Genomic DNA, 57,671 nt, shown 5'->3' with positions numbered 1-57,671 from the left:
AAGGTGCAGCATTGCCAGCATATACAGCCATGATATATGGCACCGATGGCGATGACAAATGCAAGAAATGGATATTCACATCCAATATTTTCCTTGCCGATGGTGGGCCTCGTTCTTACTTTTATACTGATATTATCATAAAGGAATCCGGAGCGGATACCAGCAAATCCCAAATTACAAAGGAAAAATATGAACCACAGTACTTCATGTATGGAAATGTAAAGCCCGCATTGAAAGAAAAAATATTGTATAAAGGTAGTGTCGTAGCTGATAACAATATCCTGGAAAAAACTGTTTTCGACAATAAGGTATTAGAGATCGATAGTCTGACACAATTACAACTTACCCCTGGCGAAAGCTTTACAGCTAGTACTGGGAACTATTGGGATGGCAGTTATGAATATGATTGCGCTACTCATTACAGACCAGCATATGTAAGTAATTACTTCAATTGTAAGAGAAGCCTAACTAGTTCCATAACTAAATCGTTGCTGGATGTCGGTTCAAACAAGGCGCTCACTACTACTACCAAATACTATTATGATAGTAAAACTCATTTTTATCCGACAAGAACAGTAACGTTCTCCAGCAACAAAGATTCAATCACCAATTATAAATTATTTCCTACTGATACGGTTCTTTCAGGACAGGAAGAAACAACCCGTAAATTTATGCTCTGGAAGCATATGTATGCATTTCCAATTGCAGAAGGCATTAGAACCAATACCAGACATTCAGCATCAGTATTTAACAGTTATATAGTGAATGCAGATAGTATGTTGCTTCTAAATTCGACTTCCACGATGATCGGGAATAATGTGATTGACAAACGTATTCTCTTTAAACAATATGATGGAAATGGTAATCTTCTCGAACAATCAAAAGCAGATGATGTTTCAGAAGTTTATATCTGGGGCTACAATAATATGTATCCGGTAGCCAAAATAACCGGCAGCAATTATAATTATGTAAAATCTCTTATAAGTAGTGTCCTCCTCCAATCTCTGAATCCAGATGAACAGCAACTGCGTGATGAACTCAATAAAATAAGAGTAGCGCTGAGAGGTAAGGCGTTAGTAAACACCTATACATATAAACCTCTTGTAGGTCTATCAAGTGAAACCAATCCATCCGGAGAGACCACCTATTATGAATATGACGGTCTTGGAAGACTTGTCACTATTAGAGATCACGATCGTAAGGTCGTTAAAATGGTCGATTATCAATATAAAGCAGCTGTCACTAAATAATTATCACATTCATTGAAACCTAATTTAATGTTCCGGATTTATCCCAATATATACTTATTCATTATAGTTTCTTTATTCGCCAATGTAGTATATGGACAAAATACGCCAGGCTATATCAAAGGTAGTTCCGCAACGGCGGCACCTATCCCTGACCCGTATGCAAGCCCGACAATAAACTACAGGCGTACCTGGCAAGCAATGATGCCAGCTATGGATACCGCAACTATAGCTTCCCCTTTACGTCGCCCAGAAGAGGTACAACAAGTTACCGAATACTATGATGATCTCGGCAGACTCATCCAAACCGTATCAAGAGGCACAAGTGGTCAAGGAAGGGATGTGGTGGCTCCAATATTATATGACGAATTTGGTAGACAGCAATATAATTATCTTCCATATGTACCTTTAAGTGGAAACACGAATGATGGTAAGTTCAAAACGGATCCTTTTAATGCTCAAAAGGATTTCTACCTGAATAAAACATATAATCCAGCTATACAAGGTGAAAAAATTTATTATAACGAGATCGAATTTGAACAATCTCCGCTGAACAGGGTACTCTACAAGTATGGCGCTGGTAATAACTGGTCTAAAAATAGCGGGCATGCAATTCAGCATCAATATCAGTTTAATACAATTGATGACTCCGTTAGAATATTTACCCTCTCAAATGATAATATGGCTGTAACCACGGGTATCTATGATGCTGGTGAGCTGTACAAGAATACAATCGTTGATGAAAATGGCAGCCAGGTGATAGAGTTCAAAGATAAGGACGATCGCCTGGTACTTCGGAAAGTACAAGCCGTTCCTACACCATCCAAAGGTCATATAGGCTGGTTATGTACATATTATGTATACGACGACCTAAGCAATATCAGATTTGTTATCCCACCACTGGCCGTAGAAAAGATTAATCCCAATTGGAATGTCAGCAACATTGCATATGAACTCTGCTTTCAATATCGCTTCGATAGCCGAAACCGGATGATCATGAAAAAAATTCCGGGAGCAGATTCCACCGAAATGGTCTATGACATACGCGATAGACTGGTATTTTCCAGGGATGGCAACATGAAAAAAAATGGTGCATCAAAATGGCTGGTTATTTTTTATGATAATCTCAACCGGCAAGTAGAAACAGCCTTTTATACATCATCGGCCTCTCGTAGTAGTCTGCAGAGCATGATGGACAAAGTCAACCCTGATGGGAATACCTCTTATCAGTTTCCCGGTGTTGCAGACCTTGTAATAGCTGTTGATGATCGTAATACATATGTGGCTACCAATAGTATTAACATTGAAAATGGGTTTGACACTGGTGACAATACCAACAAAGATTTTCTTATAGACCCTTCTCTCAATAATGGCATTACCAACATTTCTGTATCAAACCCTTTACCCAACATTAACCCACAGGAACTGTATCCGCTTACTTATACATATTATGAGGACTATAATTTTCCAGGTGTATCTCAACCGGTCAGCGGCGATCTCAGTAAACCAGAAGCGGGAACCAATCCATATGCAGAACCGGTTAAAAGCGTAAGTGGCAAAACTCATGGAATGGTTACAGGTATCCAAACCCGCATCCTTGATTCAAATCAGTGGCTTACTACCACCACTTATTATAACGACAAGGGGAAACCTATTCAGGTAATCAGTGATAATCCTTCCGGAGGGAAAGATATCACCACTACATTATATGACTTCAATGAAAAAGTACTCAGCACCTATCTTCGTCATACTAACCTGAGAAGTGGAATTACACCAGAAACCCGTATACTTACCAGCATGATTTACGATGGAGCAGGTAGATTAAGCAGCATAAGGAAAAGATTGAATGACAACAGTACACTGGAAAGGGCAATTTCGAGTCTTGAATACGATGAATTGGGTAGGCTAAAAAACAAAACTCTAGGAGTTATATCAGAAAGTCAGGCTATTGAACAGCTTTCCTACGAATATAATATCCGGGGCTGGCTTACAACTATTAATAAGGACTATCTGAATAATGGTAATGCAATCTCTCATTTTGGTATGGAACTGTCTTATGATGATGGCTTCAAAGAAAAAACGTTCAATGGAAATATTGCTGGCACCAGGTGGAAAGGCTGGAATGATCCCAAACCAAGAGCATTGGGCTTTTATTATGACAACAGCAATAGATTGACGCAGGCTGACTTCACACAGCAAAACACTTCCGGCGGCCAATGGGCACAGGACGAGATGAACTTCTCTGTTACCGGAATCGGTTATGATGCCAACGGCAATATTACCAGAATGGCCCAGAAAGGCTCGGATGGGCCTAAGAACAACCCGTTGATAGATCGTCTGGCATATACCTATCTGCCTAACAGCAATAAGCTGATAACAGTATATGATAGCAGCAGCGTCACATCTCGCCTGGGGGACTTCAAAAATGGTACAAATACAGAAAACGATTATGATTATGATTTTAACGGTAATCTAACCAAGGACCTGAATAAATCAATTACGTCAATCAGTTACAATCACCTTAATCTTCCTGTACAGATCAATTTCACCAATAAAGGAAATATATCCTACCAGTATGATGCGGTCGGGCATAAAATTCAGAAAACAGTTACTGATATTACAACCAGTCCTGCAAGAATTACAACTACGTCTTACATTAATGGTTTTGTTTATAGGAACGATACATTAGAGTTCGCTAGTCATGAAGAAGGACGTGTGAGGCTTTTCTATAAAACCAATACGGCGCCAGAATATGTCTATGATTACTTTATAAAAGATCATCTTGGTAACACCCGTATGGTATTAACCGAGAAAAATAATTTTGCCGTCTATACTGCCACAATGGAATCAGGCACCGCGGTAAAAGAAGCCGCCCTGTTCAGTAATATAGACGCTACCCGCACACCTCGCCCTGTCGGATATCCATCAGATGAATCCTCTGCCAAAAATGAATTTGTTGCAAAGCTCTCAGCAAAAGACGGCGGTAAAAAAATAGGTCCCTCCATCGTCTTACGGGTAATGGCGGGAGATACCATCCAGATTGGAGCCAAAGCTTTCTACAAATCACAAGGCCCTCAGAATAAAAATAATCCCGAGCTTCCCGCAGAAAATCTAATTGCTGACTTATTACAAGCATTTGGCGGCAGCAATACCTCTCTCGCGGAACACAACACAGGAGCAGTGAATAACCAGACACCTTTCAATACAAACTTCTATAACAATGATTATAGGAAGTTGAAAGAAAAAAATCCCGATGAAAATACCCCTGAGAAACCCAGGGCTTATCTTAATTTTGTACTCTTCGACGACCAGTTTAACTTAGTCCAGGAAAATAGTGGCGTTAAACAGGTAAAAGGAGAACCGGACCAATTGCAAACGCTGGCTACAGATAAATTACCCATTACAAAAAGTGGCTTTTTATATGTATATACCAGCAATGAGACCACGCAGGACGTGTTCTTTGATAACTTGGTAATTACGCAGGCTACTGGTAAAGTGCTCGAAGAGACGCACTATTATCCATTTGGTCTGACGATGGCAGGAATAAGTTACACAGCCTTTAATGGAGGGGCTTATCCGGAAAACAGGAAAAAATATAATGGCAATGAATTGCAGTCGAAAGAATTTGCCGACGGAAGCGGATTGGAATGGTATGATTTCAATGCAAGAACATATGATGCACAGACTGGACGATTCATGCAAATTGATCCGTTAATAGAGTCCGGGAATCAGGAAAGACTTACGCCTTACCAGTTTTCCTTCAATGATCCAATTAGGCACAATGATCCAGACGGGAAGTTTCCTATCTGGGGAGCAATCGTTGGAGCAGCGGTTGAAGGAGGTTTTGAACTCGCCAGTCAATTAGCCTCAGGCAAATCTCTTAAAGAGGTAGACTGGGCAGATGTTGGCGTGGAAGCAGTAAAAGGAGCTATAACAGGCTCTGGAGCCGGTGTTATCTGGCGCGCCGTTAGTGATGTTGGAGGTGAAATAGTAAAAGCAGCCGTTGACGTTAGCCAAAAGGATGGTGTCCAGTCGGTTGCAAACGAAAGAAAGTCAGGTAAAGATTTCGCCATTGATTTTTCCGTTGGATATGTAGGCGGAAAACTCGGCGGCGCAGTTGCAAACCAGGTCTCCAAAGCAACGGGAAAAATGCTTAGAACCGCCACTAGAGAAGCCATTGCTACCGGAAGAGTTGCTGCTCAAACTACTAGGTATGCAGGCAGAACGATAGAACGCACGGGAGGGTATGGCGCTCGCGCCACAGCTGCAAGACAAGCAATAAGGAATACAACAATCAATGCTCAGAATGCCAATGCAAAAAAGGCGGCCGCAAAAGTCCTTGACGCTACCGCAGCAAGCGCTACACGGGTAGGAGCCGGAGCTGGAAACAGTATGGTCGCAGACGGCCTAAAAAATGAAGAAAATTCAAATACAAAAAATAATAAAGGAAATGAATTCTAAAGCACATAAAACTATTCCTCATACTACTAAAAGTGTTCCACAAACTTCTGTAAAACAAAAGTTGAAGAATATTTTATCTTTCATGTTCGCACTCTTAGTTATAGCCCTTATATTCTATGTCATTGCAAAGGTGGGATTATGGTTCGAAGATAAAGGAGATGAAGAGATCAGAACCAGTAATACAACCACTATCGGCACTATCATCAAAACGGGATCCTGGAAGGGAAGCTATGCTATTGCTGAATACTGGGTTAATGGAAAGAGATATGAAAGAAAAGCGGGGGCACCTTCTAGCTATATATACACAGGAGAACATTATATTATAATGTATCAGGCAGATAAGCCATTCAACAGCTTACTCGATTTCACCCGGCAGGTATTTCTGAAAGATGAAGTAACAGATAGTACAACAGGCACTATCGTATACAAAGATTGGGCGACAGTTGAATTTAACTACAATGTAAATGGCAGGGCATTCAGGCGCTGGCAGAAATACCCTGAAGGGAAAAAACTATCAAAAGGTGAAACATATACTGTAGAATACCTCGTTGACAATCCCAATGTATCAATATTAAAGATATACTAGCGAAGTAACACACTTAATCAAAGGGGCAGCATCCAACGCTACCCCTTTTTATTTACCTTCATCACCTCAAAATCTAAACCAGCATATGGAAAAAATGTTAAAGGAAGTCCGCTTCCTCAAGATCTATTCTCTTGTACTGACAGCTGTATTCGCCCTGTTTATCTGCATGTCTTTCAGATCAGACATCAAAAAACAACGCTTCCAGGAAATAGACGTGGAACGCATCAATGTAATTGAAAAAGACGGTACACTAAAACTTGTTATATCCAACGGCGAACGCCAGCACCCCGGGATGAGCGAAGGCCATGTATTCCCCGCCCGTAAGCGACAGCCAGGGCTTATTTTCTTCAATGGAACCGGCGACGAATGCGGCGGACTGGTTTATGATGCCAACAAAAAAGACGGAGCCGGTCTCGTGCTTTCTGTAGATCAATATCGCGACGATCAGATCATGCAGCTGCAATATATGCAGGAGATTGAAGGCAAGGAAAAACACCGCACATACGGACTGAAACTCTGGGATCGCCCGGATGACAATCCTTCACTCTATCAGGTGGGAAGAATCATTGATTCCCTTAAAGCCCTGAAAGACGAAAAGATATATCAACAGGAAGAAGAACGGATGCTGAAAGCCGGCGTATTCGGCACTGAACGCATGTTTGTTGGTAAGACTTCTAAAAATGATGTCGGCCTTTTTATCCGCGACAGCAAAGGGAAAACCAGGATCAAAATCTATGTCGACAAAAACAACCAGACAAAATTTGAAACCTTCGACGAAAACGGACAGCTACTAAAACAATAAAAGTACACAGTACGCTGTAAAACAAACTATAGTAAAGGGAATAGGCATGCTGCCTGTTCCCTTTGTTTTTTTGTGGGAAATATTCAGGTATTTTTTTGTACCTTAAAGAAAGCAACGATTATCTAAACCGAAAACCTAAAAGAAAATTTCACGTTCCTGTTGCTTATGCCATATCTATATACATAGCGAATATCGCTCCATTCCACTTTTTTTATAGGGGTAGCCGAAAACCTGAAGAAAAGAGTAGGCAGTCATTTCTTTTGTATAAAACCACTTTTATGAAAAAGAAAAGCAAGAAAAAACTTTCCATCACTAAAATGAAAGTTTCCAGACTTAACGAAACCGGGGATAAAAAAGCGCAGAAAGCTACGATCCCACCCTACTCATTCTGGTGCGAAACCAATACCATCTGCTAGTTTAACAACAACTGAAAGGGATGGACATATGCCCATCCCTTTCAATTTCGTATAATCATTTACATCACTGTTTACCTACCCATCTGTTTACCATATTCTCCGGGCCTTCCAGTACAACCTTGTAAAACCCGGAAGGGACATCTTTTACACTCACCTCGGCATGCTCTTGCTGTAAAGGCGCCTGCCCCAGCAGTTTATAGGTATCATGCCCGCCGGTTTTAAAGTTATTGGTGGTAGTTACCCATATCTTCACATTACCGCTCTTTTCCTGCGCTTTCCAGGTAAGTTTAAGCGCGCCATTGTCAAGTGTAGCTCCTGGCTGCGCCAGAGATATTTTGCCTGTAAGTGGCACACCGTCCAGCTCCCGGCCGCTTTCCAGCGGCACCGAGATCTTCATGAAGCGCGCAATAGTAGGCAGAATGTCTACGATACCGGGCTGTGCTGCCTTAAAGTACGGATTCAGGCCTTTGGCATTGGTGAACATCCATGTGGCACGCTCACGGTCTGATTGCCCCCCATGCCCATGTCCGCCATTAGCGGTGCGGCCATGGTCTGTGGTAATAAATATCTGCCAGTCTTCCCCGAAATTCTTGCGGCGGTATTCCAGCGCTTTCCAGATGCGGCCTACCTGGTCGTCCATCATGTTGATAGCGTTATAGAACTTTTCACTATCGCCGTAGCGGTGCCCCATGTCGTCTGTGTATTCAAGATATACCCAGGATAAGTCAGGCGCCTCCTTGCGGATATAATCGGCTGCGTTATTCACCACTTCTTCATCGATCAGATGGATGTACCAACTCTCCTTATCGTGAGGGAACCGTGAGGTATCTTTCTCCAATCCATCGAAGTGGTAATCGATCTTCAGATTGCCGGTCTGTGGCAGTCCGTCGCCAACAAGTTTAGTACGGTTATCCAGCCAGGAAGAGAAGATTGCTGTTTTCTTCTGTGGGTATGCTTCTTTGAAAAAGCGGAAGATACTGCCATAGCTGTAGTTCTGTGCGGCAATATCATTGTCCCAGACATTATGTTTATTCACCCAGGTACCTGTCAGCAGGCTGTTATAACCTACTGCAGAGATGGTGGGTGTCTGTGAATAGCCGCCTTTTTCCCCACCAACATAAGCGCGCGTGTAGCCGCCTTCCTTTGCAATACTGCGCAGATTGGGAGTCGGTTGCTTTTCAATAACGTCTGCGGGAATACCATCAACAATAATAAAAAGGGCTTTCTTTTGCTTCTGTTGCGCTACCAGCACAGTACAGGAGAAGATGCCGAATGAGAGGATAATTGCTTTTAACATTGGTCACTATTTTTTCTATTCTTTTATCAGTAGCCACATTACGCCGTTAATATCATCGCCCTGCGGGTATTGGCGGGCAATAGCATCACTCACATGCTGTCTGTTAAGATTCAGCTCTCCATCAGGATACATCCAGCGTTTAGGAATCTTCTTGTTGTTCAGTACACCACTTCCGGAAACGTCAAACACAGGAAGCCCGGTACGGCGTTGTTCATAAAATACCTGCCAGCCAGAATTCATAAAAAAGCTGATGTATTTCTGATTGAATATCCCTTCCAGTTCACGACCTGCCACCAACTGAATTGCCGGTTGCGCAAGATACGCTGTAATGTCTGCAGGTGCTATTTTACAAAATTCCAGGGAAGCCTGTATACCTTTCCTGTAATAATCATCCACATTACCACTAATCCAGCCACGCACCACAGCTTCAGCCAATATGAACTGCAGCTCTGCATAACCAATGGCAATACCAGGCTCATTCACAGGGTCGTTGTAATAACGTTTGGCGATTTTGGACACTTCCCCGGCCACTACACGGCTGTTATTCTCATCGATGGTGGCGCTCCCTTTTGCGCCGCCATAAGCATTGAAGTCGTTGTCCGGCAGCGCGGCATACCTGGTGGCTTTCTGTGCAAAGCGGAAAAGCCTGGGGTCTTTGTACCCTTTCAGCAGGTTCACGAAGGTCTCTTCCATATAGAAGGCTGTCTGCAGGTTGTTGTTGTTATAGTAGGGATACCTGTTATCCTGCAAATCGGTAAATACGAGCTGGCCATTGTCTACATTACCGGCCATCAGCGGATATTTGGAAGGATTGTTCACGATCTCGCTGAAACGCTGCCTCACATTTAACTTTGTACTGCCTTCCTTCAGCGACAGACTCATTAATATACGCAGGGAGAAGGAATTGATCAGACGTCTCCATTGCTCTTTCTTTCCTCCGTAAATAATATCGCCGCGGATATCACCATCATCAGCTGCAAGCTGATTACTTGCCGCTTTCAGGTCGTCGAGGATATGCAAAAATATATCCTCCTGCTTGTCATATACCGGTGCGAAAGCCTCATTGGCGCCTTTCAGCGCCTCACTGTAAGGAATATCTCCAAACGTGAGGGTGAGCTTCATAAAGAAATAAGCACGGAAAAACTTAGCCAGCGCAAGGTATACAGGCTGACTGAGACGGGTGGCCTCTTCTTCCATCTTTACTACCTGACGCAGGTTGTTATAGTTATCAAATCCGGAGCGCAGCCAGTTGTAATACTGGTTGGCATCTACTCCATCCGTATACGTAAGCTGACGGGAAGCCAATGCGGCAGAGGTACCTATCTCATTGAAGGCGATGGCTTCAATCCTTGTCAGTAACAGATCTGGTGTGGATTGCGTTGGTTTGTTCGGGTCTGTCTGGAAATACTCGAATTTCTTACAGGCGCTGAAAGCAGCCACCATAAAGAAAAGTATTGCAAGTGATAATTTCCGCATGATGCACATTGCTTGAATGATTAGAATTTTAAATTCAGGTTGAAGCCCATACTACGTGTAGAAGGTGTCTGCAGATCATCTCTTCCCGAATCGGGGTCCACATTGGGTAGTTTGGAGAAGAGCAACAGGTTACGGCCTACAAATGATATAGAAGCATCCCTGATGAATGTCTTGCTTGTCCATCTGCCAGGAACCTGCCAGGTGAGGTTCACTTCACGCAGTTTCAGGAATGTCTGCGAATAATAGTTATTGTTGGTATTTGCGCTGTTGCTGGTGTTGATCATATAATCGATGTAATTCACCGCTTTCCCGTTGGGCGCAAACTTCCGTGTATCTGAGATGATATTGCCATCAGCATCATACTGGATACCACCTGAAGTCACTACCACGCCCGGGCCTACATAGGTATTTTTACCGGCGTTGGCATCATCCCTGAACTGATTAACTGTACCCGGGTGTGTGCCACCCCACCACATCTTAGCGTTGGTAGTGGAGTAGATCAGTCCGCCAATGCGACCGTCCACCAGGAAGCGCAGCGTAAACTGCTTATAGCGCAACGTATTCTCAAGGCCGTAAGTCCAGTCTGGATCACTGTTTCCGATGTAACGTTTATAAGGGTCACTTTTGGGGAATCCGTTGCTTTCATACACAATATTTCCCGAAGGATCACGCTCGTAAACGTTATCAAAGATTCTGTCCATGCGTTCCCCAGGTCTTATTTTATTCAGCTCAGGTGCATTACCATAAATTTCTTTCAGTATTCTTTTATACTTGCTGAAGTTGGCTGCTATATCCCAGCGGAAATCCTTACTACGTATAGGTGTTCCTGTTATCATGAACTCCCAGCCTGTGCGCAGGAAAACGTTCCCGTTCACCAGATACCAGTTGTAGCCGCTGCTGTTGGCTACCGGCAGCTTCACAATGTTATTGTAATCCCTGGTCCTGAAATAGGTTATATCGAATCCAAGACGGTTATCAAACAGCTTGGTTTCTACACCCGCCTCCCAGGCGCCTGTGGTCTGCGGTTGTATCTGCGGATTGCGTAGCACATCTGTGAACGATAATGATGGTGTGCCATTCCACTTAATACCTTTATCGTACGTAGAGAGGTAAGAGTAAGTATATTCTTTCTGATATGTGTCATCGGTACTGCTGCTGGGCAGTATACCACTGGAAACCTGTGACCATGATCCTCTTGCTTTCAGGTAAGAAATCCAGTTCGGCATCTTTACCAATTCTGATATAACTACAGACCCCGATATGGAAGGATAAAAGAACGAATTGTTGGTGATAGGTAATGTCGATATTTTATCATTACGACCTGTTACCGACAGATAGAACGCACCCAGGAATTCCATATCCACAAAGCCATACACGCTGCTGGTTCGCCTTTCCTCCAGGAGGTTATTACCTAATATAGGATTAGCTGAATTACTCAGGTTATAAAATCCGGGAATAGTCAGGCCATCCGTTTTACTCTGTTGGTATTTGTAATTACGGTAGTAGTTGGAACCACCCAACTCTGCGTGTACAGAAAAGTTTTTACTGAAAGTATGTTGATAACGGCCAATAACATCTGTTACGATATCAAAGTAGTTGTGTGACCATACTTCATAATTACCCCGTGACTTACTGCTGTAGCCGATATAACTCGCCGGTTCTTTGGTATCCTCAGAAAGGCCATAGGCATTCACGCCAGAACGCAGCTTCACACTGAAATCGCTGTTGATCTTATAGTCCAGCGTCATGGAGCCGAAGGTGTTGTTCTTGTAGTAGCCGGTGAGCAGCTCATAAGCCTGGAAGTACGGGTTGTTGTACCAGGAAGTATTGTAATTGCGCTGTTGCAATTTCTCTCTTCCCGGTGCCCAATAGTTACGCAGGTCGCGTATATCCACATCGGAACCTGTCCACAACACCAGGTTGTAGAGATAGTTGGTAGGGCCGTAACCTACAGTAGGATAGTTATCAGAATACTGTCTGTTGTAGGTGATCCGTGCATCTATATTCAGTCTGTCGGTCAGATTATAGCTACCGGCAATACTGAAAGCGCTGTTGTTTAATTGTGTGTTGGGAACAATGCCCTGTTGGTAAATATGAGAGGCGGAAGCCCTGAAATTCCCTTTGTCGCTGGATTTGGTGATGCTCAGGCTGTTGGTGGAAATAACGCCTGTTCTGAAAAAGTTATGTACATTATTTCTGCCGCGTGAAATCCAGGGCAGTGGTACCAGCTTACCGCTATTGGGATCCACCGGACTGTTGTATTGCGGTGTTTCCCAATAGCCGCTCGGAGTAGAGGGATCTTTCTGGTCGAGCTTGGGGCCCCATATCCAGCCGGAGCCTTCAGTGCCGCCGCCAGAGCCATCTACATAGGCATACTTACCTTTGTTGCCATTACCATAAGTAGTCTGTACGTCAGGGATACGGATGAAAGACGGTTGGAACATTGTGGAGGAGTTGACATCTACAGACATCTCTTTCCCTTTACCACGTTTGGTGGTAATCATGATGGCGCCAAACTGGCCAATAGAGCCATACAGCGCTGATGCAGAAGTACCTTTCAGCACATTGAGGCTTTCCACATCATCCGGGTTTATTTTCCACATATCTGCGGTTTGGTCAGGAATACCATCTATAACGATAAGTGGCTTCTGCCCCCGCAGCTGGATGGTCGCGTCACGAAACATATCGGTGGAGTTCCGTATAATGAGACCGGCTACACGCCCTGTGAGAGAGCCGATCAGATTAGGCTCTCTCGCTTTGGTCATGCTTTCGCCTTTTACAGTCTGTACAGCATATCCCAGTGATTTCTTTTCTTTCTGGATGCCCAACGCTGTTACCACTACCTCACTCAGTCCTGATACATCCTGCTGCAGGGCAACATCTATCTGTGTACGGCCGCCTACAGGGAGCTCCTGCGGCTTATAGCCCACCAGCGAAAACCGCAACACATCACCTTCATTGACGCCAGCGAGGGTATAATTACCGGCGCCATCAGAGTTAGCGCCTTTGGTCTTTCCTTTCACGCTGATAATAACACCGGGCAACGGACTGTTATCTTTGGCATCCGTCACAGTTCCCTTTACTGTTATCTGCGCGGCAGCCTGTATATAATCCGTCTGTGGCAAGGCTTTTACTGCATAGTAATTACCTTTTATAGATTCACAGGTAAGTCCATAGGGCCGCAGTAATGCAGCCAGCTCAGTAGCAATATCTGCCTGCTCCATTTTTCTGAAGACATGCGCACTTACAGTTTTACCGTTGAGGATATCACTGTTATAGCTGAATCTCACCTTGCGGCTTTTCTCCAGTACAGGGAATACTTCAGACAGCTGATATACGTCGCGCGCATTCTGTCTGATAGTTCCTTTTGCCATCATATCCTGCGCGTTGACCGCTAACGGAACCGCTGGTATCAGGCACAATAAGATTCCTACTACCTTATTATTAATAAGTAGCCTTTTTTGCATAGCAATGCGTTTTAATAAACTCTGGTTCTGTGGGTGGTAATAATTACCTGGCCAGCATAATCATTACCTGGTTGTTGTGTTTATTGATCCTGATATCAAGTGATTTGTTGAGTATGTTCAACAGCATGTCCAGATCGTTGGCTGGCGTAGTGCCGGTGAATTGTAATTGTGACAGTTGCGGTGCAGAGAAAGTTACCTTCACACCAAATCGTTCTTCAATAAATGTTGCGATCTCTCCCAGGGTCGCATCACGGAATACCTTCTGGTTATCTTTCCAGCAGGTCAGCTGTAATGTATCGGCTGGATGCCTCGTCAGCAGTTGGCTTTCAGGCGCATATGTTGCCATCTCTCCCGGCTGGAGGATCAGTGTCTGTATAGCATTGTTTCCCGGAATATCCACTTTTACCTTACCGCTGTTAAGCACCACATGTACATCTTTCGTGGTGGCGTCCACATTAAAGCGCGTGCCCAGTACCTGTACCGCCAACTCATCGCCGGCATGTACCAGGAACTTCCCGGCGGCGTCCGGAGCCACATCAAAAAATGCCTGCCCTTTTATCCATACCTCCCTCACATCGCGCCAGCCGACACTGTCATATCGCAGTATGGTATTTGCATTCAGGGTTACTGTAGTGCCATCTGGTAGCGTTACTTTTTTCATACCACCATTATCTGTAGTAACAGCAGCAAGTGCGGGCTGACGTTGCTGTGGATGATACAGCAATACGATAGCGGCCGTTATTGCCGCGGCAGCAGCCGAAACAGCTGCTATCCTGCGCAGAATGGTGCGGTGTTTAGTCGTTGACGTTGCAGCAGTAATAACAGCAAGGTTTTGCAGTACCCTTCCCGTGGCAGCATCATCCATTAGAATAGGGCTGTCCTCCTCCAGATCATCCGGCATCGGTAAAATATCCTCATTGTCCTCACGCTGAAGGAAACGGATCAATTGCGTCGTTTCTTCCGCTGTAATGGTGCCATTCGCGTGCTTTATAAATAATTTCTTTATATATGCCGGATCCGGATGCATCTGTAACACTTTATTATATGATACAACCGGGAAATAAAAAGGGACGATCCATGAGGAAAAAATTTTTATGGGAGTATTTGATTCAGGGATTTACAAATACATCGGATAAATCGTCTTGCAATAAAACGGAAGGTCTATCTGGAATAATTTCCAAATAGACCTTCCGTTTTATTGCAACAACGACTTACTTTGCCGGGTTCATGATCTGGATTGCCTGTCTCGAAACTGCGAAATGGGGCGTATGATTATAATCGCGGCTCATCCGGTAAGCCCCTATACCGGCAGCGGTATTATCTTTAGCCCATTTGGCATAGCTCAATAATGACGCGGTGACCTTTGCATCCGAATTGGGCTCATCCTGTGTGCCATCAGCATGAATCCAGGAATCACCATTAACCAGGTAAATAAGCTTATTTGCTCCGTAACCCTTGATTATTGAGCCGAAGCCTGTGGTTCCACTACCTCCCCAATAGTGATTACCTGTGGTATATGACTGGAATAATACGTAGTCGTAATTACTGCTATCGCCTGTAAGTTTATTTCCGTCCAGCGAACCATCTGTATCATAGAAAAAAACGGGCTTCTTCCCCATGCTTAACGTCAATGGAGAGGTCGATTGAGGACCAAAGTATTTAGCTACTGACTTCAATAAATTCGGATAACTGGAAGAGGTTACATTCTTGTTGTCTATTGTCCAGTATTCTATATCGAGATCAATACCATCTAATGAATCCTTCACAATGTGTTCCTGGTACATTGCGCTGGCCCAATGATCATAAGTACTGGCGGAACTTGCCAATGTAGAGGTTGAAGTGGGGGTTGCCGGATCCTTTGAAGACCCGTCAAAATAAGCATCTTGCAAAAAATGACATACCACAATCCTGGTTCCTTTCGCCTGTGCTGCTCTCCAATGCGCGCGGTTCGTATCCCGGCCTGCAAAAAACTCCAGGAAATCAACGCTGTCCGGTGCATTCGCGGGATTAAATGCTTCTGCCGGATCGTCTCCACCTACCAGGAAACCTACAAAAAGACGATGCGGGCTGTCTTTGTATGCCTTAAGAGAGTCGTTCTTCGTAAGGGGCGCCTGAGGCGTATCTATCTCTTCTACATTTTTATAACACCCTGTAAAACAAATGAAGGCAACAATGCCTGATAATACCAATTGTGCTCTTAAATTTTCCATAACAGTGGATTTAGTTTATAAATTAATAAAGATGAACGCATGCTCCCGACGGAGGCATTGCTCTTAAACCTGTCGGAAGCAAACAATAGAGATACCTGTGTCTCCTAATGTTTTTGGAAGGAGGTACAAACCAATAAGTGCCCGGCGACTTATACCTAAGTCCAATTATCAGAAAGACGGGTGAACCAGGAAAAAGGGTGAAGAAGTATGGCAGGTTTAACACACTTGATAAGTTTAACCAAACCGGGCACTGCAGGATACCCCATAATCAAAATAGAAAAATAGAATAAAGCAGCTGCTGACGCAGGAAACGACGGGCTTTTACGATCTGGTCTTTAACAGTGTTTTTGGAGATCCCAAGGCGGATAGCTATTTCCTCATGGGAGAGGCCTTCAATACGGCTCAGACAGAATATGAGTTTACGTTGCGGGGGCAGCATATCCAACATCCTGCTTTTCATTCGCTGCAGTTCCGCAGCGTTTACATCGTCTTCCGTAGTGTTGGCCGCAACGGGTTGATGGTAAAATACAGCCTGCCGTAGATTTTCGTCGAGGGCTGCTTTCTTGAGAATATTAAAGATACAATGCCGGATGGCTGTATAAAGATAGGCACGGATAGAGAGGGAAGGATCGAGTTGCTGCCGGTTGATCCACACTTTCATGAATACTTCCTGTACAGCTTCTTCGGCCATCTCCGGAGAACGGCACAGCTTACAGGCATACCCGAAAAGTGCGTCCTTGTAGGCATAGAACAGCTCGCGAAACGCGGCAGTATCCCCAGCTTTTATTTTTGATATGCATTCCACTCCTAGTTGGCCCATAATGATATGAGGTACAAAAGTCAGAACTATTTATTATCTGAATATTAAGGATCTATTAAATAATACACAAACCTTCGTCGCGATTTTGGTGATCTTTCATTGTTCCTCTGGTGTACAGGACCTAAGCCGGGATTAAATTAGTACAAAAAAGAATAACCCGCTCAGAAAAATTTCCGAACGGGTTGTTCATCTTATCACCAACTATTTCCCTCTTACATCAGGGAAATTGAAAAGTACTTAGTCATATCAGAACTTATAACCTACTGTTACGCGGAGATTACGGCCAGGCTCCGCCTGCCAGTAATAATAGTTTTTATACGGCGATCCGCTGTAGAGATAGGCATCCAGCAGGTTATACACATTGGCTGCAATGGAGAACTGCTGCTTCTCCCAGGAAAGACCACCGTCCAGCTTGAAATAATCCGGCAGTTGACGCTGGGTAGTAGTGCCGGCCCATGCCCAGGTGCTACGGTCTGCCATATACGAAAATCCCGCAGACACTCCGAAGCCACTCAATACGCCCTGTTGTACACGGTAACTCAGCCAGGCGTTTGCATTATGTTTGGCAAAACCCGGTACTGATGCGCCCACGGCCAGATCCTTGGTAGCCTTAGAAATCTTTGAATCGGTATAGGCGTAGTTGGCCACCAGGTTCAATCCACGGATAATCTCTCCGCGAATTTCCAGCTCCACACCTTCGGTCTTTGTCTGTCCCAGTTGCAGGTAAAAGTTCTCCCCATTTCCATTGGTAGGGTCATTCGAAAGCTGGTTATTCTTGATGATGCGGTAAACCGCTACTGTGCTGTTCCAACGGCCATCGAACCAATCTCTCTTCAATCCGAATTCAATGTTATTGCCGGTGATAGGCTTCACTTTGTCGCCGCTTCTCAGGATACCGGTCTGCGGTACAAAACTCTGGTCATATAAGGTATAGGCCGATGTCATCCGGTCGATATTTACGCTGAGGCCCACTCGTGGCGTTACCTGCCTGGCAGTAGTAGTCACGCCGTAAGAAGATTCTTCCACTGTGGTGAAACGGCCTGCCAATGTGAGGCGTACCTTGTTATCCCAGAACCCGATTTCATCCTGCAGGTACACACCAGTGTAAGACTGGTTGATGATATTGGTACCGGCACGCTGACGCAGACTTCTGCTGCGGTCAAACACCGGCAGTCCCATTACAGGCTTTCCGTATTTCGGATTGCGGATATTAAAGAAGGCTTTATTGGAATCCAGGTCAAATCCCTGATTCCAGTCGGCGATGTATTCTTTATTCCCGAGATCCAGGCCTGCCAGTATGCGGTGTTGCAGCGCGCCGGTCTTTATTTCCCCATTCACGAAGAGCTGGCCGAACTTCGCTTCATTGGAAGCATCCCAAATGCTCACACGACGTATCATCGTTCCATCCTTATTCACTGCGCTGGGCCACATGGAAGTACCCTGCTGCTGATAATTGAAATACGCTGCCTGTGCCGTGAGCTTCCAATCCTTACTGATATTATGCACCACATTCAGCATAAGACTGTTGTCGCTGATATTGGTAGGATCAAGGCCAGGTTCCGCAGTGGTGAAGTTTCTTGGCGTAGTGGCGTAATCATAGTCAAAGACATAAAAGGTCCCTACGTTCGACATCTTCACCTGTTGCAATACATATTCCAGTGTCAGCGTAGTACGGTCGTTCACTTTATAGCTCAGCACAGGCGCGATGCTGTACCGGTTAGTGTATTCATATTTTCGGAAAGAGTTCTTGGCCTGTCCCATAAGATTGAGGCGGAACAATAGCTTGCCGGATTTATCCAGCTTGCCGTCCAGATCAAGGGTACCGCGGTACAGATCATAACTGCCCAGTGTAAGAGTAGCCTCACCTTTGGATACGCCGGTGGGCTTTTTGGTTACCACATTGTAAATACCGCTGGGCTCTCCGTTAGACATCATGAATCCTGCCGGTCCTTTGACAAACTCAATATGATCCACAAAGCTCATATCTTCTGTGAGTGGACCCCAGGTTGACGTAACATTCATCCCGTTACGGAAAGCAGAAGCTCTTGATCCACGCATGTTTACACGGGTATAAAGATCACCCCAGTGTTCCAGTTTGGTAGCGCCGCTTACATTGCGCAATACGCCGTCGTTCATGCTGATGATCTGCTGATCTGCCATCACTTTGTTGGATACCACCTGAATATTCTGTGGTATTTCAAGGATAGGCTCTGCAAGGCGCAGGGAAGAAGACAGTTGGTTGGTTTTATACGGGCTCCTTACGGACGTAACATTGAACTCCTGCAGACTCAGGCTGTTGGCACTGATAGAGATAGTTACATTCACCGTTTCCCTCGCAGTTACTATTACAGGCTGCGTCTTTTTCTCATACCCGATGAACGACACTTCAATATCATAGCTGCCAGGGCGTACATCTTTAAATACAAATACGCCTTCTGCCGATGTGATTACAGACCTGTGCGCACCCTTCAGGAGCACAGATACGGCCGGCGCCGGTTGTCCATCTTCAGTGATCACTTTTCCGTGGATGGTCCCTTTGTCTGCCTCCTCAGCATGCAGGTAGGCGGGTAACAATATTGCTAACAGTACAAAATACAGGTGTAGAAATCTCCGATACATTCTATTGATAAAATTTATAAGTCGATGGATTAATATGCGATGCAAAGCTACTTACCGGCACTGCCGGCTTGTTTTACGAATAGGGAAAAAGATTTACGCAATAAGGAAAATCTTGATCCATCATACGCTTATCCCCATCTCTTGACGTTCGCCTACTTTCTTTTCAGTATCTGGGAGAGAAGACATTATTTTGTAATACAGGTATCATTATGGGAAAGCGGACTTCACTTACTCTCTACTGGAAATGCCAGCTCATTGGCTGGACGATAGCAGCCTTTTACTGGGAAGTAGATGCTTTTATCCGGAGTGCTCATTTCAATTTTACGTTTGCTGTCATCAACTTCATCGCAGATATTATTGTCAATATCATCATCACACACCTCTACCATACTTATGCGTTGCGCAAAGGCTGGCATCAGCTTAGCCTACAGGCGTTACTCTGGCGGCTGATTCCAGCCGTAGTGATATTATCAGTAGTATTTACCGCTACTGTGATGCTGCGATTCTATCTGTTCAATCATTACATACTGCATTCTTTCAGCGGCTCTTTTCCGGCATATGTGGTAAATGCAGGCTGGGTTTCCTTTATTGCGGGAATCAGAATCATGTTTATCTGGGTACTGGCCTGGCATATGTATCATTACGCACAGCGTGAAATTAAAGCAGCACGTGAAAATGCGCAGCTACAACTCATTGCCCGGGAAGCACAGCTGAATAACCTGTCGGCCCAGCTGAATCCGCATTTCTTCTTTAATTCATTGAATAACATTAAAGCACTGGTGATAGAAAATCCAGATCTTGCTAGAAGAGCCATAGACCTGCTATCTGACTTACTGCGCACTTCATTGTTACACAAACAAGGACAACTGATTCCTCTCCGTGATGAACTGGGATTGGTGAAAGACTATCTCGAACTGGAGCAGCTACGCTTCGAGGAAAGATTAACTATATCGCTACTTGCAGATGAAAAGCTGATGAATATATCCGTTCCACCGCTCTGCCTGCAAACGCTGGTAGAAAATGCCATCAAACATGGTATCAGCAAAAAGAAGGAAGGAGGATTGATAACGATAAATATTTCGGAGGAAGATAACCTTTTGAAAATGACCGTGCAAAATCCTGGGAACCTAAACAACATCCAAACTTCTCCCGGACTTGGTATCAGAAACCTAAAAGAAAGGCTGCAGCTGCAATTCCGGGGCAGCGCATCGTTTCATATTATTCAACATGACGGCATCGTATTATCCACCCTTTTAATTCCTGGTGTATGAAAAAGTTCAAGGTGATAATTGTTGATGATGAACGATCTGCACGGGAGGAGATTCGGCGGGCCTTGCTGCCTTATCCCGATTACGAGGTGATTGGTGAAGCCAGGAATGCAGATGAGGCAGAAGCCCTGATACACGCCCATCGTCCTGATCTGCTATTCCTTGACATCCGGATGCCGGAGCGTTCAGGATTTGATCTGTTGGCAGCATTACCCGATGTTCCTGAAGTAATCTTCACTACAGCATTTGATCAGTATGCTGTACAGGCATTTGACAACAACGCGCTGGATTATCTCATGAAACCCATCAGGGTAGAACGCTTTGCACAGGCGATGGAGAAGCATGGTAAAAAAATGCAGGAGAATAATACCACCGGCAAACAGCTTTTTATAAAAGACGGAGAACAATGCTATTTCATCAAACTAAAAGATATCTATCTCGTTGAATCGGCCGACAACTACGCCCGGCTTCACTTCAATGATAAAAAGGCACTCATCAGAGCGTCTCTTCATCAGTTAGAAGAAAAACTCGATCCGGATATTTTCTTCCGCATTAACAGAACACAGCTTATCAACACACAATACATCACACACATACAACCCACTACCGGTGGACGTTTCACCATACATCTCTATAATATGACGCTGGAAATATCAAGCCGTCAATCGGTGAAGTTCAGGCAGTGGAATAAACCCTGACAATATAATTATGAAAAGAAAATTATGCTTCATGGCCATACTATGTGCCATGATGACCGGTAGCGCCATGTCGCAACAGCTGGCATTTCCCCGCGCGGCACTAAAAGACAGTTCCTTGCTTGCCAAAGCCATACCAGCACTGGCAACTGCGGCACTACAAACATTGGAGGACAATGACAATCACAGTCCGTATCTCATAAACCGCTTCGTGCTGCAAGTGGCTGCAGAAAAATACGTCGCAGCACTTCATTCCATAGAAGCGTACCGCCGCTACTATGCTGCAACCGATCCTGATATGGCAGGGATACGGTTCATACAATATCAGACCTGGTGTGAAACGAAACTATTACAAGCAAAATGCGGCCGCCCTTTTAAATACTGCTTCAAATCCTCATTCAGCAATACTTTCAGTCAACTCAGTCATGGCAACAACTTTGACATCGACAGCTGGTTCCTGGTCGATACTACAGCGCTACACACAGACCTGAAAAGAACACTGGTACTCCCGCTCGCCACAGACAGCATCTCAGTAAGCGATGCCATCAGCCTTTGTAAAAAGTATACTGCCTGGCGCATACATACAACCATGGTACCACTTGCAGTCCCATTACTGGCAACCATCAACCAATCTCATTACCGGATAAACGACAGCCTGCTTGTCCCCACCAGGGACGGCACACAGATTTCAGTGATCGTAGCACGCCCCGCAAAACAGTCAGGTCCGTTGCCCGTCATTTTCTTCTTTACCATTTATACGGAAACTAAGAATCTTAATATCGCTAAAGAGGCCGCAGCAAAGGGGTACATAGGAGTAGTAGCCAACACACGCGGAAAGCGGCACAGTCCACAGGAACCGGTTCCTTATGAACACGACGGTAACGATGCCTATGATGTAATAGACTGGATCAGCCGGCAGTCCTGGTGCAATGGCAGGATCGGTATGTATGGCGGTAGCTATGTTGGGTTCACGCAATGGGCTGCTGTAAAGAACGGAGTGCACCCGGCGCTTAAAACCATTGTCCCCTCAGCCGCCGTGGTACCTGGTTTCGACGTTCCCAAAGAAAATAATATATTCATGAACTTCGTGTATTCGTGGATACCATACGTTACCAACAACAAATTCCTCGACAACGAAACGTATGACGACAGGCAAAGATGGCAACAGCTGAACTTCAACTGGTACAACAGTGGTGCCGCCTATAGCAGCATGGACAGTATTGATGGCATTCCTGATAAAATATTCCATAGGTGGCTGCAACATCCTGCCTATGACACTTACTGGCAAAACATGACCGCCTATCGCAACGACTTCTCTCATATAAACATCCCTATACTTTCCACTACAGGCTACTTCGACGGAGCCCAGATCGGCGCGATGTATTACTTCCGGGAGCATCTTAAATACAATCCACATGCAACACATTACTTCGTGATTGGTCCTTATGATCACCTTGGCTGTCAGCATGTCTCCTCGCCATATGTATCAGGCATGAAAATCGACTCCGTTGCCAACTTAAGCATACACCGGCTTATTTACGAATGGTTTGACTATATTCTGAAAGATGGCCGGAAACCAGCGTTACTAAAGGACAAGATCAACTACGAAGTAATTGGCGATAACCAATGGAAACATGTACCTACCCTTGGGGGCATGAACAACGACACACTGACATTCTATCTCGACAGCAGCAAACTCTCCTCCATTCGGCCCGTAATCAGCCGTCAGATGGATATTCAGGTTGATCTTACAGAAAGAAGCAATAATGCTACCATCAATGCGATCCTTTCTCCTTTAATGGATACCACGGTAAATAGCATAAACGGCCTTCGGTTTGAAAGCAGCCCCTTAAAGGAAGATCTTACTATCAACGGCAGCTTCCTTGGGCAGCTTCAGGCCATCATCAATAAGAAAGATATGGACATAGGGGTGAACCTATACGAGCTTACGTCAGACGGACAATACTTTCAGCTCTCATATTTCGTGGGGCGCGCCAGCTATGCACACGGTCTTGAAGAAAGACAGTTACTCATACCGGGAAGCATATCATCCATCCCGTTCAGTAATACACGCATGATCAGTAAAAGAATACGCAAAGGCAGCCGGTTCGTGGCCATACTTAACATCAACAAAAGCCCTTTCGAACAGATTAACTATGGTACTGGCGGAGATGTAAGCCAGGAAAGCGTAGCCGGTGCTGATACACCGCTGCATGTCCGGTGGCTCAATAGCAGCTACATTGCAATCCCTGTAAACAGGTGAAATAGTCGTTAGTTTTTAGCAGTCAGGTATTAGCTTGGCGCTAATAGCTAAAAGCTAACTCCTTTTACTGGAACCCCGTATTATTAATTCAGATGGTATCACGATCTGTGTGGCAGGAGATGGCGCATCCTTCTTACCCAGTGATTTCAGCAGCAGCTCTGCGGCGGCTTTCCCTATCTGAAATGCTGGTTGCGTGATGGTTGTAAGTGGCGGATGCAAAATAGCGGCAATGTCCAGGTTGGAAAAGCACACCACCTTAATATCCTGGGGAATAGACAGTTGCAGTTCATTGCAAACCTGGTATACCGTGTTGGTAAGGTTTTCCACGGAAGCTACTATGCCGTCGGGCCGGTTCTCCTTTGCAAGTAGTTGTTTTATTGCGGTAAAATTAGCCGCTGTATCTGGGGTACAGGTGATCATATCATCCGGAGACACGGTAAGGTGGTGATCCTTCAGTGCCTGCTGATAGCCAGCCATACGGTTATTGCTGATAGAAAGACTGTTGGAAATACCTAGGAAGGCGATATGACGGCAGCCGTTGTCAAGCAGGTGCATGGCCCCGGTATATCCGCTGTTGAAATCATCTGTAACAACTTTCGGAGCCTCTACATTTTCAAGCACCCTGTCAAAAAACACTACAGGAACGTCTTCCGCAATCAGTTCGCTGATATGGCTGCCATCTGTGGTTTCTCTCGAAACAGAGATCAGCACGCCATCTACCCGGCCGCTTTTGAAGTCCTTTAGGATAGCTTGTTCACGGGCATAAAGTTCATGGGTAAGATATATCAGTACGTGGTAGTCTTTCTCTTCAATGGCCGCTTCAATGCCATTAATCGCAATGGAGAAAAAGCTGTCTGCCACTTCCGGAATAATCACGGCAATGTTCCTGCTTCTGCGGTCGCGAAGGCTGCTGGCATAGGCATTTGGTGCATAATTCAGCTGCTTCGCCACTTCCAGCACCCGCTGTTTGGTGGCAGCACTGATCTCATGACTATCCCGCAATGCCTTGGAAACGGTTGCCGGCGAAAGGTTCAGCTCTTTCGCCAACGCTTTTATGTTGACTTTTTTCATCAGCTGATAACGTTGGAATATTTCCGGTATTTCATCACTTCTTCACGAAACCGGTTTCGTAAATAAAACAAAAAAATCGTTCAAAATAGCCGAAATTTAAGAGAATCATAAAAACAATTCCACATGGCTCAGTCACAGCATTCATTTACAGATAAGGAAGTCAATCCGTTGAATAGTCTTGACGAATGGGAAGACGCAGTGCTGCAACGTTATCCGACTCCTGAAACCATTGCCACCAGCAAGTCTGCAGATGAATACAGGAATTACGACAATCCGGAAAGAGACACTGTCAGAGAATTCTATCGTCTCAATCATACTTACCAGACATACGATTTCGTGCAGCAGAAAAGAGCTGACTACCTGAAGTTCGACAAGAAGGCAATGCCTGTATGGGATGCTTTCAACTTCCTTAATCAACTTGTAGATGATTCAGATCCTGATACGGACCTGGATCAGTTTCAGCACCTGCTGCAAACATCCGAAGCCATACGCGCCGATGGACATCCGGACTGGATGGTACTTACCGGCCTTATGCATGATATGGGTAAAGTGCTGTGCCTCTTTGGTGAACCACAGTGGGCCGTTGTAGGCGATACCTTCCCCGTTGGTTGCCCTTATTCAGATAAGGTAGTATACCCGGAATACTTCAGCAACAACCCGGATTACACCAACGCTACCTATCAGACAGGCACTGGCGTATATAAGCAACACTGCGGATTACGCAATGTAGATATGTCGTGGGGGCATGATGAATACGTATATCAGATGCTGAAAGACTATTTGCCCGAACAGGGATTGTATATGCTACGCTATCATTCATTCTACGCCTGGCACAGAGAAGGAGCATACGATTACCTGCTGGATGATCATGACCGCGAAATGCTGAAATGGGTGAACCTTTTTAATCCATATGATCTTTATTCGAAAAACCCGGTGCCGCCGGATTGGACAAAGCTGCGCCCTTATTACGAAGATCTTGTGGCGAAATATCTGCCAGCTGATTTAAAATTCTGACTGTTCCGTAAAATCCCGTAGTTGTTTTGATAATGCTTGTTTGCAGATGTCCCCCCTCCGGGGGAACGGAAAAAATGTATATCTTATAGTCAGTTTTATCAACCATATTCACCAATTCCACCACCAGATACAATTCATATTGCCGTCTCATGAACAAGCTGCAACAGGCTGACTATATTGTTTTCTTTATTTACTTTATTATCGTTGCCCTTTATGGGTATAATGTATATCGTAAGAAAAAATCTGCCACTACGAGTTCAAAGGATTTCTTCCTGGCTGAAGGATCACTTACCTGGTGGGCTATTGGTGCATCACTAATTGCATCCAACATTTCTGCAGAACATTTCATTGGGATGTCCGGCTCCGGCTTTGCACTGGGACTGGCTATCTCTACCTACGAATGGATGGCAGCGGCTACACTCATTATCGTAGCGGTGTTCTTTATACCGTTGTATTTAAAAAACGGTATCTATACCATGCCGCAATTCCTGGCAAAGCGCTATAATGATAAAGTGAGCACTGTGATGGCGGTATTCTGGCTGCTGGTGTATGTTTTCGTGAATCTCACCTCTATCATTTATTTGGGCGCGCTTGCCATCAACTCCATCTCATCCATTCCTTTTGAATGGTGCATTGCAGGATTATGCATCTTTTCCGTAATTGTAACGCTGGGCGGTATGAAGGTGATTGGTTATACAGATGTGATACAGGTGTTTGTATTGATCGTGGGCGGGTTGGTAACCACTTACCTTGCCTTGTCTCTGCTCGCAGATAAGTTCGGTTATGGCGGCAATATCATCAAAGGGTTATCTGTATTGCGAAAGGAAGCTCCGTCTCATTTTCACATGATCTTCCAGAAAAGCAATCCTTATTATAAAGATCTTCCCGGCTTGTCTGTACTGATCGGCGGCATGTGGATCAATAACCTGGCCTACTGGGGATGTAACCAGTATATCACGCAACGCGCTCTGGGAGCCAGTTTACCGGTTGCCCGCAAAGGCATACTGTTCGCGGCTTTCCTCAAGCTGCTGGTTCCGGTGATCGCAGTATTACCAGGTATTGTAATGTATGTGCTGCATAAGAACGGAATGTTCCAGCACGAAATGCGCGACATTACAGGCGTCGTTAAACCAGACCATGCTTACCCGACACTCATGAACCTTTTGCCTGCAGGATTGAAAGGCGTTGCATTTGCCGCACTCACAGCGGCAATTGTAGCGTCTCTTGCAGGCAAGGCAAACAGTATCTCCACCATTTTTTCGCTGGATATTTATAAGAAATTTTTCAGGAAAGATGCAACAGAGCAGCAGCTGGTGAGTGTAGGAAGATGGGCCGTGATCATAGCGATGCTCCTTGCTGCGGTGGTTACACCATCACTCCGTTCGCTGGACCAGGCCTACCAGTTCATACAGGAATATGTCGGCTTTATTTCACCAGGCGTACTGGCAATATTCCTGCTGGGTTTCTTCTGGAAACGGACTACAGCCGCCGCAGCGCTCACTGGCACATTGCTCACGATTCCCATCTCCACCATATTGAAATTCCTGCCGGCGTGGACGCATGGCGCCTTCCCTGATTATCCTTTCCTTGACAGAATGTCTATCACTTTCGTACTGATAGTGATCATCATGATCGCAATGAGCCTGTTGCGTCCGCGTAGAGAAGACGACGGACATGTGATGGAAGTGGATACCGCAATGTTCCGCACCTCGCCTGGTTTTGTAGTAGCCTCTGTGATTATCATTGGTATACTGACCGCGTTATATACCGTTTTCTGGTAACGGCGGCTGTTCCCAGTCCAGCTTGTAGCGATATAGCCAGTGCAATCCTTTCTCGCCAAAAAGCGGTACAAAGATGCGAATCATCATATCGCGGATCTTCGCCTGGAAAGGAGTGAGGATCTTCTTATCTGTACCACGCCGCCTGCCTTCAGCAACAATCTTCTCCACACGGGGTTTTCTGTCTGCTTCAAATTTTGCGAAGGCAGAGCCATACGCACCACGTGTAACACGCAGCAGCATTGCCAGGTACATAGCGTCTTCCAGGGCCATAGCAGCACCTTGTCCGGCATTGGGACTTACAGCATGCGCCGCATCGCCGATCAGCATTACACGTTGCCGGTGCCATACAGGCAATGATTGTATATCCACCATGTTAAGGCGTAGCACTTTCTCCGTATTGAGGATAAGTCTTTCCACCGGATCATGATAACCTCTGTAGGTATTAAGCATCTCAGCTTTGATAGACTCAAGTGAAAACTGTTGCAGCTCCTCTCTTGTCATTTCCTTTATCTGCGGCAGATTAGACCACCACATCACAGTATCTTTATCAGCAACGCTGTAACCGAAAAACCCGTTGGGGCCAAATGTATAATTCAGACTGTTCACATCATGTTCAGGGAAGCCCTCAATGGCCGATAGTGGTGTAAATCCACCGACGTTTACAATACCAATATAGGCAGGTGCGGGGCCTTGCGGGAATAAGATGCCGCGCGTACGGGAATGTACGCCATCTGCACCTACGAGTATATCACCGGTGGCGTTGCTGCCGTCGCTAAAATAAATGGTTACCTGGCGATCATCCTGGTATATATCCTGAAGTCTTTTTTCATAGAAAATAGGAATGTCCTGCGAAAATATCTCTGCCGTCATAACATCATACAATGCAGCGCGGGAAAGTGTTACACCAGGCTCTCCGTATTTGCTGTTGCCATTGCTCATGCGCGCCAGTATTTTGCCATTACCATTACGCAGCACGTGATCGCGGGTAATGGTTCCTTTCTCTTTTACACGTTCCGCCAGGCCCAGCGCGGCCAGCACATTCATGCCATTAGGCGCGATATTGAAACCTCCGCCTGCACCCTCTTTGTAAGGGAATGCTTCATAAATACAGCAGGATATACCAGCTTTCTTCAGGAAGAGGGCTAGTGCCAGTCCTCCGATACCGCCGCCTGCAATCAATACATGAAAAGAGTTGGAGTTACTTGTCATAAAGATCGTATTATGCCCCAAAGTTGAGGATACAGGGTCATGCGATCAATATGAAGTAGGTGAGCAAAAGCCATCTACCGGTAAACACATGGTTTATACCGGTAAATGGCAAATGTTTTTATGCACCCTCTACAAGTGTCTTGATAGCTTCCAGGATAGAAGACCATCCGCCGCCGGCTACAGTATCATTATACCGCTTCTCACCTTCAGCCACTTTGGAATAGTCTCCCTGGCTTACATTCAGCGTGGTAGTACCGTTGGAGGGCGACAACTCATATGTAACACGCAGGTAATTTTCAGGTATAAGGTCTATGCCGGCATGCGGATCAATAGTAGTGTATACCAGTTTCCTCTCTGGTTCCAACTCCAGGATAGTACCCTCCACTGCAATAAATTCCTTGCCTTCATAAATAGTCTTCCATTGCAGGGTACTACCTATTTTCCAGTCAGATACAGTTTCACAATTGAACATGTATTTCTTTGTCTCTTCAGGATTCACGAGGGCGTTCCACACCTTGGAAACAGAAGCATTAATAGTGATGCTATTCTTTACAAATAACGGATTGCTCATAGTTTGATGATTTGATAAGGTAATAACGCAAAGTTAGCGGCACATTTTTCCTGCGGATTGCGTTTTACGGATTATTTCTAACAGAATAGGGCGTGAACCCAAATTTCTTTTTGAACGCATTGTTGAAGTGCTGTGGAGTAGAATAGCCCAGCTCAAAGGATATTTCAGCAGCGGTCTTCTGGGTATCACGCAGATATTGATGCGCCAGTTGCAGACGCTGATCCGTGAGATAACCGAATACGGTGTTATTGAATTCTTCTTTGAAGCCGCGCTTCAGCTTATATTCATTAAGGCCTACCGTCTTTGCGATTTCAGACAGGCTGGGTGGGCTGTCCAGGCGTGAATTGAGCAGATCTCTCACCGCCACGATCTTCTCTTTATCTGTTTTGCTTTTCAGAAAAACAGCTTCCTTACTATCAGCCGCAATACAGGAATCAGCTGATAGTACCAGCAGTTCGATACTTTTCGAAAGAAGGAATAAACGTTTGAAATCGCCAGTATACTTACAGTGTATGATCTGTGTGATAACCTGTTGGATAGCAGTTTCCAGTGCGCCCCATTTTTGTGAAAGAATCACAGAATGACCACTGATGATATCTTCTGTAAAACGCTTGAGTTGGTCGCTGGCATTTTGTATGAACCCGATAAAAAGCTCTTTAGGAAACTGAACACCAAATGTTTCCAGTTCGAGTGTCTTGTTTTCCACTACCATATCAAATTCACGGGAGTACATGATATTGTGATGCCCACCGATGAGATCGAACGATTGGTTCAGCTGTTTGTAATGAAACAGATAATCGCCGCGTAGACCGAAGTGGAGTCGCACTACGTCGCTCTGGCTGCTGGCGGGGAAAGAAAAACATTCATTGAAAATGGAAACAGCATGTCCAAGCCTGATGTCATCACATAACCAGGTAGTCATATGAATGACGCCGTTACTGTAGGTGATGCTCTTCTTTTCTTCCATAAGGGTGTGACAGGTGAATTATGTTCGTGTTGTAAATATACATAATTCGCTTTGCTGGTAGGAAAAGAAAGCCTGTTCCCGCTTATGGCGGGATAGAACGCGACAGTATGGAAATAAGGCCGCAGGTGCTTTATCAGAGAGGCCAGGGGTTCTGGTACAATGAATTATTCAGCTTGAGTTCGCGCGAAGACAACGTCATCTGTATCCGCAACGGTTGTTCATTGAACGCATTGAACTGCTCAGTATAAGCAACACAATAGGCATCTGAAAATTTCAGCTCCTTGAGCCTCGACATAGAATCACGGCGGAAAAAAATAATGCTACCGTTCTTGGTTTGGGTGTTGGAAATCATCCAGTCAAAGAGGGTGGTTTCTCCGGCAGACTCCACAAGTACGTTGATAGTACCTCCTTTGGGGCGTGCGGCAGGTTTTCCATTATGGTCTGTACTCTGGCTGAATGAAAAGCTACACTCCAGCACATTCAATTCTTCGCCGTCGATGTTAAGAACTGCTTTGAATGACATAAAATTTTATTACGGTTAACAGGTCCCGTTGCATAGCCGACAGGACAGGGGAAAAAATATGGTATACACAGTGAAAGTACGCTTTTCCGGCTATATGCGGACACTTTCCGGGGGATTTTTTTGTAGTCACGGAAACCTCAGATCAGGTCAAATGCCTGGGCAAAACTGGTAAGGTCGTAGCCGGACTGTGCGCCTATCTTACTTCTGATATTCCTGCGATGTGTAACCGCCGTCTTTTCTGAAATATGCAGTTTATCTGCAATCTCTCCTGCGCTGTATCCCAATGCCATCAACCGCAATATCTCCTTCTCCCTTTTGGTGAGCGCCGCAAAAATGTGCTGGTTACGACGGAAGAAATTATTCTCTTCCAGCAATCTGTTCACCTTGCTGGTCACGTGATGCAACGGATCAATTGGGATCGCACAGGTGATCACATGCGTTGGCTTCCCTTCCGCATTGCGCATGAAGACCCGCGTTGTACTCAGATGCCAGGCCCAGTCTCCGTTAGGAGCCACCTTCACCTGCTGGAAAAAACTGACGGTCAGATTCTGGTCGCCCGGAGCAGCCAGCATATCATTGATCTTAGGAAGATAGTCCGCAACATCCTGCGGATTCAGATAAGCTTCATAATAACGGGCACCCATTTCCCGCAATGCCTCCATCGTTATTCCGATCAGCTGCAATCCCCTGGGTGACATATACTCCACATAATCTTTCTCCACATTAGTCACTATAAAAATTGCCGGCAGCTCCTGGTCTATTGACTGTAAAGCCCTTAGTTTCTCCGCCAGCCCGACTTCCTCTTTTAATACGGAATACGTGCTCATGTAAAAGTATGATACTATAGGAAAGTTAAAATGTTAAGGTGTTTGTTATGGTTGATGCCCCCATTCTTACTATTTGCCCGACAAATGTATATAAAAAACAGATAAGGGTCCCATTCCTGATGAATGAGACCCTTTTTTGGGGGTAAAAATATCGTTTGTCCGGAACAGTATTATCGAAATACTAATAGGTATAATATTATTTTGATTTAAAAAGAATCAGATTAAAATTAATTCTATAACGAAGGTAGACCAATTGCAGTTGTGTTCAAATACCTAGTTGTGAGTATTTTTCTATAAAAACCAGTCCAGTAGCAATGTGTACGACATACACAACCTGCTTTTTTTTCTTGAATATATATGCGGTATAACATCTATTTAATACAGTCGTTATATTGATCCACGCTAATACTTTCTTATCATTCCCTTTCTCTACATAATATATTTCCTTATAAAAATATTTCCGGATTTGTGGTTAAATCCAATTTAATAAGTAATATTAATATCAGATAAGCAGCTTTAACCCTGGCCTTTATGGCCATGCTATTCACCGGATTAATGGAACACCACCGTTATTCCGGTCCCAGGAATGTATGCCACGTTTCATTGTTTCAAACCGCAATGCATGAAAGGCAAATTGTTAAGAGAAATTACTCCATTAACCCAAAGGGATTGCTTTACTTTATTCTCAGGGAATAAAAGTGAACTGGATGCTCCTCTTCATTATCACGAAGAGTTTGAAATTAACTTTATCCGTCACGGAAAGGGCGCCCATCGCGTCATTGGCGACCATACGGGCATTATCGATGACCTCGAACTGGTACTGGTAGGCCCCAATCTGCAACATGGCTGGAGCTCGCATAAACAGAAGAACAAAATCATCAAAGTGGTCTCCATCCAGTTTCATCGTGACCTCCTCGATGAAAAGTTCCTGCATCGCCACCAGCTGAGTCACATTAAAAATATGTTTGAACGCTCCCTGCACGGCATTCTCTTCCCCCTGGAAACCACACGCCGCGTTATGCCACAGATTATTCGTCTGAACCGGCTTCAGGGCTTCTCTTCTGTGCTGGAGCTAATGTCTATACTCCATCATCTCTCTGTAAGTCGCCATATGCGCACCCTTTCAGGTTCCACTTATCACAACCTGGAAACCATCTCATACAACAGCCGGCGGGTGGAAAAGATCATGACCTATCTTAATGAAAACTTCCATAAAGAGACCTCGCTCAGCGAGGCCGCCAGAATGGTATCTATGACAGATGCGGCTTTCAGCCGCTTCTTCAAATCCCGCATGGGAAAAACGTTTATGGACACCCTGCTCAGTATCCGCCTGGGACATGCTTCCCGCCTGCTGATCACCACCCCGCTCACCATCCAGGAAATAGCCCTCCAATGCGGGTTTAATAATATTTCAAATTTCAATCGTATATTCAAAAAGAAAAAAGACTGTACGCCGAAAGAGTTCCGTCTTACTTATATGGCTGCAGGCACACGTACATTTGTATGACCACAGATACAATGGTAGTAATCATAATATATCCGTCCTCACATGAAAAAACTCGCGTTCCTGTTCCTGCTCTTGCCTGTACTCACAACCCAGAGCCAGCAACTGCTGCATCCGGCCACACCCGCATCTGCAGGCATGTCAGCCGAAAGGCTGAACAGGATAGATACAACCATACAACAGTATATCCGTAAGGGTTATGTCAATGGGGTAACTGCCATGGTTATACGTGATGGCAAAATCATATACAATAAGGCCTTCGGATATGACGACATCAGCAAAAAAACACCGGAAAAAACGGATAACATCTTCCGCATCGCCTCACAGACCAAAGCCATTACCAGCGTGGCCGTGATGATGCTCTACGAAGAAGGAAAGTTTATGCTGGACGATCCCATCTCAGAATATATCCCTGAGTTTGCACATCCGAAGATGTTGAAGCAATTCAATGAAAAAGATACCACTTATACCACGGTACCGGCTACACGGGAAATCACGATACGCGACCTCCTCACCCATACTTCCGGCCTGGGATACGCGCAGATAGGCAGCAAGGAAGCCAATGCCATTTATGCAAAAGCCGGCGTAATCGCAGGCATCGGCATCAATGACGCACTGCTGGCGGACAAAATGAAGATTCTCGGTGGGCTGCCACTCATGCACAACCCCGGTGAAAAGTGGACCTATGGCCTCAATACGGATCTACTGGGTTATCTTATAGAAGTCGTATCCGGCAAAAGCCTGGACCAGTTCCTGCGGGAACGCCTCTTCCGGCCGCTGGGCATGAACGATACTTATTTCTATCTCCCGGAAAACAAAAAATATCGCCTCGTTACTTTGTACGCCGAAGACCCTAAAACACATCAGATAGCCCCGACGGCAGAAACGATGGACGTCCACGGTACCAGCGTATACACTGACTATCCGAAAAGAAAAGGTACTTATTATTCAGGTGGCGGCGGACTCTCCTCCACCATGTATGATTATGCCGTCTTTCTGCAGATGCTGCTCAACGGTGGTGTATATAACGGCGTGAGGATACTGGGCCGCAATACCGTGCGGATGATGACCATGAACCAGATCGGCGATCTCTCCGCCGGCTGGGACACCAAAGATAATTTCGGGTTGGGCTTCCGGGTAGTCAATGAAAACAGTAGTAACGAATCTCCTCTGCCGGCGGGCGTTTTCAGCTGGGGAGGTATGTTCAGTACTACCTACTGGGCTGATCCTAAAGAAAAGATTATCGGGCTTATTTACAAAAATATCTGGCCCACGTCTTACGGAGATCTCAACGACAAATTTAAAGTGCTCGTATACCAGGCTATCAACGACTAACTCAGGCGCTGATAGCCAGTTCCTTTCCCACTGCTTCCAGCACACGGGCAACAGATAGCCGCCCCTGGAAATAAGGATCTGTAAAAGCATGCGTGATCTCCAGTGAAGGAGCAATAAGATACACGGCCGGGATGGGCACATCCGCATTGACACCGGATACACGGCCCCAGATTGGATCTGTATCCCTGTATATGCCTGCTTCAGTAGCTATACGATGTTCTGCATCCGCCACTATATCAAAAGGCAACTGTTGCCGGTGGAAATCGTTGAAGGTAGCTTTATCCTCATCCGACACCACCAGCAAACGCGTGCCTATGGCCTCAATGGCACTATGGCTAACTTTTAATTCTTCCAGGTAAATATCGCTGTAACTGTTCCAGTGAAGCGAATAAAACGCCAGCACCAGCGGCTGCGCAGTAAATTCATGCAGAGACGCACCCTGCTTTACATGGGTAAGCAAACCACCTCTGTTAATAATCTGCTCTTCTTCAATGAAAAATTCTGGGAAATATTGACCCGCTGTGGCAGGAGCTATCTTCACCCTGTTCTTAACAGGACTGGGAAAACTTTCCGGTATCGGCTGGTCCAGGTCGGCGTATCTGTATAGTGTTGACATGTTCGCTGCTGTTTTTATATTACGGTTGATAAAATGGCGTTGTAGGCATTGTGCAACACGACAAAGATAGGGGAAAAATTTTATTATCCTACTAATTTTGTAGACTAAATACATCTGAGGTTTTAACCAGCTGGTTACTAATTATTTACCCCTCCACATCCGAACAATCCTGGCGTATATCCGTTATTGTTATGGCTACCGGCGCCGCAACCGTATAAACCGGCCTCGTATTTGCACTGGCGCCCTGGTCATATGTCAACATTACTGATTATAAATCAAGCAATATGCTGCTGAAACATCGGCTTTCATTCGCACAGATCTTTGCATTCACCTGGAAGGTGGATCTCACGTTACTGTTCTGCTGTACCATTGTATACTTTCTTGATAGCTACTGGTTAGCAGCCCATGTATCCATACCCGTCGCGATATCAGCAGTGTTGGGTACGGCATTGGCCTTCTTCATCGGTTTTAACAACAACCAGGCATATGCCCGTTGGTGGGAAGCCCGCAAAATATGGGGCGCACTGGTAAACGACTCCCGATCCTGGGGGCGCGGCTTGCTGTACTACAGCAACGCAGACGCTCATCCGGAAAACAAGGCATTGGTCCGTCACATGATCTACCGCCACCTGGCTTTTGTATATGCGTTGAAGATGGCCCTTCGTAAACTACCAGACGAATATTACACCCGTTTCCTCACTAAAGAAGAGATAGACGCCGTTCAACAGCAACAGAATATTCCTAATGCCATCCTGAATCTGCAAACCCGCGACCTTCAGCATCTACGCAATACCGGCGCCATAGACGGCTTTGCCTTTATAGAACTGGATCAGTTGCTGGTAAAACATTGCGACGAAATGGGCAAATCAGAGCGCATCAAAAACACCGTGTTTCCACCCAGCTACGTATACTTCACCCGCCTCTTCATCTGGTTCTATGTAATCATGAATACGCTGATGATGACCGAAAGCATTGGCCCCTGGGCCATCCTCTTCGGCTGGATGTTCGGATTCGTGTACCATGTCACTTATCTCAATGGTCTTACCATCATGAATCCATTTGAATACCACCCCCTGGCTATGCCACTGGACAGCATATCCCGCACCATAGAAATCAATATTATAGAACTGCTGGGCGATGAACCGGTGCCACAACCAGTGAAACCCAAAGCCGACGGGCTGTACATCATGTAGAATTTGTTTTACACAAAGTTTCCTCCCACAAAGTAACAGAGATCACTGCGTCTTTGCGGGAACCCCGCAATTCCTTATTTTTACGCCCATGACGTACGAGCAACTATGTAATCTATATGCCCAGTCAGTAACACTCAAGATACTCCGGGCACGTAGCGCGCCAATGATGTTGTCATTTTTTCACTACACATTCAAGGAGAAAAATCATACTACCATTCCCAATGTGGAACTGGTAACCCGCCTGGCCGATTACCTGGAAATAACCGGCTACAAGGCCACAGACGACGAAATAGACGCTTCCGCCCTGCTGGAACAAGAGGACGAAAGAGCCAGGAAATACATCGAACAATGGAGCAACAAAGGCTTCCTGCGCAAATATCCTGATGACGACGGCAACGACATCCACGAGCTTAGCAGCGATATGGAGAAAGTAATGCACTGGGTATCCACCTTGCAGAAACGCGAGTTTGTGGGTACTGAAAGCCGTTTCCGTGATATCTACTCCAAACTCAAAGAACTGGTAGATCAGAGCAACAAAGATCCCAGGCAAAGGATACAGGAGCTGGAAAGAAAGAAGTTCGAGATAGAAGAAGAGATAAAAGCCATCAAACTCACCGGCAAAGTAGAAGTGTTTGACAACACCCAGATCAAAGAACGCTTCTACGATGTAAACCGCCTCTCCCGTGAACTGCTCAGCGATTTCAAGGAAGTGGAACAGAACTTTGAACAGATCACCCAGGAGATCTACCGCAAACAAAGTGAGCGGGACATCGCCAAAGGCGCGTTGCTGGCCTATACCCTGGACTCCTTTGAAGCACTGCGCCAAAAAGACCAGGGCAAAAGCTTCTATTCATTCTGGCAGTTCCTCATGGATGAAAACAAGCAGGAAGAAATGCGCGACATTATCGAAAAACTATACGACCTGCTGGAAGAACGCAACATCGAATATAAAAATGACCGCTTCCTCAAAAAGCTGAAACAATATCTTCACACATCCGGTAAGAAAGTTATCGATGCCAACAAAAAACTGAGCGATAAACTCAGCCGCGTACTGAGCGAGCAAAACCTCACTGACCGCAGGAAAGCCATGGAGCTGCTCAACGATATACGCATGCTGGCATTCCAGACATTAGATACTCCTCCGGGTGAAGACTTCTTTATCGAGATGGAAAGTGATCCCGAACTGGATCTCCTCGACCGCTGGGAGATGGCAGACGAAAAGAAAAGCGAGCCGGAAGTAGCCTTTCCGGACGGTTTGGGTGGTACCGATATTTCAGAATCCGATTTCAATGCACTGTTCAATCAATTCAATATAGATCGCACTTTATTGGAAAGCCGCATCCAGACACAGCTTCAGAGCAAGAAACAAATCAGCCTGAAGGAACTGGTTGAGATCTATGGTACCGAAAAAGGTCTCACCGAACTGATCACCTATTTCTCAATAGCCAGCCAGTCGTCCAACCACATCATACTGGAAACACCGGACCCTGTAACACTGGGCAGCCGCATCATTAACATGCCTATGGTGCTGTTCACAAACTCACAGAACTAAAAAACATTATGGCCGACAACAATATTTCTCCTTTTGCACACGTGTTCCTCAAACTCATGCAGGGACCGGTATATGAAGAAGATAAAGCATACTGGAAAGATCTGCTGGGATGGCAGACAGAACTCAGCAAATACCTGCAACAGGTAGGGCTGCAACTCATCGTCAATGAAAGCGACGGCTTTGCACGCATCATACAGCCGGATGCAGAAGAAAATGCCGATAGACAGCTTCCTCGCCTGATGCGCAAAACAAGGCTCTCCTACGAAGCCACACTACTCTGCATCGTACTGCGCGAAGCCCTCGACGAATTTGACGTTAAAGGCAACGGCACCCGCCTGTTCATGACACAAAAGGAAGTCAAAGAAAGACTCACCCTCTTTTTCCGCGAACGCAACAACAAATCCAAACTCCTCAAAGATCTCAACAAACCGATCATCAGCCTGCTGAACATCGGAATATTGAAAGCCATCCGCGAAGATGCCGCCAATAAAGAACTACACCAATACGAAGTAAAACGTGTAATCAAAGCACTGGTGAATAACGAAAAACTGGAAGAGATAAAATCTAAATTAAAGCTACATGTCAACGCTGTTCAACAGTGATTATAAAGAAAGCGGATTCAGGCTTCAATATCTTGAAATATACAACTGGGGTACCTTTCACAACAAAATATACCGGGTAAACACCGGTGGTCAGACCTCTCTGCTCACCGGCGCCAACGGAAGCGGCAAAACCACGCTGATTGATGCGCTGCTTACATTACTGGTCCCCGCAGGAAAACGTTTCTACAACCAGTCATCCGGAACAGAACAACGCCGCGACCGCGGAGAAGAATCATACTTCTGGGGATATTACGGAAAAACATTTTCCGAAGAATCCCTCCAGTCTAAAACAGAGCAACTCCGGCACAAGGAAAACAATCCGTATTCCGTACTGCTGGCCTATTTCTACAATGCCGCCACCATGCATCAGATCACGCTGGTGCAGGTAAGATGGTATGCTGGTGAACTGAAACGCCAGTATATCGTATCGCCACATAAACTAAATATCAACGACCATTTCGGTAATGGAAAGTTTGATATGAAAGGCGATTGGAAAAAAAGGCTGCGCATGGAATTTCCCAAAACGGAGATCACCGACAGCTTCAAGGAATATTCAGCCCTCTTCAGCAACATCTTCGGGTTAAGAAGTGAAAAGGCGTTATCGCTTTTCAATCAGACCGTAGGTATCAAAGTACTGGGTGACCTCAACACCTTTATCCGTAGCCAGATGCTGGAAGAAACGGATGCGGAAAGCGAATTCCTGAAACTGCGTGAGAACTACGACAGCCTGCTCTCCAGTCACCGCGCCATCCGCAAGGATGAAACGCAGCTGAAAATGCTGGAACCCATCATGAACAACCGCGTATCATGGCAGGAAGTCCAGGAGAAGAACCGTGATTTGCAAGCTTTACAGGATGTCCTCCCTGCATACTTCAACAAACAGGAAAAAGATATTCTTGAAAAAGAATTGCAGGAACTGAAGCAGGAACTGAAAATAACAGACACCACGCTCGCAGCAGTGAATGAAAACCTGCAATCCATGCAACTGCATAAGGAAGAGCTGATTGCCCAGAAAGCCAACAACAGCGTGGATGAACAGCTTCGTTCTATTGAAAAAACCATTCATTACGAGCAGCAGTCCCTCGATGGCAAGCGCAGTAAAATGGAGGAATACAACAAACTTGCAGAACGATTACAACTGGATACCAATCCGGATGAACAGCAATTCCATAAAAACACCAAAGCCGCAGAGAAGCTAAAAGATGGCCAGGATAAAGCACTTGAAGGCTTACAGGAAGAAATCTTCCACCACAAAGGCAGTCTTACTTCGGAAAGAAGCCAGGCCACTCAACTGGAAGCCGAAATAGACTCCTTCCTGCATCGCAAAAACAATATTCCCTATGAGTTGATCCGCATCAGACAACAGCTGGCGGATATGCTGGATGTCTCGGAGGAAGACCTCCCGTTTGCCGGTGAGCTGATCAAAGTGAAAGACAAGGAAAATCACTGGGAAGCAGCCATAGAAAAGGTATTGCACAACTTCGCCCTGCGTCTGCTGGTACCGGAAGATTATATCACGGAGATCAATCGCTACATCAATGAAAATAACCTGCACACCAGGCTGGTATATCACGTTATAGAAGATGAAACGTATACCATGCTGCGCATGCCTACTGAAAAGGACAGCCTGCTGCAGAAGATTGACATCAAGCCTGGCACCGAATTCAAAGAATGGTTGCAGAAACAACTGATAGACCAGTTTGACTACATCTGCACCGACGACCTGAAAGCGTTTAACCGTGCCCGCAAGGCAGTCACTTCAAATGGCCTGACCCGCCAGGCATCCCGCCATGAAAAAGATGACCGCCCCAATCGCTCGCAGCAAAACAACTACGTGCTGGGATGGAATAATAAAAACAAACTACGTCTGCTGAAAGAAGAACAGGATGAGTGCAATAGCAACATTGAACTGTTGCAGCACAGCATCACTCAGCTGGAAACACAACGCCGCGAAATAAGCAGTAACAGCGCATTTCTCAGTGCATTCCTTTCTCTCCACAACTACAGCGAAATCAGCTGGCAGCCGCACGCAGAAGTGATTGAAAAGTATGCGCGTGAAAAAGCCAAACTGCTGAAGACAAGTGATAAATACCAGGTGATTTGTGATCAGCTGGAAGAAGTAACCACGCAGATCAAAAGCAAGGAACAGGAAAAAGAGAACATTTTACAAGGCAAGGGCCGCCTGGACGATAAGGCCGCTGAGAAGCAGCGTTATTTCAAGCAGATCAAGGTATCCAACCTGGATGATGCCTCACTGCATCGTGTACTGGAATACCTCTCAGACCTGGCTATCACCGAAATAGCGGAAACAGCCTTCCAGCTGGCATCACACCGCAAGAAAGCAGACGAAAGCCTGAAAACCGCACTCCACGAAGCAGTACGCCTCAGCGCGGAGAAAGAAGCAGAAATTACCAGACAGCTGGCCGCATTTGTAATGCCTTCCAAAGCCATTCACGATGCTTATCCGGACTGGCTCGGCGATGTAAGCGACCTGCAACCGCATGTCAAATATCTCGATGAATTTGCATCCCTGTTCCAGAACATCAAATACCAGCGGCTGATAGAGCACAAAGAACGTTTCCGCAAATACATGGACACCAGTATGCTCAACGCCATCACCAACTACCGCGCATGGCTATACGGACAGGAAGATGTCATCCGCGAAGTAATGGACGACCTCAATGAACCATTGCGCAACATCACCTTCAACAAAAACCCGGACACCTACCTCCAGCTGGAATGCCGCCATGTGCGCGATGTAGAAATCAGGAACTTCAAAGAAAAGCTGAGCAGTGCCGTACCAGACACCATGAAATATCACATGGAAAAAGATGAAGCCTATGGCGAGCAACTATTTGAGAATATCAAGATACTGATTACAGAGTTGCAACAGAATGAAGCATGGCGTCGTAAGGTAACAGATGTACGCAACTGGCTGGACTTTGGTGCGAAGGAATACTATATTGCCGATAACAAAGCTTTCAAATACTACGAGGATACTGCAAGTCTTTCAGGTGGAGAAAAAGCACAATTCACCTATACCATTCTTGGTGCGGCCATCGCTTATCAGTTTGGCATCAACGAATCCAACAGGCAACACCGCAGCCTTCGATTTATCACAGTGGATGAGGCTTTCAGCAAACTCGACCCGGAAAAGAGCCACTATCTCATGGAATACTGTGGCCAGCTGAATCTTCAACTGCTGGTAGTAACACCGCTCGATAAACTCAACATTGCAGAACCATATATACATGCTTGCCACTTTGTATCCAATAAAAACAAACGCGACTCAGTAGTGTATAACTTTACGATGGAAGAGTATAAAGAGAAAAAGAAAGAGTTTGAGACAATGGTTGGATAACATTTAGTGTATAGCATTTTAGCCATTAGTTAGTTTGAAGAAGTGGCGTTTTTCAAATTAACTAATGGCTGATTTTTATGCGCTAAGTGCAATATTATTTTTCTCCATCTGTCCGCGCCCCCAATCTGCCAGCAACCTGATAAACGGCAGCAACTCCATTCCCGTTTCAGTAAGATGGTATTCTACCCGCGGCGGTACTTCCAGGTATACGGTGCGTACCACCAGTCCATCATCTTCCAGCTCACGCAATACCTGCGTAAGCATTTTGGGGGTAATACCCGTAACAGCTCTGCGTAATTCTCCATATCGTTTTATACCATCGCGGAGCTGATAAATAACACGTCCTTTATGCTTGCCTCCAATGCGCTGAAAGGCATAATCAACTGCGCACATAGCATCGGGGTATGTATTTTTTTTAGGTTTTTCCATTTTTTATACTATTGATTCTCAATAATAGTATCAATCTGGTATCCACATTACCAAAAAGTGCATACTTGTTTTATGTAAAGTTAGAGCTCAATTTTGCCCTATCAAAAAATTCTTCCCATGAAAGCAATTCAGTTTAAGAAGTTCGGAATTGATAACCTGGAGCTGGCAGAAGTAACAACGCCACAACCAGGGCCATACGATGTACTGGTAAAAATAGAGGCTGTATCACTCAACTATCTTGATATAGCACTGGTGAATGGCATATATAAACCTAATCTGGCACTGCCGGCAACGCCTGTAGCCGACGGAGCCGGCGTGGTTGCGGCAGTAGGTTCGGCTGTTACTAAATGGAAAGTGGGCGACAGGGTAACCAGTCATTATGTACAGCAATGGCAGCAAGGACCTAACAGTCCGGAAACCAATGTGTGGAGAACAGGTGTTACAACACCGGGATTACTATCTGAATACGTTGTGCAACCGGAATATGCGCTGGTGCACACACCGGATAACCTCACCAGCGTTGAGGCCTCTACGTTACCCATTGCCGGTCTGATCTCCTGGACGGCACTGATAGATCAGGCAGCCATCAAACCTGGCCATGTAGTACTTACACAGGGCACTGGCGGCGCTTCCCTCTTTGCCCTTCAGATTGCGCTGGCAGCGGGGGCACGGGTAATAGCCACTACCGGCAGCCCGCAGAAGGTAGAAAAACTGAAACAGCTGGGCGCACATGAAGTAATCAATTATAAAGAATATCCTGAATGGCAGGAAGAAGTAAGACGGCTCACCAATGGCGAAGGTGTACATGCTACGATCGATGTGGCAGGAAGCGCGACCATCAACAACTCTGTGAAATCCGTGCGTTACTATGGATATGTGGCCAGTATCGGCTTTCTGTCTGGTACACAACTTCCGCTGGACCTCCTCAGCCTGGTTTACAGCTATGTGCGCGTGCAGGGTTTATCCGGTGGCAGTCTGCAGAGTTTCCGGGAATTCACTGCCGCAATACAGACCAATAATATCAAACCCGTGGTAGATACCATATTTCCTTTTGATGCCGCGCAGGAAGCGTTTAAATACGTTCTGAGTGGCAACCACTTCGGTAAGGTGGTGATTGAAGTAAAATGATATTTGTCAGCAATAAAAAAAACGTCCTGCCTATAAAGGCGGGACGTTATAAACCATTACACTAAAATTATTGTTTCTCAAGGTAGCAAAATCCCCGCTAAACACGGGATTATTTGTTTGTTAAAGCAAGTAATATTATATTTTTATAAATAGATGATAAACATCAGGTGCTTGGATAAGATCGCCTGCTACCTTTGTAACCATAATTAAGTGTTATGCCTTCCGTAGAAATATTATCCAGGATACAGTTTGCCTTCACTATCGCATTCCATTACATCTATCCTCCACTGAGCATCGGCCTCGGGCTATGCCTGGTGATTATGGAAGGCCTTTACCTGAAAACAGGCGATATATTATATAAGGAGATCACTAAATTCTGGATCAAAATATTTGCGCTCATCTTCGGTATCGGAGTGGCAACGGGCATTGTGATGGAGTTTGAATTCGGTACCAATTGGGCCACATACTCACACTATGTAGGCGACATCTTCGGCAGTGCCCTCGCAGCGGAGGGCATCTTCGCCTTTGGGATGGAATCCGCATTCCTGGGCGTATTGCTCTTCGGATGGGACAGAGTTAATAAAGGCGTCCATTACTTCTCCACCATCATGGTAGCGCTTGGCTCCATGTTTTCCGCATTATGGATCGTTATTGCCAACTCCTGGCAGCAAACACCGGCAGGCTACCGCATCGAAGGCCACGACCTCGGCGCACGCGCTGTGGTAACAGATTTCTGGGCTATGGTGTTCAACCCTTCCAGCATGGACCGCTATGCACACGTTATCATCGGAGCTTTTCTGGCAGGCGCATTTCTTGTGATGAGCGTAGGCGCATGGTACATTATTAAAAACCGTGTGGTAAGGCACGCGCAGGCCATGTTTAAAGTGGGCCTGTCTGTAGCTGTGGTGGCAGCTTTGCTGCAACTCTTTACCGGCCACCGCTCTGCGCATTATGTAAGCAAATACCAGCCGGCAAAACTCGCTGCAATGGAAGGCCACTACGACAGCCTCGCTGTAGCCGATATGTATATCATCGGATGGGTAGACAACAAGTTGCAAAAAACAAGCGGTATCAAAATTCCTGGTGGACTTTCCTTTCTGACACACGGCGATTTCAACGCACCGGTGGAAGGTCTCCGGGCTACGCCCGAAAAAGACCGGCCACGCGCTGTGAATTTTGTATTCCAGACTTATCATATTATGATCAGCATTGGCGTAACACTGATAGGGCTTACATTGCTGGCAGTTTTCCTCTTGTGGCGTAGAAAACTGTTCAACCAGCGGTGGCTGATGATCATCTTTGCATGGGCCGTACTGCTGCCGCAGATTGCTAACCAGGTGGGCTGGTATGCAGCAGAAGTAGGACGCCAGCCCTGGGTTGTGTACAAGCTGCTCCGCACCTCAGACGCACTGTCAAAAAAGGTCACTGCAGATCAGGTGATGTTCTCACTGGTGCTGTTCACCTTTGTATATGTGGTGCTGTTTGCCCTGTTCCTCTATTTATTGAACCGTAAGATCCAGCATGGCCCTGATGTTAAAGATGACGATGACGCTTACTATAAAAATAACCTGGCTGATCTTCCTGCCTAAAAAATTATAGCTGTATGGAAACAATTCTCGGACTGGACCTTCCCACATGGTGGTTTTTAGTGATCGGCGGGCTGATCACCGGTTACGGTATGCTCGACGGCTTTGATCTTGGCGCAGGATCATTGCATCTCTTCTTCAATAAAGAAGAAAGCAGAAGACTCGCGCTGAACGCAATCGGTCCCGTTTGGGACGGTAATGAAGTTTGGCTGGTAATTGCAGGAGGAGCGCTGTTTGCAGGCTTCCCTGTTGTATATGGAGTGATCCTTTCTACCTTCTATGTGCCCTTCATGTTGTTCCTCGTGGCGCTGATCTTCAGGGCCATTTCCATAGAATTCCGCAGCAAAGAGCCCTGGCCCTGGTGGCGCCGGATGTGGGATATCAGCTATTTTGCATCCAGCACATCTATCACGCTGTTGCTGGGATTAGTGCTGGGCAACCTTATCCACGGATTGCCACTGAATAAGGATCATGAATTCACCGGTAATCTGCTTACCTTTTTCAATCCATATGCTATCCTGATCGCATTCACCACCTTGTCTTTGTTCATGCTTCACGGGGCTATCTACCTGGTGATGAAAACCGAAAACAGGCTGTATGCCAAGCTAACCGTGCTGGTGAACAACTGCAGCAAGTTCTTCATTCTCTGCTTCATACTAACGTCAATGGCTACACTAATCTATGTGCCGCATATGACGCATCAGTTCAAAAACCATCCGGAGTTGTTCATATTACCGATGATGGCAGTGTTGATAGTGCTGAACATCAAGCGTAACATCGACGCCAGGAAGTATATGACTGCATTCCTTTACTCCTGTATCATTATGTCTTGCCTGCTGATATTATTTGCCGTGGGCCTCTATCCGAATATTGTGATCTCCACCACTGACCCTTCTTACAATGTGAGTATATATCAGGCCGCATCTTCTGTGAAGTCACTCAAAATCATGTTGCTGATTGCCGCTATAGGTACTCCACTGGTAATAGGCTATAGCGTATTTGTTTTCTGGACTTTCCGTGGAAAAGTAAAGTTAACGGAGATGAGCTATTAATATTAAAGGATTTTTTTATGTAGTTATTTAGTTATTTGAAATGCAGCGGAGATCAATAAATGTAATTAATAAAGTATGATTTCCGCTGCATTTCAAATAACTAAATAACTACATAAAAAAATCCCTAAATAAAAGGGCCCCCGCAAGAAATTGCAGGGGCTTACCATTTAACCTATATTCTGTACTGTAGCATCGTTATAATATCTTCCGGGGTAACCACAATTGTCTCTAACTCAATATCTTAAAATTTTCCGGAAGTTTTCTATGTATTAAAGACATTTTACAAAAGCCAAAGTTTAACGAACACAAAAAAAAAACTAAAAAATAGTTTTCTGCAACCGAAATTAGCGTTCAGAACTCGCTACCACCATGAATCGAATAGACCGGCTTACTGCCATTCTCATACAACTGCAAGGTAAGAAGATTGTAAAAGCGTCCGAAATATCGGACCGTTTTAATATCAGCCTGAGAACGGTGTACCGGGATGTCAAGGCCCTGCAGGAAGCCGGTGTGCCCATTGGGGCGGAAGCTGGTACTGGTTATTATATCGTAGACGGCTACCACCTGCCACCGGTAATGTTTTCAAAGGAAGAAGCTGCCGCCCTGCTTACAGGGGAAAAACTAATGGAGCAGCTCAGCGATCACTCCAACAGGAAACAATTCTCTTTTGCCATGGAAAAGATCCGGTCTGTTTTGCGGGGCAGCGAGAAAGACTATCTTGAGTCCCTGGATGAGAATATTGCGGTATTACGTGTCCGCCCAACCCACCTCGAAGACGACAATGGTTTCCCCAACCGCTTTCTCACGGATATCCAACAGGCACTGGGCATGCACCAGGTGATCAGTATGGAATATTTCTCCTTTCAGGAGGAAGTGGCCACCCGGCGCGAAGTAGAGCCGATCGGCATTTTCCATATGTCCGGCTACTGGCATCTCATAGCCTGGTGCAGGCTGCGCCAGGGTTACCGCGACTTCAGGATAGACCGCATCCGCAAATTGAACGTCACCTCCAGTTATTATAAAAAGAACAGCCGCATCTCCCTCCAGGAATACCTGGAGCAAAAACGGAGCAAGCCCCATTCCGGAGAGCAGCCACAGATTGTCAAAATCAGTGTGGATGCTAATATGATGAGGTTTATGAGAGAACAGAAGTATTATTTCGGGCTGATGGAAGAAACCGTGAAGGGCGACCAAACGGAGCTCACTTTCCTGACATCGTCTGTTGGCTACATCGCCCGCTGGCTGGTAATGTTCGGATCAGCTGTGAAAATCCTGGAATCCGATGAGCTGAAAACCGCCATGCAGGCGCTTGTTATCGAACTAAAAGAGCACTACCTGTAATTTTTTTAAATGCTCCTGACATAAGGTTGTCATATGCCGGTTGTTGTTTTGTACTGTAAAACAAAAAACACCGCATATGACTACTCTCCGCAACTGCTACGTATTTGTATATAACCAATACTCCGACTGGGAACCAGCACTGGTTTCATACGGCCTGCATACATTTACCGATGCATCCGTGATCACATTTTCACTGGACGGGCAACCGGTTACCTCAGGTGGAAACATGCATGTTCAGCCACAACAGAGTCTCGCCGATGCCATGCAGGCGGACATAGACCTGCTCATTATTCCCGGTGGCGCATCCATCGGGCAGGGCGGTAATACCGAATTGCTGCCACTGATCCACAAACACCTCGCTGCTGGCAAAATGCTGGCCGCTATCTGTGATGCAACTGTCTTTCTTGGCCAGCACGGCTTTCTCGATAATATTACCCATACCGGCAATCACCCGGAAGTATTGAAGATGATGGCTCCTGCCTACAAAGGCATGGCATTGTACCAGAACCAGCCTGCCGTAAATGGCGGGAATATCATCACAGCCGCAGGAACCGCTATGGTGGCTTTCACCAAAGAGATCTTCACCCATTTCAATCTGCTGCAGAACGAACAGCTCAATACATGGTTCAGCTTCTTCCTCTCTATAGATATCCCGGACATCTATACGGCATTACCGCTTCACTTCCTTTTCCGCCGCTACCAGACCAACCTGGCTGGCCTGTTGCCCCTGGTACGTCATGCCATTAAAGAGATATACCAGGAGGCTGCCACCTCCGGACTGGAAGTAAGCGGCGCACAGCAATGGCACTATCATGGGTTTGACGGTCACCCCGATACGGTCTTCACACTGGATATTGGCCTGCCGGTAGCCACGGTAAAACCGGTAGCAGCGCCCCACCAATGTGAAACCATAGCACCCTTTCATTGTGTAAGCCTCATGCATAAAGGGCCTTGGGAACACCTGGGTGAGACCTATGCGAAACTCATATCAGCCATACAAATACTCGGTCTGCAAATGACCGGCTATAGCACAGAACAGTACCTCCTGTATGATTTTGAAAATCCGGAACAGAACCTGACCAATATCCGTATTGGCATTGCAAAACCTTAACTACATGAAATGTTTTCAATACCTGGGAAGGGTATTACTGATAGCATTAATTATCTATAATGATCAAACACTAACGCAAATGACTAAACTGGATCTTACTAAAGCTTACAAAAACTATTATACAGCCACAACAACGCCACAGGTGGTCACTATTGAGAAAGGCAGTTTTATAACGCTGACCGGCAAAGGCGACCCCGATGGGGCAGCTTTTTCAGAAACTATCGGCACATTGTATACAGTAGCATACAGTATCAAAGGTATCTGCAAGCAGCAATCGAAAGACTTTATTGTAAGCAAGCTTGAAGGATTCTGGTGGGTAGAGGATAAGCATGTAGATCCCTTGAAGGTTCCGCGGAGTGAATGGTGTTATGAACTGGCCATCAGAATGCCGGATTATGTGACCCATCGGCATTTTGCTGCCGCCGTGGTCACAGCAGAGAAAAAGAAGCACTCATCTTTATTCAGGGAAGTCAATTTCAAAGAAATAGAAGAAGGCCCAAGTGTGCAGCTGTTGCATAATGGTCCTTTCAGCGAGGAACCGGTATCATTGAAAAAGATGGAAGAACTGATGAAGAAAGATGGATTAGCGATGAATGGGCGTCATCATGAAATATATTTATCGGATCATCGGAAAACACAGCCGGAGAAGCTGAAGACAATTTTGCGGCATCCTGTAAAACGGGAAGGGTAATAAGATTCAGACACTATCTCCGAGACCGAGTTGCTGAATAGCCAGCTGGGCTGCAATCTGGCTGGCATCTTTTTTATTGAAGGCTTTACCGCTGCAAATGAGCTGCCCGTCTACCACAGCGCCAACTGTGAAGATGCGGCGGCCATTGTCCATTTGTTCATCCAGTAGTTCAAACTCCAGCACTTTGCCATTCTTATTGGCCCAGCCATACAATTTGTTCTTGTGGTTCATCTCCACGCTCTCAAGCAACTCCATGTCTATATAAGGCATGAGGATGCGTTTGTGAACAAACTGCTGGGTTTTATTATAACCTTTGTCGAGATATACCGCACCCACAAGGGCTTCCAGGGTATTGCCGAAAATCTGGCTTATTTTGAGAAAGCTGTTGTATTTGTCGTAGATAGTGAGTTTACGCAGGCCCATTTTAATGGCAATATCGTTGAGTTGCTGGCGGTTAACTATTTTGGAACGCATCTCAGTAAGATATCCCTCCGTTTTGTAAGGATATTTTTTAAAGAGATAATCACCAACAATTGCTCCCAGGATGGCATCACCGAGATATTCCAGCCGTTCGTTGCTTTCAAGGAATTTTTCTTTGCTGGAACGGTGGCTCAGGGCTATTTCGTACAAAGCGAAGTTGCCTGGCGGAAAGCCAAGCAAGCTATGAAGCTCTTTGTACAAGTGCCTCTTCTTGGATACTAGTCGATATAAAAAACCTGGCAGTAATTTCACACAATCTGGATCAAGGAACAAATTTTTTGAATATCACAGAGGCATTATGACCACCAAAGCCAAAGGTGTTGCTTAATGCAGCTCTTACTTCTCGATGTTGTGCGGTGTTAAAGGTAAAATTTAATTTCGGGTCCAGCTGAGGGTCGTCGGTAAAATGGTTAATCGTAGGTGGTACAATACCGTGAATGATAGACATGATCACAGCTATGGACTCAACGGCTCCGGCGGCACCAAGAAGGTGACCCGTCATGGATTTGGTGGAGCTGATGTTCAGATTATATGCGTGCTCTCCGAATACTTTCTGAATAGCTTTTACCTCAGCGATATCACCAAGGGGGGTAGAAGTTCCATGAACATTGATATAGTCAATAGCGGTAGCGTCTAAACCGGAATCAGCCAGCGCCTGACGCATTACATTCATTGCACCGAGTCCTTCAGGATGTGGGGCAGTGATGTGGTGTGCATCAGCTGTAGCGCCTCCTCCAGCCAGCTCTGCATAAATTTTGGCACCTCTTTCCAGCGCATGATCCAGGGATTCCAGTACCAGTGCTCCGGCACCTTCACCCATTACAAAACCATCTCTGTCCAGATCAAAAGGACGTGAAGCGGTTTTAGGATCATCATTTCTCTCTGAAAGGGCCTTCATGGCGTTAAAGCCGCCAACACAAGGCTCATTGATCACATTTTCAGAACCGCCTGTTACCACCAGGTCGGTTTTCCCGTAACGGATACTATACATTGCCTCAATGATCGCATTGGTAGCAGAAGCACAGGCAGATACAACAGAAAAATTAGGCCCCCTGAAACCGTGACGAATAGAGATATATCCGGCAGCGATATCAAGAATAAGCCTTGTGATCAGGAATGGACTGAAACGGGGAGTCCCGTCTCCGGTATGAAAGTCCCGTAATTCATGACTGAAGTTGATCATACCACCCACGCCAGTGCCCCATATCACACCGGCACGATCTGCATTGATCTTGTCTTTGTTGATATTGGCATCTGATATCGCCTGATCGGCAGCAATCACCGCTGTTTGGGTGAAGGGGTCCATTTTGCGGGCCTCTTTCTTGTCCAGGTAATTCGTAGGATCGAAATTCTTCAGTTCACAAGCAAAACGGGTTTTGAACTTGGAAGCGTCAAATTGACGGATGAAATCCGCGCCGGATACACCGTTCGCCAATCCGTGCCAAAAGTCGGCTACGGAATTGCCGAGCGGTGTAAGAGCGCCTAAACCTGTAACGACAACTCGTCTTGGTTGCATTAAAACAATTCTGATTAGTAGGATTATTTTACATGTTCTTCCAGGTAAGCAACTGCCTGGCCAACAGTAGTAATAGTTTCAGCTTGTTCGTCAGGAATGGAGATGTTGAATTCTTTTTCGAATTCCATAATCAGTTCTACCGTATCCAAAGAGTCAGCGCCTAAGTCGTTGGTGAAGCTGGCTTCAGGAGTTACCTCGGCTTCGTCAACGCCCAATTTGTCGATAATGATCTTTTTAACTCTTGATGCAATGTCTGACATAATTTTAAGTGTTTTTGGTTTAAAACTTGACTGCAAAAATATAATTTTTATTGAATTGCCAAGAGATAGCCCGAATTTTAACGGGTCACGCTAATGTACAATCCCACCAAAGTCAATACAGTAAACATATTCATCTCATTGTTAATAAAAGATTTTATGTCTCCCTATACCCATTCATACGCATAATTCTCCATTTAACCTTAAAATACCAGGATTTTAGATGTCGCTCATCAGAAATCTCCATTCACCCTCCTTTTTCACCACTTATCTAATGCATTAACGCTATTTAACAGTCGTAACACCCATTCACGGCGTCCATTTACTAAATTTGTCCTGCTTATGGGAACAGCCATCAGTTTTATGCTGTTAGCCTTTGGTGATAACGCTGCCAGATCAGTAAAAAGCTAAAACAATCTTCCGGTTCTCAATTATATAAAAGCTAAACGCTAAAAGTCAAACGCTAAAAACATGTCCAACAGCAAAAAGACCATCCGCAACATTATATTATTGGTTGCAGCTGGCATCGTGATTTTTTTCGTTTATAAAAAACTGACCGCAAACGGCAACAAAGATACAGCCGGGCCCGCTGCAGGACCTAAAAACCCATCCAAACAACTGCTCACAGATGCTTGGGTGGTGAAAACATCCGCCCTTGAGCAGTCCATAGAAGCCAGCGGAACACTGCAAAGTAATGAAGAAGTGGAAATAAAACCGGAAATAAACGGACGAATCATACATCTGTACTTTAAAGAAGGCACCAACGTAAGAAAAGGCGACCTCCTTGTAAAGATATATGATGAAGACCTGCGTGCTCAGCTTGAAAAACTGAAATTACAACAGCAGCTCGCACGGACTACGCTCGAACGCCAGGAAAACCTCCTTAAAATAAATGGTATCAGCCGCCAGGATGTGGACGTTACCCGTAACCAGGTAAGTGCATACGGCGCCGATATTGAATACACACTCACACAATTACAGAAAACCGAGCTGCGTGCCCCCTTCAGTGGCAGGCTTGGACTCCGCAATGTGAGCGAGGGCGCCATCGTGTCTTCTGCCTCCGTGATCACTACTTTACAGCAGATTGACCCGCTGAAAATGGACTTTGCCGTAGCAGAAAAATACCGCAACGTGATCAAAACCGGCGACCAGGTAAGTTTCTTCGTAGCCGGCGACACCAAAGAATATAAAGGAAGCATCTATGCCATAGATCCTAAAATAGACCTTACCACCCGCACAGTAAGACTCCGTGCCATGGTGCCTAATAATAGCGGTACACTGTTTCCCGGCTCTTTCGCCAAAGTGCAGATAGCGCTGAAAAACCTCCCGGACGCCATCATGATTCCTTCCCAGGCTGTAATACCCGGCACCCGTGATAAAAAAGTGATCGTGGCCGACAGCGGCAGAGCCAAATTCGTAGTGGTGGAAACCGGCATACGCACCGAAAGCAACGTACAGATCACCAATGGCCTCAAGCCAGGCGATACAGTGATCACCACCGGTATACTTCAGCTTAAACCTGGAATGCCGCTTAAATATAATAAGGTACAATAGATACTACATAAGGGAACGTATAGCCCGAAAATCTGATAACTTACCATGAGTCTACCTTCCTTATCTCTCAAACGCCCGGTGCTGGCTATCGTGATGAATATCATCATCGTGATATTCGGCCTCGTGGGATTCACCTTCCTGGGAGTGAGAGACTTCCCGGCCATAGACCCGCCCATCGTAAACGTACGTACGTCGTATGCCGGCGCCAACTCAGACATTATTGAAACACAGATCACCGAACCACTGGAGAAATCCATCAACGGTATTGCCGGTATCAAAAATATCTCTTCCAGCAGCAGCCAGGGTAGCAGTAATATCACCGTGGAATTTGAGCTGGGCGAAGACCTTGAAGGCGCTACCAACGATGTGCGCGATAAAGTATCACAGGCACTGCGTAGTCTTCCGCCAGATATTGATGCCCCCCCAGTGGTATCCAAGCAGGACGCCAACTCCGACGCCATCATATCCATGACCGTACAGAGTAACACCCGCAATCAGCTGGAAGTTACCGAATACGGCACCAACGTACTACTCGAAAAACTACAAACCATCCCTGGCGTAAGCGCTATTCAGATATGGGGCGAAAAACGCTATGCCATGCGTATCTGGATGGACCCGGCCAAACTGTCTTCCTACAGCCTTACACCTTCTGATGTACAGGCTGCCCTGCAAAGAGAAAACGTGGAACTGCCTTCAGGTAAGATCGCCGGTAACGCCACCGACTTCACCGTGCGGACCTTTGGTCGCCTCATTTCAGAAGATGATTTCAACAACCTCATCATCAAAAATGTAAACGGCAGCGAAATACACATCCGCGACATCGGACAGGCTGTGCTGGGACCAGAGAATGAAGAAACCGTACTGAAAGAATCCGGTATCCCTATGATAGCACTGGCGCTCATACCTCAGCCAGGCTCCAACTATGTAGCCATCGCCGATGAATTCTATAAAAGGTACGAACAGCTGAAGAAAGACATCCCGGAGGATTATACCGTAAACATAGCGATGGACAATACCCGCTTCATTAAAAAGTCAATTGAAGAAGTGGAGGAAACCCTCATCGTAGCGCTCACCCTGGTGATCCTTATTGTATACCTCTTCTTCCGCGACTGGCTCATGGCTTTCCGTCCGCTGATAGACATCCCCGTATCATTGATAGGCGCATTCTTCATTATGTATGCATGCGGTTTCACGATCAATATACTCACGTTGCTGGCCATTGTACTGGCTACCGGCCTCGTGGTGGACGATGGTATTGTGGTAACAGAAAATATCTATAAGAAAATAGAAGCCGGTATGCCACGTATGCGTGCTGCCCGCGAAGGCTCTGAAGAAATCTTCTTCGCCGTAATCGCTACTTCCATTACACTGGCCTTCGTGTTCCTCCCTATCATCTTCCTCCAGGGCTTTGTAGGACAGCTGTTCCGTGAGTTCGGTATCGTAGTCGCCGGGGCGGTATTAATCTCCGCATTCGTGTCCCTGACATTAACGCCCGTACTCAATGTAAAGATCGGACGCAAAACACATACCCACTCCTGGTTCTATACTAAAACAGAACCCTTCTTCCGCTGGATGGAAGAAGGATACGAACGGTCCCTTAAATCGTTTATGCATGTACGTTGGATAGCCGGATTAATCATCGCCGGATGCCTCGTACTTATCTACTTCCTGTTCAGGACATTGCAGTCTGAACTGGCCCCACTTGAAGACAGAAGCCAGTTCCGGTTGTCTATAACCACGCCGGAGGGCACCTCCTTCGATTACATGGACAACTATGTGGATAAGCTCACGCAGTTCCTGGCGGACTCTATACCTGAAAAGAAGATTATCCTGAGCGTGACTTCTCCCGGTTTCAGCGGTTCCGGCGCGGTGAACACCGCTTTTGCCAATGTGGTACTCACAGAACCCAATGAACGTCACCGTTCACAGAAAGAGATCGTAAACATGGTCAACCGCAGCATGAGTAAGTATCCGCAGGGTAAGGTCTTTGCCATAGAATCACAAACCATACAGGTGGGTCGCCGCAGCGGTCTTCCCGTATCATTCGTGCTGGAACATATCAACTTCGATTCTCTCACTGCCGTACTACCAGGATTCATGGATGAAGTAGGCGCCAGTCCTGTATTCCAGGGAACCGACATAGACCTGAAGTTTAACAAACCGGAACTACGCATTCACATCAATCGCGATAAAGCCACTCAGCTGGGCGTTTCTGTGCAGGATATCTCACAAACATTACAGCTGGCATTAAGTAACCTCCGCTATGGCTACTTCATCCGCAATGGTAAACAATACCAGGTAATGGGGCAGGTATTCCGCGCAAACCGCGATGCACCGATGGACCTGCAAAACCTCTATGTGCGTAATTCCCGCGGTGAGGCCATCCAGCTGGATAACGTTGTGAGCATAGAAGAAGAAACCAGTCCGCCAATCATTTATCACTTCAACAGGTACAAGAGCGCCACTATCTCTGCCAGTCTTGCACCCGGCAGAACCATCGGCGACGGTATCAACGAAATGTACCGTATATACAACAAGCTGCAACAGGAGAAAGTCATCGACGACAGCTACGCCACCGCATTGTCCGGCGCCTCACGCGACTATGCTGAAAGCGGCTCCAATACAATGTTTGCGCTGGGACTGGCATTACTGCTGATTTACCTCGTACTGGCTGCACAGTTTGAAAGCTGGATAGATCCGTTGATCATCATGCTTACAGTACCACTGGCATTTGCCGGTGCATTGTTGTCGCTGTGGCTGTTCAACCAGACCTGGAATATCTTTTCTCAGATCGGGGTAATTATGCTGATAGGTCTGGTAACAAAGAATGGTATCCTCATCGTGGAATTTGCAAACCATCAGCGTGATACCGGCCTTAACAAAACTGAGGCCGTGATACATGCATCTTCCATGCGCCTGCGACCTATTCTGATGACCAGTCTTGCGATGGCACTGGGCGCACTGCCGATTGCCTTATCACTGGGAGCCGCCGCCACCAGCCGTATCCCGCTGGGTATCGTAATCGTAGGTGGTATTATCTTCTCGCTGGTGCTTACTTTATTCGTAATACCGGCGATGTATACTTTCTTCTCCCGCAGAGGTAAGAACACCGAAGAAAGTGATGAAGAAGAAAGACTTGAAGGCAAAGAAGAAGATGTTGCTTCTGCTCATGCCTGATTTTTCAGAGCGAATATTTTTTATGAAGAAAGATATAATAAAGCATTGTTTCTTTTTCCTGGCATTACTGGGATGTACATGGGCTGCACAGGCACAATCGAAAGTGCTTACTGTGGAACAAGCCGTTGATCTGGCGCTGAAGAATAATTTTGATATCCGTCTTGCACGCAACAGCGCAGAGCTGTCTGCTAACGATTACGCTTACGCGAATTTCGCATTTGTACCGCGGCTCAATGCCACTGCCGGCACCAACTGGAGCCGTACCGCTACCAAGCAGGAATTTGCTAACGGATCAAAGCGCGATACCAGTGGTATCAAAGGCAACAACATCAACGCCAGCGCCACACTCAGCTGGACGCTGTTTGACGGCATGAAGATGTTTGCCACACGCGACAAGCTACAGGCCATCCGTGATCTTGGCGAACTGGCAATCAAGAACCAGGTACAAAATTCAGTCGCCACTATCATCAGTGGCTATTACAACATTGTACAGCAAAAGCAGCAGCTAAAAGCAATCAGCGAACAGCTTTCTATTTCTGAAGAAAGAGTGAAGTTATCTGACGCCAAATTTACTACGGGCCTCGGTCCTAAAACAGACCTGCTGCAATCTAAGGTAGATCTGAATGCACAGAAGGCGCTATACCTGCGGCAGCTCACACTGATAGAACAAAGCAAGGCGCTCCTCAATCAGCTGATGGCTGTTCCTGCAAACGCTACCGAATACGATGTGCAGGACTCCATACCATTAACAACAGACATATCGTTTGTTGCTTTGCAACAAAGCATCGCCAACAACAATACCAGCATCCGGCTGCAGCAACAGAATGTAGCCGTATCCGCCCTTACAGTGAAAGAGCGCAGGGCAGACTATTTCCCCGTATTGTCATTCAATTCCGCATATAACTATAACCGTAACACTTCTAACGCGGCCTCCAATAATTTCAGTCCGCGATTCAACCGCAATGCGGTGCTTAATTATGGCTTCACAGCTACCATCCCTATTTTCAACGGCTTCAATGTAAAACGGCAGGTACAGAATGCAAAGATCGACTACGACTTTCAGAACATCACACTGGATAACGTACGGTCGCAGGTGGATCTATCACTGAGCAATGCATTCAAAGACTATGAGTACTATAAAAAAGCCGTGCAGCTGGAAGAAGAAAATAACCAGCTGGCCCACGAAAATGCGATGGTAGCACTGGAGCGCTTCAAACAGGGTGTATCTACTACCATTGAAGTAAAACAGGCGCAGCAAAGCCTCGAAGACTCCAACTACCGGCTTATTCAGGCCAGGTATAATACCAAACTCGCAGAAACAGAGCTGAGGAGATTAAACGGTGCATTGGTGCAATAGATCGGAAAATCATTTTCTCTACCTCTGAAAATACAAAGAGGCTGTCTCAAAAGTAATCTGAAGGCACTGAGAATATCGTAAACGAAAACTCTCTCCACCAGGTACCCGGATAAAATTGGGTAAAAATTACTTTTGAGACAGCCTCATTAAGTTCGAAACTATCCGGGGAATTAGCAGGAAGAATAATTTATCCTGATAAGTTTAGTATGCCGGACTAATCCTCCGCCGGAGATACTTTC

The 57,671-nt window shown here is 45.8% G+C and carries 43 protein-coding genes (1 of these 43 running past the window's edge); 25 read left to right on the top strand and 18 right to left on the bottom strand.

Annotation, left to right across the window (positions count from 1 at the left end; all coding sequences use genetic code 11):
- From VM802_RS18585 to VM802_RS18565, 5 genes are all read left to right on the top strand, one after another.
- Positions 1–1,250, top strand: partial view of an RHS repeat domain-containing protein gene (locus VM802_RS18585; protein WP_325533279.1) — the final stretch only. Its footprint begins 1,522 nt before the window's first position; the window shows 1,250 of its 2,772 coding nt (coding positions 1,523–2,772); its start codon lies beyond the left edge, outside the window; it ends in the stop codon at positions 1,248–1,250.
- A 12-nt stretch (positions 1,251–1,262) separates the two neighbouring features.
- Entirely contained in the window at positions 1,263–5,708 is a 4,446-nt protein-coding gene (locus VM802_RS18580; RefSeq protein ID WP_325533277.1) for a DUF6443 domain-containing protein, read from the top strand.
- Between the two features lie 82 nt (positions 5,709–5,790).
- Positions 5,791–6,294, top strand: a complete 504-nt coding sequence (locus VM802_RS18575) for a hypothetical protein (protein ID WP_325533275.1) — start codon at positions 5,791–5,793, stop codon at positions 6,292–6,294.
- Between the two features lie 85 nt (positions 6,295–6,379).
- A complete protein-coding gene (locus VM802_RS18570; RefSeq protein WP_325533273.1) occupies positions 6,380–7,096 on the top strand; it encodes a hypothetical protein in 717 nt (238 codons plus the stop codon).
- Between the two features lie 278 nt (positions 7,097–7,374).
- Complete coding sequence (locus VM802_RS18565) at positions 7,375–7,512, top strand: hypothetical protein (RefSeq protein WP_325533271.1); 138 nt, start codon at positions 7,375–7,377, stop codon at positions 7,510–7,512.
- A gap of 64 nt (positions 7,513–7,576) precedes the next feature.
- Here the strand turns inward: VM802_RS18565 and VM802_RS18560 are convergent, their stop codons facing one another.
- From VM802_RS18560 to VM802_RS18530, 7 genes are all read right to left on the bottom strand, one after another.
- Positions 7,577–8,809, bottom strand: coding sequence for an alkaline phosphatase family protein (locus VM802_RS18560; RefSeq protein ID WP_325533269.1), 1,233 nt, complete (start codon positions 8,807–8,809; stop codon positions 7,577–7,579).
- A gap of 15 nt (positions 8,810–8,824) precedes the next feature.
- Positions 8,825–10,285, bottom strand: a complete 1,461-nt coding sequence (locus VM802_RS18555; protein WP_325533267.1) for a SusD/RagB family nutrient-binding outer membrane lipoprotein — start codon at positions 10,283–10,285, stop codon at positions 8,825–8,827.
- A gap of 20 nt (positions 10,286–10,305) precedes the next feature.
- A complete protein-coding gene (locus tag VM802_RS18550; protein ID WP_325533265.1) occupies positions 10,306–13,752 on the bottom strand; it encodes a SusC/RagA family TonB-linked outer membrane protein in 3,447 nt (1,148 codons plus the stop codon).
- Between the two features lie 43 nt (positions 13,753–13,795).
- Positions 13,796–14,779: a FecR family protein gene (locus VM802_RS18545; protein ID WP_325533263.1), complete on the bottom strand. Its 984-nt coding sequence runs from the start codon at positions 14,777–14,779 to the stop codon at positions 13,796–13,798.
- A gap of 184 nt (positions 14,780–14,963) precedes the next feature.
- On the bottom strand, positions 14,964–15,962 hold the full coding sequence (locus VM802_RS18540) for an EndoS/ChiA family endoglycosidase (RefSeq protein WP_325533261.1): 999 nt from the start codon (positions 15,960–15,962) through the stop codon (positions 14,964–14,966).
- Between the two features lie 268 nt (positions 15,963–16,230).
- Positions 16,231–16,782, bottom strand: a complete 552-nt coding sequence (locus VM802_RS18535; RefSeq protein ID WP_325533259.1) for an RNA polymerase sigma-70 factor — start codon at positions 16,780–16,782, stop codon at positions 16,231–16,233.
- 246 nt (positions 16,783–17,028) lie between these two features.
- Positions 17,029–19,401, bottom strand: a complete 2,373-nt coding sequence (locus VM802_RS18530; RefSeq protein ID WP_325533257.1) for a TonB-dependent siderophore receptor — start codon at positions 19,399–19,401, stop codon at positions 17,029–17,031.
- A 209-nt stretch (positions 19,402–19,610) separates the two neighbouring features.
- Between VM802_RS18530 and VM802_RS18525 the strand changes: the two genes are divergently transcribed.
- Genes VM802_RS18525 through VM802_RS18515 form a run of 3 tightly spaced genes read left to right on the top strand, consistent with a single transcriptional unit; the run spans position 19,611 to position 23,627 of the window.
- A complete protein-coding gene (locus VM802_RS18525) occupies positions 19,611–20,672 on the top strand; it encodes a sensor histidine kinase (protein ID WP_325533256.1) in 1,062 nt (353 codons plus the stop codon).
- Positions 20,669–21,367, top strand: coding sequence for a LytR/AlgR family response regulator transcription factor (locus tag VM802_RS18520; protein ID WP_325533254.1), 699 nt, complete (start codon positions 20,669–20,671; stop codon positions 21,365–21,367). The genes VM802_RS18525 and VM802_RS18520 overlap by 4 nt, the downstream gene beginning before the upstream one ends.
- Before the next feature lie 10 nt (positions 21,368–21,377).
- Complete coding sequence (locus VM802_RS18515) at positions 21,378–23,627, top strand: CocE/NonD family hydrolase (protein ID WP_325533252.1); 2,250 nt, start codon at positions 21,378–21,380, stop codon at positions 23,625–23,627.
- A 54-nt stretch (positions 23,628–23,681) separates the two neighbouring features.
- Here the strand turns inward: VM802_RS18515 and VM802_RS18510 are convergent, their stop codons facing one another.
- On the bottom strand, positions 23,682–24,698 hold the full coding sequence (locus tag VM802_RS18510; RefSeq protein WP_325533250.1) for a LacI family DNA-binding transcriptional regulator: 1,017 nt from the start codon (positions 24,696–24,698) through the stop codon (positions 23,682–23,684).
- Between the two features lie 123 nt (positions 24,699–24,821).
- On the opposite strand from VM802_RS18510, the gene VM802_RS18505 reads away from it, so the two are divergent.
- Positions 24,822–25,712 (top strand): inositol oxygenase family protein, encoded by an 891-nt coding sequence (locus tag VM802_RS18505; RefSeq protein WP_325533248.1) that lies wholly within the window; start codon positions 24,822–24,824, stop codon positions 25,710–25,712.
- 149 nt (positions 25,713–25,861) lie between these two features.
- Positions 25,862–27,493, top strand: a complete 1,632-nt coding sequence (locus tag VM802_RS18500; RefSeq protein ID WP_325533246.1) for a sodium/sugar symporter — start codon at positions 25,862–25,864, stop codon at positions 27,491–27,493.
- Here VM802_RS18500 and VM802_RS18495 read toward each other — a convergent pair.
- The 5 genes from VM802_RS18495 to VM802_RS18475 all read right to left on the bottom strand — a co-directional run bounded on the left by VM802_RS18495 (position 27,473) and on the right by VM802_RS18475 (position 31,590).
- On the bottom strand, positions 27,473–28,702 hold the full coding sequence (locus tag VM802_RS18495; protein WP_325533244.1) for an FAD-dependent oxidoreductase: 1,230 nt from the start codon (positions 28,700–28,702) through the stop codon (positions 27,473–27,475). The genes VM802_RS18500 and VM802_RS18495 overlap by 21 nt on opposite strands.
- Before the next feature lie 118 nt (positions 28,703–28,820).
- On the bottom strand, positions 28,821–29,273 hold the full coding sequence (locus VM802_RS18490) for an SRPBCC domain-containing protein (RefSeq protein ID WP_325533242.1): 453 nt from the start codon (positions 29,271–29,273) through the stop codon (positions 28,821–28,823).
- Positions 29,274–29,337: 64 nt separating this feature from the next.
- Entirely contained in the window at positions 29,338–30,240 is a 903-nt protein-coding gene (locus tag VM802_RS18485) for a helix-turn-helix transcriptional regulator (protein WP_325533240.1), read from the bottom strand.
- Between the two features lie 133 nt (positions 30,241–30,373).
- Positions 30,374–30,763, bottom strand: a complete 390-nt coding sequence (gene tssD / locus VM802_RS18480) for a type VI secretion system tube protein TssD (RefSeq protein ID WP_325533238.1) — start codon at positions 30,761–30,763, stop codon at positions 30,374–30,376.
- Between the two features lie 137 nt (positions 30,764–30,900).
- Positions 30,901–31,590, bottom strand: coding sequence for a response regulator transcription factor (locus VM802_RS18475; protein WP_325533236.1), 690 nt, complete (start codon positions 31,588–31,590; stop codon positions 30,901–30,903).
- A 622-nt stretch (positions 31,591–32,212) separates the two neighbouring features.
- Between VM802_RS18475 and VM802_RS18470 the strand changes: the two genes are divergently transcribed.
- Positions 32,213–33,097 (top strand): helix-turn-helix transcriptional regulator, encoded by an 885-nt coding sequence (locus VM802_RS18470; protein WP_325533234.1) that lies wholly within the window; start codon positions 32,213–32,215, stop codon positions 33,095–33,097.
- A 42-nt stretch (positions 33,098–33,139) separates the two neighbouring features.
- Entirely contained in the window at positions 33,140–34,429 is a 1,290-nt protein-coding gene (locus tag VM802_RS18465; protein WP_325533232.1) for a serine hydrolase domain-containing protein, read from the top strand.
- 1 nt (position 34,430) lies between these two features.
- On the opposite strand, the gene VM802_RS18460 is transcribed toward VM802_RS18465, so the two are convergent.
- A complete protein-coding gene (locus VM802_RS18460; protein ID WP_325533230.1) occupies positions 34,431–35,045 on the bottom strand; it encodes a redoxin domain-containing protein in 615 nt (204 codons plus the stop codon).
- 284 nt (positions 35,046–35,329) lie between these two features.
- Here VM802_RS18460 and VM802_RS18455 point away from each other — a divergent pair, with 284 nt between their 5' ends.
- The 4 genes from VM802_RS18455 to VM802_RS18440 all read left to right on the top strand — a co-directional run bounded on the left by VM802_RS18455 (position 35,330) and on the right by VM802_RS18440 (position 41,753).
- The gene (locus tag VM802_RS18455) at positions 35,330–36,238 is read left to right on the top strand and encodes a bestrophin family protein (protein ID WP_325533228.1); all 909 of its coding nucleotides are present in this window, start codon (positions 35,330–35,332) and stop codon (positions 36,236–36,238) included.
- Positions 36,239–36,326: 88 nt separating this feature from the next.
- On the top strand, positions 36,327–37,790 hold the full coding sequence (locus tag VM802_RS18450) for a DUF3375 domain-containing protein (RefSeq protein WP_325533226.1): 1,464 nt from the start codon (positions 36,327–36,329) through the stop codon (positions 37,788–37,790).
- Positions 37,791–37,798: 8 nt separating this feature from the next.
- Positions 37,799–38,392, top strand: a complete 594-nt coding sequence (locus tag VM802_RS18445; protein WP_325533224.1) for a DUF4194 domain-containing protein — start codon at positions 37,799–37,801, stop codon at positions 38,390–38,392.
- Positions 38,370–41,753 carry an ATP-binding protein gene (locus tag VM802_RS18440; protein ID WP_325533222.1) on the top strand — a complete coding sequence of 1,128 codons (3,384 nt, stop codon included), beginning with the start codon at positions 38,370–38,372 and terminating at the stop codon, positions 41,751–41,753. Before VM802_RS18445 ends, VM802_RS18440 begins: the two co-directional genes overlap by 23 nt.
- 75 nt (positions 41,754–41,828) lie before the next feature.
- Here VM802_RS18440 and VM802_RS18435 read toward each other — a convergent pair whose 3' ends face one another.
- Positions 41,829–42,182, bottom strand: a complete 354-nt coding sequence (locus tag VM802_RS18435) for a winged helix-turn-helix transcriptional regulator (protein WP_325533220.1) — start codon at positions 42,180–42,182, stop codon at positions 41,829–41,831.
- A gap of 117 nt (positions 42,183–42,299) precedes the next feature.
- Between VM802_RS18435 and VM802_RS18430 the strand changes: the two genes are divergently transcribed.
- From VM802_RS18430 to VM802_RS18405, 6 genes are all read left to right on the top strand, one after another.
- Positions 42,300–43,310: a zinc-dependent alcohol dehydrogenase family protein gene (locus VM802_RS18430; protein ID WP_325533218.1), complete on the top strand. Its 1,011-nt coding sequence runs from the start codon at positions 42,300–42,302 to the stop codon at positions 43,308–43,310.
- Between the two features lie 215 nt (positions 43,311–43,525).
- Entirely contained in the window at positions 43,526–44,899 is a 1,374-nt protein-coding gene (locus VM802_RS18425) for a cytochrome ubiquinol oxidase subunit I (protein ID WP_325533216.1), read from the top strand.
- A 14-nt stretch (positions 44,900–44,913) separates the two neighbouring features.
- Complete coding sequence (gene cydB, locus VM802_RS18420) at positions 44,914–45,948, top strand: cytochrome d ubiquinol oxidase subunit II (RefSeq protein ID WP_325533214.1); 1,035 nt, start codon at positions 44,914–44,916, stop codon at positions 45,946–45,948.
- A 369-nt stretch (positions 45,949–46,317) separates the two neighbouring features.
- Positions 46,318–47,289 carry a helix-turn-helix transcriptional regulator gene (locus tag VM802_RS18415; protein WP_325533212.1) on the top strand — a complete coding sequence of 324 codons (972 nt, stop codon included), beginning with the start codon at positions 46,318–46,320 and terminating at the stop codon, positions 47,287–47,289.
- A gap of 76 nt (positions 47,290–47,365) precedes the next feature.
- A complete protein-coding gene (locus VM802_RS18410; protein WP_325533210.1) occupies positions 47,366–48,400 on the top strand; it encodes a DJ-1/PfpI family protein in 1,035 nt (344 codons plus the stop codon).
- A gap of 4 nt (positions 48,401–48,404) precedes the next feature.
- A complete protein-coding gene (locus VM802_RS18405) occupies positions 48,405–49,091 on the top strand; it encodes a GyrI-like domain-containing protein (protein WP_325533208.1) in 687 nt (228 codons plus the stop codon).
- Between the two features lie 6 nt (positions 49,092–49,097).
- Here the strand turns inward: VM802_RS18405 and rnc are convergent, their stop codons facing one another.
- From rnc to VM802_RS18390, 3 genes are all read right to left on the bottom strand, one after another.
- Positions 49,098–49,772: a ribonuclease III gene (gene rnc, locus VM802_RS18400; protein WP_325533206.1), complete on the bottom strand. Its 675-nt coding sequence runs from the start codon at positions 49,770–49,772 to the stop codon at positions 49,098–49,100.
- A 61-nt stretch (positions 49,773–49,833) separates the two neighbouring features.
- Positions 49,834–51,087 carry a beta-ketoacyl-ACP synthase II gene (gene fabF, locus VM802_RS18395; protein WP_325533204.1) on the bottom strand — a complete coding sequence of 418 codons (1,254 nt, stop codon included), beginning with the start codon at positions 51,085–51,087 and terminating at the stop codon, positions 49,834–49,836.
- Positions 51,088–51,110: 23 nt separating this feature from the next.
- Positions 51,111–51,347 carry an acyl carrier protein gene (locus VM802_RS18390; RefSeq protein WP_012788038.1) on the bottom strand — a complete coding sequence of 79 codons (237 nt, stop codon included), beginning with the start codon at positions 51,345–51,347 and terminating at the stop codon, positions 51,111–51,113.
- Between the two features lie 468 nt (positions 51,348–51,815).
- On the opposite strand from VM802_RS18390, the gene VM802_RS18385 reads away from it, so the two are divergent.
- Genes VM802_RS18385 through VM802_RS18375 form a run of 3 tightly spaced genes read left to right on the top strand, consistent with a single transcriptional unit; the run spans position 51,816 to position 57,432 of the window.
- Positions 51,816–52,898, top strand: a complete 1,083-nt coding sequence (locus tag VM802_RS18385; RefSeq protein ID WP_325533182.1) for an efflux RND transporter periplasmic adaptor subunit — start codon at positions 51,816–51,818, stop codon at positions 52,896–52,898.
- Positions 52,899–52,943: 45 nt separating this feature from the next.
- Entirely contained in the window at positions 52,944–56,075 is a 3,132-nt protein-coding gene (locus VM802_RS18380; protein ID WP_325533180.1) for an efflux RND transporter permease subunit, read from the top strand.
- A 22-nt stretch (positions 56,076–56,097) separates the two neighbouring features.
- Complete coding sequence (locus VM802_RS18375; RefSeq protein ID WP_325533178.1) at positions 56,098–57,432, top strand: TolC family protein; 1,335 nt, start codon at positions 56,098–56,100, stop codon at positions 57,430–57,432.
- Positions 57,433–57,671: the final 239 nt, after the last annotated feature.

The organism is Chitinophaga sp., from assembly GCF_035538455.1.
Taxonomy (GTDB): domain Bacteria; phylum Bacteroidota; class Bacteroidia; order Chitinophagales; family Chitinophagaceae; genus Chitinophaga.
This window is presented reverse-complemented; position numbering and strand designations above follow the sequence as displayed.

Excerpts from the sequence above, each read along its gene's own strand:
- VM802_RS18535 (WP_325533259.1), bottom strand. The coding sequence starts at position 16,782 with ATGGGCCAACTAGGAGTGGAATGCATATCAAAAATAAAAGCTGGGGAT.
- VM802_RS18455 (WP_325533228.1), top strand. The coding sequence starts at position 35,330 with ATGCTGCTGAAACATCGGCTTTCATTCGCACAGATCTTTGCATTCACC.
- VM802_RS18485 (WP_325533240.1), bottom strand. The coding sequence starts at position 30,240 with ATGGAAGAAAAGAAGAGCATCACCTACAGTAACGGCGTCATTCATATG.
- VM802_RS18570 (WP_325533273.1), top strand. The coding sequence starts at position 6,380 with ATGGAAAAAATGTTAAAGGAAGTCCGCTTCCTCAAGATCTATTCTCTT.
- VM802_RS18495 (WP_325533244.1), bottom strand. The coding sequence starts at position 28,702 with ATGACAAGTAACTCCAACTCTTTTCATGTATTGATTGCAGGCGGCGGT.
- VM802_RS18410 (WP_325533210.1), top strand. The coding sequence starts at position 47,366 with ATGACTACTCTCCGCAACTGCTACGTATTTGTATATAACCAATACTCC.
- VM802_RS18550 (WP_325533265.1), bottom strand. The coding sequence starts at position 13,752 with ATGCAAAAAAGGCTACTTATTAATAATAAGGTAGTAGGAATCTTATTG.
- VM802_RS18405 (WP_325533208.1), top strand. The coding sequence starts at position 48,405 with ATGAAATGTTTTCAATACCTGGGAAGGGTATTACTGATAGCATTAATT.
- cydB (WP_325533214.1), top strand. The coding sequence starts at position 44,914 with ATGGAAACAATTCTCGGACTGGACCTTCCCACATGGTGGTTTTTAGTG.
- VM802_RS18385 (WP_325533182.1), top strand. The coding sequence starts at position 51,816 with ATGTCCAACAGCAAAAAGACCATCCGCAACATTATATTATTGGTTGCA.
- VM802_RS18375 (WP_325533178.1), top strand. The coding sequence starts at position 56,098 with ATGAAGAAAGATATAATAAAGCATTGTTTCTTTTTCCTGGCATTACTG.
- VM802_RS18415 (WP_325533212.1), top strand. The coding sequence starts at position 46,318 with ATGAATCGAATAGACCGGCTTACTGCCATTCTCATACAACTGCAAGGT.
- VM802_RS18425 (WP_325533216.1), top strand. The coding sequence starts at position 43,526 with ATGCCTTCCGTAGAAATATTATCCAGGATACAGTTTGCCTTCACTATC.
- VM802_RS18505 (WP_325533248.1), top strand. The coding sequence starts at position 24,822 with ATGGCTCAGTCACAGCATTCATTTACAGATAAGGAAGTCAATCCGTTG.
- VM802_RS18390 (WP_012788038.1), bottom strand. The coding sequence starts at position 51,347 with ATGTCAGACATTGCATCAAGAGTTAAAAAGATCATTATCGACAAATTG.
- VM802_RS18555 (WP_325533267.1), bottom strand. The coding sequence starts at position 10,285 with ATGCGGAAATTATCACTTGCAATACTTTTCTTTATGGTGGCTGCTTTC.
- VM802_RS18525 (WP_325533256.1), top strand. The coding sequence starts at position 19,611 with ATGGGAAAGCGGACTTCACTTACTCTCTACTGGAAATGCCAGCTCATT.
- VM802_RS18490 (WP_325533242.1), bottom strand. The coding sequence starts at position 29,273 with ATGAGCAATCCGTTATTTGTAAAGAATAGCATCACTATTAATGCTTCT.
- VM802_RS18465 (WP_325533232.1), top strand. The coding sequence starts at position 33,140 with ATGAAAAAACTCGCGTTCCTGTTCCTGCTCTTGCCTGTACTCACAACC.
- VM802_RS18475 (WP_325533236.1), bottom strand. The coding sequence starts at position 31,590 with ATGAGCACGTATTCCGTATTAAAAGAGGAAGTCGGGCTGGCGGAGAAA.
- VM802_RS18440 (WP_325533222.1), top strand. The coding sequence starts at position 38,370 with ATGTCAACGCTGTTCAACAGTGATTATAAAGAAAGCGGATTCAGGCTT.
- VM802_RS18530 (WP_325533257.1), bottom strand. The coding sequence starts at position 19,401 with ATGTATCGGAGATTTCTACACCTGTATTTTGTACTGTTAGCAATATTG.
- VM802_RS18500 (WP_325533246.1), top strand. The coding sequence starts at position 25,862 with ATGAACAAGCTGCAACAGGCTGACTATATTGTTTTCTTTATTTACTTT.
- VM802_RS18450 (WP_325533226.1), top strand. The coding sequence starts at position 36,327 with ATGACGTACGAGCAACTATGTAATCTATATGCCCAGTCAGTAACACTC.
- VM802_RS18435 (WP_325533220.1), bottom strand. The coding sequence starts at position 42,182 with ATGGAAAAACCTAAAAAAAATACATACCCCGATGCTATGTGCGCAGTT.
- VM802_RS18445 (WP_325533224.1), top strand. The coding sequence starts at position 37,799 with ATGGCCGACAACAATATTTCTCCTTTTGCACACGTGTTCCTCAAACTC.
- fabF (WP_325533204.1), bottom strand. The coding sequence starts at position 51,087 with ATGCAACCAAGACGAGTTGTCGTTACAGGTTTAGGCGCTCTTACACCG.
- VM802_RS18380 (WP_325533180.1), top strand. The coding sequence starts at position 52,944 with ATGAGTCTACCTTCCTTATCTCTCAAACGCCCGGTGCTGGCTATCGTG.
- VM802_RS18575 (WP_325533275.1), top strand. The coding sequence starts at position 5,791 with ATGTTCGCACTCTTAGTTATAGCCCTTATATTCTATGTCATTGCAAAG.
- VM802_RS18470 (WP_325533234.1), top strand. The coding sequence starts at position 32,213 with ATGAAAGGCAAATTGTTAAGAGAAATTACTCCATTAACCCAAAGGGAT.
- VM802_RS18515 (WP_325533252.1), top strand. The coding sequence starts at position 21,378 with ATGAAAAGAAAATTATGCTTCATGGCCATACTATGTGCCATGATGACC.
- VM802_RS18545 (WP_325533263.1), bottom strand. The coding sequence starts at position 14,779 with ATGCATCCGGATCCGGCATATATAAAGAAATTATTTATAAAGCACGCG.
- VM802_RS18565 (WP_325533271.1), top strand. The coding sequence starts at position 7,375 with ATGAAAAAGAAAAGCAAGAAAAAACTTTCCATCACTAAAATGAAAGTT.
- VM802_RS18560 (WP_325533269.1), bottom strand. The coding sequence starts at position 8,809 with ATGTTAAAAGCAATTATCCTCTCATTCGGCATCTTCTCCTGTACTGTG.
- VM802_RS18460 (WP_325533230.1), bottom strand. The coding sequence starts at position 35,045 with ATGTCAACACTATACAGATACGCCGACCTGGACCAGCCGATACCGGAA.
- VM802_RS18510 (WP_325533250.1), bottom strand. The coding sequence starts at position 24,698 with ATGAAAAAAGTCAACATAAAAGCGTTGGCGAAAGAGCTGAACCTTTCG.
- VM802_RS18430 (WP_325533218.1), top strand. The coding sequence starts at position 42,300 with ATGAAAGCAATTCAGTTTAAGAAGTTCGGAATTGATAACCTGGAGCTG.
- VM802_RS18540 (WP_325533261.1), bottom strand. The coding sequence starts at position 15,962 with ATGGAAAATTTAAGAGCACAATTGGTATTATCAGGCATTGTTGCCTTC.
- VM802_RS18520 (WP_325533254.1), top strand. The coding sequence starts at position 20,669 with ATGAAAAAGTTCAAGGTGATAATTGTTGATGATGAACGATCTGCACGG.
- tssD (WP_325533238.1), bottom strand. The coding sequence starts at position 30,763 with ATGTCATTCAAAGCAGTTCTTAACATCGACGGCGAAGAATTGAATGTG.